Origin of the sequence: Vibrio sp. 1159, from assembly GCF_033340395.1 — a bacterium.
Classification (GTDB): domain Bacteria; phylum Pseudomonadota; class Gammaproteobacteria; order Enterobacterales; family Vibrionaceae; genus Vibrio; species Vibrio alginolyticus.
In genome coordinates this window covers 1-57671 of record NZ_JAWOWL010000029.1, presented here as the reverse complement: position 1 = coordinate 57671, position 57671 = coordinate 1, and the positions used below count along the sequence as shown (strand labels likewise).

The window sequence follows — 57671 nt, the reverse complement described above, 5'->3', positions numbered from 1 at the left end:
ATGGTGGTGCGGCAGTGATGTTGATGCGAGAAGGTAAAGCGAAAGAGCTCGGAATGGAGATTCTTGGTTACATCCGAGGTTATGCATTCTCTGCTATCGGCGTGGAAAAGGACATGCTGATGGGGCCGACTTATGCCACAGCGAAAGTGCTTGAAAATACAGGCTTGGAACTGTCAGACCTGACGTTGATCGACATGCACGAGGCCTTTGCTGCTCAAGCATTGGCGAATGTGAAGATGTTTGCTTCCGATAAGTTTGCTCAAGAAAACCTTGGTCGCTCAAAAGCGATTGGTGAAATTGATATGGATAAGTTCAACGTGCTTGGCGGATCAATTGCTTATGGTCACCCATTTGCTGCGACTGGTGCGCGTATGATGACGCAAACCCTACGAGAGCTAAAACGCCGTGGCGGTGGTATTGCATTGAATACCGCATGTGCTGCTGGTGGTCTTGGTGCGGCAATGATTCTGGAGGTTGAGTAATGAGCGAGCAAAAAGCATTTAGTCTAAAGGTTGATGAGCAAAATATTGCTTGGTTAGCCATCGATGTTCCTAATGAAAAAATGAATACGCTGCAGGCGGCTTTTGCTGACGAAATGAAAGAAATTTTTGCTCAGCTAAAAGACTCCAGTGGTATTAAAGGGATGATCATCCACTCCCTAAAACCGGACAATTTTGTTGCGGGCGCAGATGTTAGAATGCTAGAAGCATGCACCACAGCAAGTGAAGCGGAAGCCTTAGCAAGGCAGGGTCAGGAGTTGTTCCAGCAGCTATCGGACTTACCGTATCCTGTCGTTGCGGCCATTCATGGCCCATGTTTGGGCGGTGGTTTAGAACTGGCTCTTGCATGTGATTATCGTGTTTGTACGGATTCTGACAAAACGCGTTTAGGTCTGCCAGAAGTACAACTTGGTTTATTGCCAGGTTCTGGTGGTACTCAGCGTCTGCCACGTTTGATTGGCCTGTTATCATCGTTGGACTTGATCCTGACGGGCAAACAACTTCGTGCGAAGAAAGCTAAAAAACTGGGCGTTGTGGACGCCTGTGTGCCTGACACCATTTTGCTCGACGTAGCAAAACAGTTTATCGACAAAGGTAAAAACAAGGGCACGAAAAAGCTATCGACGAAAGAAAAGGTGATGTCTGGTAGCGGGCTAGGGCGCAAGTTTGTATTTGAGCAAGCTGCGAAGAAAACGAATCAAAAAACTCGCGGTAACTATCCAGCAACGGTTGCAATTCTAGAAGTTATTCAACATGGCTTAGAGAAAGGCTTCGCTAAAGGTCAAGAACTTGAAGCGAAGCGCTTCGGTGAGCTTGTGATGAGCTCAGAGTCAAAAGCGCTCCGTTCGATCTTCTTTGCCACAACAGAAATGAAGAAAGAAAATGGCACGGATGCGAAACCAGCACCAGTTCATAAAGTTGGTGTGCTTGGTGGTGGTCTGATGGGCGCCGGAATCAGCCATGTGTCTGTTGCAAAAGCAAAAGTACCTGTTCGCATCAAAGACGTTAGCAACGATGGCGTTTTAAATGCGCTCAACTACAACTACAAGTTGTTTGAGAAACAGCGCAAACGTCGCATTCTATCCAAGGCCGATCTGCAAGCGAAAATGCTGCAACTGTCTGGTGGTGTCGATTTTACCAGTTTTAATCATATTGATGTCGTAATTGAAGCCGTTTTTGAAGACTTAGATCTTAAGCAAAAAATGGTGGCGGACATTGAAGCAAACGCTAAGACAGAAACTATCTTTGCGACCAATACTTCTTCGTTGCCTATCCACAAAATTGCAGAAAAAGCAGAGCGTCCAGAAAACGTAGTTGGTTTGCATTACTTCAGCCCAGTAGAAAAAATGCCTTTGGTGGAAGTGATTCCGCATGAAACGACGTCAGATGAAACCGTTTCAACAGTTGTTGCACTTGCTAAGAAGCAAGGTAAAACCCCGATCGTAGTGAAAGACAAAGCGGGCTTTTACGTGAACCGCATTCTTGCGCCATACATGAACGAAGCGGCGCATATTTTGTTGGCTAACGAACCGATCGAAAAGATTGATACGGCGTTGCTTGACTTTGGTTTCCCTGTCGGCCCGATTACCTTACTGGATGAAGTCGGTGTCGACATTGGCGCGAAAATTATGCCGATTCTGGTTAATGAGTTAGGTGACCGATTCAAAGGCCCGGATGTGTTTGATATCTTGTTAAATGATGGACGTAAAGGACGCAAGAGTGGTAAGGGCTTTTACACTTACAAGGGCAAGAAGAAAGATGTCGACAAATCGATTTACAAACTGCTTAAGCTCGACCCTGAATCTAAGCTAAGCGATAACGATATTGCGTTGCGCTGTGTGCTGCCAATGCTGAATGAAGCGGTACGTTGTTTGGATGATGGCATCATTCGCTCGCCACGTGACGGTGATATTGGCGCGATATTTGGTATTGGTTTCCCACCGTTCTTGGGTGGTCCGTTCCGTTACATGGACCAATTTGGCATTAAAGAGCTCGTAGAGAAAATGAATGAGTTTGCATCGAAGTATGGCGATCGTTACGCGCCATGTGATGGTTTGCTTACTCGAGCTGGTGAAGGGACAACGTTCTATTAAACGTTGCTTCGGTAGAGAAAAAGGCTTGCCAGTGGCAAGCCTTTTTCATAAAGAAGAAATGGTTACTTCTTCTTGTCTTTCTTATCTTTATTGTGGCCTTTACCTGGGTTGTCGTCCCCGTGAACGCTGCTGTTACCTTTTTTGTCTTTATCATTCCACTGCTTTGAAGAGCAATCATCTGATTTGATGGATACATTGTCTCCGCTAAGGCGCACACAGTCGTCACTTAATTCGAAGCCATCGCCTTTGACTGAGATTTCAGCGTGAGCAGATGCCAATGGCAGTATAAGAGCCACTAGTAAAAGTGCTTTTTTCATGATTACCTCATTAAGTTATTTTTAGTGCGGTAATTAGAGATAAGCCGCAATGGCGTAATTTCAATTTTCTGCCAATTATGGTGCCGATTCAATCTATGAGACCGACAACCTCATGGGTTTGTAGGTACATTCTAGTAATCGACAATTTTATTTCTGCGCAACTAGATCACCCCAAGCCGCAATCTTTTGGCCGAAGTTGGAACTCTTCAATCGATCCTATTTCTTGTCCTAGATGGATGCGCGGAGCCTCCGAATGCGCTTGACCTTGAGAGTGCATGATCAAACGATTTGCAGTACGAGGTTTCAATTCGTTCACAACGAAGCGAATCATGTCTGCGCGCGTCAGCTTCTTCAACTCCGCCAGTACCTTGTCACGTTGGTTAAACTCAGTGTCCTTATTTCCTATCGCAACCCAAAGACGTTGAGCCCGTCCTCGAAGTGTGGTGTCCGGCGTTGCTATTTGGTTCCACAAGCCGCGCTTACTGCTGTGCCATTGGTAATCGTTTAACTCTAACAGCACCATATAAAAGGCATTTAAAAACTCATCGATTGAGGTAACCAGCTCGGCCGGTGCTGCATTAGGTGACTGCACATACAGTACAATACCAGGGTGACGATTTAGCGGCATATTGCCAGTGCCTACCATGTAACCTAATTGCTGCTTGGTACGGATTTCATGGAAAAACGTTGCCGACATAAGGTGATTGGCCAATGAGTATAGCGCGATACTACGAGGCTCAATATCCTCGCACTGGTGGTAAATAACGACCGCGGAATCTTGCTGGTTACAATGCACCTCACGTTGAAAACTGCCATTTTTACCTAGCATAATGAGCGGACGAAGTGCCTCTTCATAACGTTGCTCGTTAACTCTTAGAGCATCCTTCAAGGTCGTAGCCATGTCATGGGCTTGCTGGCGTTGCCAGTCTCCGTAAACAAACATTTCAACGTGCAGTTCTGCAAGAATGGATTCTACGAATACCGAGAGTTCATCGACTTCGATTTCTTCTAGCGCTTCGACTAAGGTTGCGAAAGGCGGGTTATTGGGTTGAAGTAACCCAGTAAGTGCGTTAAACAGCTGCGAAATAGGGCGATCTTGTGAAGCATTTCTCCAGTTTCGTAACAGTTGTTGTTTGATGGTTTCAAAGCGAGCAGGGCTGAAATCTCGAGAAGCAAAACGGTGCAGAATCATTTCCAGCAACTGAGGCAGCTTTTGACTGAACCCAGAGAGGGTTAAGGTCACGCCACCTTGGTGAGCGTACATGTTGTAACCCATCCCTGCGATTTCTGCTTGATAGGTTTCTTTTGCTAGCGAATCGAGGAACATCTCTACACATAAGCGCGTTTTGACGATGTTCTTTGGTGATGCAACGGCATGAGAGCTGTCGATAGCGACATAAACGACACCTTTAGGCACGCGAAATTCGTCATCTTGCAAATGCCACAGCCGAAACCCTTCGAGATCCTCAATCAACTCTGGCAGCGAGTCACCATTTTCGAGTGGCATGGGGTCGAGGTCGTAGCAAATATAAGGGTTCTTTTTCGGTAAGACGAATTGCCAGCTTGGATCGATTTGTTGATAGAAACGACGTTGGTCTTCACTAAAAGGCGTGACGGAGTAGGGGGTAAAGTACCATTCGGCAGTACGGTTGTATTCCAGGCCTTTAGCAATCAAAGTGACGCGTACATTATCGATGGTTAAGTATCGCAGCAATGAACGCTGTAACTCCTCATCGTAGCCCGCCATTTTGTAGTCACCATAAACCGTGTCTTCCGGTTGATAGTGCTGCATGTTGATCACCAGATGGCTGACGAGATCCATTGGGCGCGATGGCTCTTGGAAGCGAAAAGCCGATTCTAATACCGCTTGTTTTTCGAGATAGCGCCATTCATCTAACCCGTCTTGTTTGATCATCGAGAGGTATTGAAAAACTGCTTGAACGATATCATCAACATGATCTAAGCCGTTTGGCGTCAGGGTGCAGCTTACGGTAAAGTCTCGGTAGTTACTGCCACTCGCGCCGCCGCCCGCTGAGAGAGAAGTAATCCAGCCTTTTTCTTTGAGTTGAAGCATCAAACTGCCTTCTCCTTCATAACCCAACAGGTGAGCAAAGTAGGAGAGTGGCTTCACGCTATAATGCGCATCCATTCCCGGCATGGGGAATATGAGAATCAGTTTACGGAACTCTTTGAGCGGCTCGACTTGAACCAAAATGCCCGTGCTTTCCTCAGTGCCTATCGGTACATCAATCGATTTTCCACGAAGGCGGTGATTTGGGATGTCGGCAAACATGGTTTCTACCCAAGCTTGCTGTTCATCGAGCGACTGTGGCCCAAATAGAGTCAGTGTCATCAAATCGGCGGAATACTGAGAGTGGTGAAACTCTACAATTTCGTCGCGGATGGATTTACCATCTCGGTCGCCAAGAGTATCTAAGTTTCCGACAGAGAATTTTGAAAACGGGTGCTCTGGATTGATGACTTCTTTGTTAACTTGATACAGGCGACGAGAATCATCATTAAGTTTGAGCTTGTATTCGGAGTCGACAGCCTGTCGCTCTTTGTCTAATGCTTCTTCGTTAAACAAAGGTGCGGTAAAGAATTGGCTAAATCGATCTAAGGTACTTTCAAAGGCATTTGGAGCAATATTGAAAAAGAAACAAGTGTGCTCTGTACCAGTCCAAGCGTTGTTTGTTCCACCGTGTTGGCTAATATAGCTTTGAAACTCGCCCACTTTAGGGTATTTTTCCGTACCCAAAAAAAGCATGTGTTCTAAATAGTGTGCCAGACCTTGGCGATCGTTTGGGTCGTCGAAGTGTCCAACGTTCACTGCCAGAGCAGCTGCCGACTGTTGAGCTGTATCGGAATGAATCAGCAGTACACGCAGTTCATTGCTCAAGGTAATGTAGCGGTATTGATTTGAATCGTTAGGACTTAGATGCACGATGCGTCTCCAGATTTCGCATTACAGTAATTTAGGCTCCCCTCGCGGGGGGCGCAAAGTTTGCGTTTCGACAAATACTGCTTGCCGTATTTTTGTTATTCGTAGACTTCTGCACAGGCCCATCGCGTTTGCGTATGGGTAAGAACTGTTTGAGTGAATGCTCTGAACTCATTGCACAGTTAAATAGTGTGATGAACTGAGTACATTCTTTTAATAGATTGTTAAGAAAGTCGCTATCTTTAACAAGCGAATTGGTATAATGAACAGATAATTATATCAGTATTTTTGTTTCGTCATTGTTAAAGTTAGCCCCGTCTATCTAATAAAGATAGCAGTCAACCTTTTGGTAGCGTTAGCTATCCCTAGGAAATAACATGAAAATATTCATCATGCGTCACGGTGAAGCCGAGCATTTTGCAGATTCAGACGCAGCACGACAATTGACCCCAAGAGGCAGAGTCGAATCAGAAGCGGTTGCGAGAGCCTGTAAAGAACAGGGTTTTGCGCAATTCGATAAAGTGTTGGTGAGTCCGTACATTAGAGCTCAACAAACTTGGCAAGAGATCAGTGCGTATTTCTCTGCAAAAAGCATTGAAACTTGTGAAGATATTACACCTTATGGCCAGTCCGAGCATGTCTTCGATTTCGCAAGTGCATTAATCGAAGTCGAACAATTGGACTCGCTTTTGTTCGTATCGCATTTGCCTTTGGTCGGTTATCTGACTTCAGAGTTTGTAAAAGACATGACACCACCGATGTTTCCTACATCAGGGCTAGTGTGCATTGAATATGATTTACAAACACAAAATGGTGAAGTGCTTTGGCATATTACGCCATAAGTGTCTAAACCAAAATAAGCGTTTGCAAATTAGAGACAGAATAAGAAAGGCAGGAGATCCCTGCCTTTTCGTTTCGTCGTGTCTACAGCAAGCCTGTTACTTTTCAGGAATAGAAAGCAACACTAACAACGCACCATCACCACCAAATTCTAGTGGCGCTTGGTGAAAAGCCATAACGTCAGGATGCTGTGCTAACCAAAGTGGGGCTTTCTGTTTCAGGATGTGTTTCCCAATACCATGTTGCACACACGCACAATGAATCTCGTTTTTGATGCAATAGGCTATCATCGCACCAAGCTCGCGTTTTGCTTCTTGCTGTGTCATGCCGTGCATATCGAGGAACACGTCCGGTACATACACGCCACGACGTAGACGTTTGACTTCATAAGTGGAGACGTCGTCACGTGCATAACGAGTTGGACCTTCATCGTTTAATAGAGGGACAAACTCGTCTGAAAAGTAAAATTCAGAGTCACTCGCTTCACGGTTGGAGCGCTTGATTTCTTTTTGCTTAGTATTTTTTTTTGGTTGCTGGATTATGGTATCCTGTCGCAACTTTTTTACGCCCTGTACTGCTTCCTGAAACAAGGCGAAATCGTCATCGTTCTCGGTGTCTTTTTTGCTCATTAGGTAAACAATTTCATTAATAAACTTTATTGGCAGTATTGTAGCGCTTTTCGGAGGCAATTTTGGATAAGATTTTTGTAGAAGAAGCGGTATCGGAACTGCATACCCTTCAAGATATGATTCGTTGGACGGTAAGCCGCTTTAATGCAGCGAACCTGTTTTACGGTCATGGTACTGATAATGCGTGGGATGAAGCTGTTCAGCTTATCCTGCCAACCTTATACTTGCCGATTGATGTGCCTCCGCACGTATTGAACTCTCGCCTAACGACAAGCGAGCGTCTGCGTATTGTTGAGCGCGTAGTAAAACGCATCAACGAGCGTACGCCAACAGCATACCTAACAAACAAAGCATGGTTCTGCGGTCTTGAGTTCTTCGTCGATGAGCGTGTACTTGTGCCACGTTCTCCTATCGGCGAATTGATTCAAGCGGAATTCCAACCTTGGTTGGTGGAAGAACCTACGCGCATCATGGACCTATGTACGGGTTCTGGTTGTATCGCGATTGCTTGTGCGCACGCTTTCCCTGAAGCAGAAGTGGATGCGATCGACATCTCTACAGATGCTCTACAAGTGGCTGAGCAAAACGTACAAGATCACGGCATGGAGCAGCAAGTGTTCCCAATTCGCTCTGATTTGTTCCGTGATCTTCCAAAAGAGAAATACAATCTAATCGTGTCTAACCCACCATATGTGGATGAAGAAGACATGAACAGCCTGCCAGATGAGTTCACGCATGAGCCTGAGCTTGGTTTAGCTGCGGGTACGGATGGTCTAAAACTAGTGCGTCGTATTCTTGCTAACGCGCCAGATTATCTAACAGATAACGGCATTCTTATTTGTGAAGTTGGCAACTCAATGATTCATATGATGGAACAGTACCCAGAGATTCCATTTACTTGGATTGAGTTCGAGAACGGCGGTCATGGCGTATTTATGCTAACGCGTGACCAGCTGGTTGAGTGTGCAGAAGAGTTTAAACTGTACAAAGACTAATAGAGTCTTGCACTAAACATCAAAACACCGAGCTTTATGCTCGGTGTTTTTTTTATGCATACCTCGCCTATATTAACTCTTTACATCAAAACGTAATAAAGCCACTATGAATCCACGAAGAATTGGAAAGCAGCTATGCTCTGTTTTGAGAGAGCGTGGCGATAAAAAACTTGAGGAAGTAATGGCAGGAAACAGTATCGGACAACATTTCCGAGTGACGACATTCGGGGAAAGTCACGGTATCGCACTGGGATGTATCGTAGACGGATGTCCTCCGGGGTTGGAAATTACAGAAGCAGATCTACAAATCGATCTCGACCGCCGTCGTCCAGGCACATCACGTTACACCACACAACGTCGTGAACCGGATGAAGTTAAAATTCTTTCTGGCGTTTTTGAAGGCAAAACCACGGGCACATCGATCGGTTTGCTAATTGAAAACACCGATCAGCGCTCAAAAGACTACTCTGACATCAAAGATAAGTTCAGACCGGGTCATGCTGATTACACTTACCACCAAAAATACGGCATCCGCGACTATCGCGGTGGCGGCCGTTCTTCAGCTCGTGAAACCGCAATGCGTGTGGCGGCTGGTGCAATCGCGAAGAAATACTTAAAAGATGAGTTTGGTGTTGAGATTCGTGCTTACTTGTCACAAATGGGTGATGTATCTATCGACAAGGTAGATTGGAGCGAAATCGAGAACAATGCATTCTTCTGCCCTGATGCTGACAAAGTAGAAGCATTTGACCAACTTATCCGTGACCTGAAAAAAGAAGGCGACTCTATTGGCGCAAAAATCCAGGTTGTGGCAACTAACGTGCCTGTTGGTCTCGGGGAACCCGTATTTGACCGTCTGGATGCAGACATCGCGCACGCACTAATGAGCATCAACGCGGTGAAAGGCGTAGAAATCGGAGACGGTTTCGAGGTGGTAAACCAAAAAGGCAGTCAGCACCGTGATACGCTTGCTCCTGAAGGTTTTGGTAGTAATCATGCGGGTGGCATTCTTGGTGGTATCTCGACTGGTCAAGACATTGTCGCTAACATTGCGCTTAAGCCAACATCAAGTATCACTGTGCCGGGTGAGACCATCACAAAAGAAGGTGAACCAACTCAGTTGATCACCAAAGGTCGTCATGACCCATGTGTGGGTATTCGTGCTGTGCCTATCGCAGAAGCGATGCTGGCAATTGTGGTGATGGATCATTTACTACGCCACCGTGGTCAAAACCATGGCGTACAAACCGAGACTCCAAAGATTTAAGAGCTTTGTGTCATTCCAGCGAGCTATAGCGAGACTAGGAATCTAATTTCAGCACGATGAAAAGAGAAAGAAACATCTCTGACAACAGAGTGCTCGGATAATAGATCCTGAATCATGCTCCTTCGTCGCTGTTCAGGATGACTGAATATAAAATTATGCCACTCACTGAATCGCGGGTGGCACAATTTTATCAGGCAAACTTTTTTGTTTAAGTAGTTTTTGCTTAATGGAGTGAGCCTTCGGTTTCCAAATGGAAAGAAGGCAGACGCCACTTAAAGCGCACTGCAGCCATACGCAGCATGTAACCAGTAACCAGTGTAATGATCGTGGCAGTGACATCGGGAACATTGAATTCTAATAGCGCTAAGTACATTCCTGATGCGATAAGAGCGACAGAAGCGTAAAGCTCTTCATGCAGTACCAATGGTGTTTGGCGACAGATTAAGTCACGAAGTAGCCCACCGAATACACCCGTTACTAACGCTGAAACCATACAAATACCAGGGTGCAAGCCCATGCCCATCGCAATTTTTGTTCCGATGATACTAAACACGATTAAACCTAATGCATCGAGGCGAATGAACAGACCTTTCAGCTTAATCACCCATTTCGCTAAACCTGTTGTTAGCACACCTGCAACACACGTAATTGCAAGGAACTCTGGGTTTTTTACCCAACCAAGAGGGTAGTGGCCTAATAGAATGTCACGTACGGTGCCACCACCAATGGCCGTTGCGCTGGCCACCAACATAACACCAAACCAGTCCATCTTTCTTCTACCAGCACTTAACGCACCTGTCATGGCTTCAGCCGTGATACCAATGATATACAACACACTTAGCAACATAGGGAAACACTCAACGTAAAAAGTCACTACGTTCTACGAGAATCAGCGTAGGCGAAGTAACAACACTTACAAACGGTTCTATCTCTCTTAAAAAGTGATTAAAACCAGCAACATGCTTGTAATCAAACGGCTTAAAAATAGCGGTTTGAACGGCATCAAAATAAGGCGAGAGTGTAGTGGTAAATAAGTACGCTGACGAATGAGAAATTGTATGGAGAAAGCGACCTTCAGATAAATTCAACTAATAACCAAAAATGTGGGGTTGCCTTTACCTCATAGCTAAAAACAGCGACAATATGCAGCGCATGTCAAACTGAAGTACAAACTCGACGATGACCCACGAATACCAAGACTTAATCACCATTTTTAATGACACCTTTTTAGAACAATTTAATACGAAATTAGAGTTAGGTGGTGATGAGCCTATTTATCTTCCTGCTGATGATGAACACCCTCATCATCGGATTATTTTTGCTCGGGGTTTTTACGCCTCTGCTTTACACGAGATTTCGCATTGGTGTGTGGCTGGTCCAGAGCGTCGTTTGCTGGAAGATTTTGGCTATTGGTATGAACCCGATGGGCGAACAGCAGAAGTTCAAGCGGAGTTTGAGAAAGTTGAAGTGCGACCTCAAGCTTATGAATGGATTCTGGCACAAAGCGCTGGCTTCCCTTTTACGGTGAGTTGTGACAATCTACACGGCGATTTTGAACCAGATAGGCTCGGCTTTATGAAAAAAGTGCATAAAGAAGTGCTAGGTATTTTGGACGTTGGCTTGCCTTTGCGAGTGAAAATGCTTTCTGATGCCCTGCGCGCATTTTATCAAACTAAGCCACTGGAAGCGTCGGACTTTTGCGTTAAATAACCACTAATAACCTCAGAGATACACCATGATTATTGAATTTGAAGAAAAACTACTGGAACTGATTGATGCTCGAATTGAAACAGCATCTGACGATGAATTGTTTGCTGGTGGTTATTTACGTGGTCACATCTCTTTATCCGCGGCGTCTTGTGAAGAAGAAGGGATTAGCGATATTACTGAGCTGAAGTCACGCATTGAGAGCAGCTTAGAAGATGCGCGTACCGAGTTAAGCCCGGCCGATCGCGTGATTGTCAGTGATTTGTGGCAAGAGCTCCAGGCTCAGGCTTAATCCCCAAGCAGCGTTTTCCCTTTATTTAATCCTAGTCATTTACTACTTCGAAAAATTCGAACCTCTCCATAAAATTTTTGTGGTTGTAGCGAAACAGTTCAACTTTTATTCTGATCAGCATAAAACGTGAACAAAGGATTACAACCATGAAAATTGTCGCATTTGGTGCATCTACCAGCTCTACCTCAATCAACAAACTACTTGCTACATACGCAGCAAACCAAGTCGAAGGCGCTCAAGTGAATGTTCTAGACTTAAACGATTATCAAGCGCCAATGTTTAGCGAGGACAAAGAGAAAGAAATAGGTCAAGCTGAAGGGGCTGTCGCGTTTTTACGTGACTTGGCGGAGGCTGACGCTCTCGTTGTTTCCTTCGCAGAGCACAACGGTTCGTACCCAGCGGCCTATAAAAACTTGTTCGATTGGGCGACGCGCATTGAGCGTAATGTATTTCAAAACAAACCTGTCGTTTATTTAGCAACTTCCCCAGGTCCCGGTGGTGCACAAAGTGTTCTTGCGGCGGCGACAGGTTCTGCACAATTTTTTGGCGCGGATGTAAAGGCATCGTTATCTGTGCCGAGCTTCTACGAAAATTTTGACGTGGAATCGGGTAAGGTTGTAAACCCAGAAGTGGCAGAGCAAGTGAAACAGGCAGTTGCACTGCTGAAGTAATCTCAGTACGAGCGACTTAATGAGTTAGCGATTCCCGACATGTATCTGTGTCGGGAATTAAAACGAGAGAATACTCTTACAGCTCGGTAATGGCTTTGCCTTTTCTTAGTTTACGAACCCACATTCGACTTGGGTGAAGTTCGGTCAATACATCAACCGGTAATGGCAGCGGGTCCCCACAGATCTGGGAGGCCAACACTTCAGCTAATAATGGTGCAGAGCTCAGTCCACGAGATCCTAAACCTAAGAAGCAGAATAAGTTAGGGTACTGATGAATGGTTTCTACCTCTTCTGCTTTTTGATTTTGTAAGTTGGCGTATTGCGTTTTGATCGTCTCAAAGTCACCCACATTCCCGACAAATGGTAAATGATCCCGGCTAACACAACGAATACCTTGGCGAGATTGATTACCAGTGATATCTACCTCTTTTGCCCATGTTTGATTCGGTACACATTTCACTAGCTTTTCCGCATTATCTTTTTGGGCGTTTTCATCAAATTCGTAGTCAAGGTGACTGCGGTCGTAGCTTGCACCGATACACAAGTGTTGATTACTTGGGTTAACAGGTGTCATGTAACCGTCGTAACACAACACCGTTTTCAGCTGACTCAGCGTTTCGGTTGCTGGCGCATGACTGACTTGTCCTTTCACCTGCCCCATTGGGAGGGAAGCGGTTTGACTCAATGCCTGAAACTCATGGCCGTTCGCAATCACAACCGTTGAGTGCTCAAATGTTTGACCACTCGCCGTTAGTAGCCAGAGCTGACGTTTTTCATCCCAATCTAATGCCTCAATATGGTGTTCAAACTTCGTTGAGAGTAACGACGTCTGCTCCAATTGTTTGATTAACCCACGAGTTAACTCGGCAGGGCACAGCCACCCTCCCATTGGGTAGTGCACAGACGCCATATCAATAGGTAACCCGATAGTGTTCGCAGTTTCCTCGGCGGACAGCTTTTGAATGAGCTCTGGAGTGAAGTTACCCGCAAGCATTTTCTCCAGTTTGTCTGTGGATTTGTCATCCCACATCAACTGAGTTACGCCACACCAGTCATGATCAAAATCGATCTCTTGTGCTGCTTGTTCAACAAACTGACGTGCGAACAAAAATGCAGGAGCAAACACTCGTGAAACGCCAGTATGGGGACCGTTCAACAATGGATACACGGCCCCTTGACGATTACCCGACGCTCCTTTGGCTGGTTGTTTGTCTTTACAGTAAAGGGTGACGTTTTGGCCACGACGAACTAACGTTTTCGCTAACGCCACGCTGGCTATACCACCACCAATGATGGCAATCGAATCAAGATTGCTAGATGCTGTGCGATTGAACCAAGGGAGATGGTTCGACTGCTTTTCACGTTGCTCCATAGAGCCGGCGATCATTTCTCGTTTAGTGCCGAAACCTTTCACCTTTTTCATTGTAAAGCCAGCTTCGTTCAAACCACGACGTACAAAGCCTGCTGCGGTAAACGTGGCAACTGTACAATCTTGCTTGGCTAGCTTTGCCATGTTGTTGAACAGGCCTTGGTTCCACATCTCTGGGTTTTTGCTTGGCGCGAATCCATCTAAGAACCAAGCATCAATCAAACCTTGTTCGTTGTATGGGACTTGCGGCATGCAGTCTTTAATGTCACCAAACCAAAGGTCGAGTGTGATTGCACCGTCTTCTAAAACAATGCGATGACACTCCGGCACAGCGGCAGGATAGTGCTTTTGTAACTTTTCCGCGTACTCAGCTAGCTCAGGCCAAGCTTCATGCGCCTTCTTTAAATCGGCTTTGCTTAATGGGTATTTTTCAAAGCTAATAAAATGCAGCTCTTTCAATGTTGCGTCCGGATGCTGACGACGAAACTCACTAAACCACTGGCATACTGCTAAGAAGTTTAATCCCGTGCCAAATCCTGTTTCACCAATGACAAAACGTCTTTGGTCAAATTCCTGCCATCTTTCTGGGAGATGATTTTGTTTTAAGAAAACGTAGCGTGTCTCTTCAAGACCGTTTACGTTAGAGAAGTAAACATCATCAAATTGGTCTGAAACCGGAGTACCAGCTTCGTTCCAACCAAGTTCTGCGTTTTTTATTGAAGTCATAATGGTGCAAATTTGTGATTTGGCGCGGTAAGAATGGGGCGATTGTACGAATTTATGGGAAAGCTGACCACTTTTGTTGACTATCTTAGTTATCATCTAGCGGATTTTTGAATTATAGGAATGTCATAATGAAACGAGTCGTAATCACCGGTATGGGTATTGTTTCAAGTATCGGTAACAACGTCGAAGAAGTTCTAGCGTCTCTTAAAGCGGGCAAATCTGGCATCACTGCATCTGAGCAGTTCAAAGAACACGGTCTTCGTTCGCAAGTATGGGGTGATCTAAAAATCAACCCGGCGGAACACATCGACCGTAAGCAGATGCGCTTTATGGGTGATGCGGCTGCTTATGCATACCTATCAATGGAGCAGGCAATCGCAGACGCTGGTCTTACAGAAGAGCAGGTTTCAAACGATCGTACCGGTATCGTTGCAGGTTCTGGCGGTGCTTCTGCATACAATCAAACGGTAGCGACAGACACGATGCGCGCCAAAGGCGTAAAGCGAGTTGGTCCTTACATGGTTCCTCGTACTATGTCTTCTACTGTTTCTGCTTGTCTTGCTACGCCATTTAAGATTCGTGGCGTGAACTACTCAATGAGCTCTGCATGTGCAACATCTGCACACTGTATCGGCCATGCTATGGAGCTTATTCAACTAGGCAAACAAGATATTGTTTTTGCTGGTGGCGGCGAAGAGCTAGATTGGTCTCAAACTATGATGTTTGATGCGATGGGCGCACTGTCAACCAAATACAATGACACGCCAGACAAAGCATCTCGTACATACGATGCAGACCGTGACGGTTTTGTTATCTCGGGCGGCGGCGGCATGCTGGTTATTGAAGAACTAGAGCACGCACTGGCACGTGGTGCGAAAATCTACGGTGAAATCGTAGGTTACGGTGCGACATCAGATGGCTACGACATGGTAGCGCCATCAGGTGAAGGCGCAATTCGTTGTATGAAGATGGCGATGCAAGACGTTGATGGTGTGGATTACATCAACACGCACGGCACATCGACACCAGTTGGTGACGTGAAAGAGCTTGGTGCTATCCAACAATTGTTTGGTGAGAACAGCCCTGCAATCTCTGCAACAAAAGCAATGACTGGCCACGCACTCGGCGCAGCGGGCGTGCACGAAGCGATTTACTCAACACTTATGCTAGACAAAAACTTCATTGCTCCAAGCATCAATATTTCAAACTTGGACGAAGCAGCACAAGGTCTGGACATCGTGACAGAAGCACGTGATGCAGAGCTAACGACCGTAATGTCAAACAGCTTTGGCTTTGGCGGCACAAACGCAACTTTGGTTATTAAAAAGTACCAAGGTTAACTGAATTTGTTGGCGCCTTGCGAGAGTACTGTAAACGCCAACAATCCAGTTTCCAGAGCTTGATCAGTCACACTGATCGAACAGACGCAGACTCTATCCCATGGAGAGCGGGATAGGATCCTTTTGTTCTGGAACTTTGCCCGGCTATTTAGCCGGGCTTTTTCTTTTCTCTGTTTCTGCTTTTCTCTAGGCTTCCCGTCAATCGATTCTATAGGAGTTACCTCCTTGAGGTTTATTGGTGTTATATCTTGAGATTTTTCGGGAAAAGGGCACAATCGCTTTAGTTTCGCATCTTGCGAATAAACGAACTCTTACAAATGGATGTTAGAACGCTGGCGCTATGAAAATTATTGTTGATGAAAATATGCCGTATGCTGAAGAGCTATTCAGCCAACTCGGTAACGTAATTCTAAAACCAGGTCGTACACTGACCGCCGATGATTTAGTGGATGTTGATGCCCTAATGATTCGCTCAGTCACCAAAGTTAATGCTGACCTGATCAGCAAAGCAAACAAGCTGAAGTTTGTTGGTACGGCCACGGCAGGCATGGATCATGTTGACCAAGCACTCTTAAAAGAGAAAGGCATTTTCTTCACTGCGGCGCCAGGGTGTAACAAAGTGGGTGTGGCGGAATACGCGTTCAGCGTGATGATGGTGCTCGCTCAGCAACAAGGTTTCTCGGTATTTGACAAGACGGTAGGTATTATTGGTGCAGGCCAAGTAGGTAGCTACCTAGAGAAATGTTTGAAAGGCATGGGTATGAAAGTTCTCATCAATGACCCATTCAAACAAGAGTCTGGTGATCCTCGTAGCTTTACTCCGTTGACAGAACTGATTGAAAGCTCAGACATCATTACACTACATACGCCAATCACCAAAGATGGCCCATACCCAACGCATCATTTGATTGATGAGAAGGTATTAAATGGTCTCCGCAGCGATCAAATTTTGATTAACGCGGCTCGAGGTCCCATCGTTGACAACGCTGCTTTGAAGCAACGTCTTTTGAAAAATGATGGCTTTACAGCGGCACTCGACGTATTTGAATTTGAACCAGAGGTTGATATGGAGCTTCTGCCTCTGCTAGCATTCGCAACCCCTCACGTTGCAGGCTACGGCTTGGAAGGGAAAGCTCGCGGTACAACGATGATTTTCAACAGCTACTGTGAGTTCTTAAATAACGAATTACGTGCGCATGCCAGCGATTTACTGCCAACCGCGCCTGTTCCTACTATGGTATTGGACAGAGCTTGGGACGAAGCAACACTGCATAACATCACGCAGTTAATCTATGATGTGCGTAGAGATGACGCTCTTTTCCGCCGTGAAATCAGTAAGCCAGGCGCTTTTGACCTGATGCGTAAAAACTACTGGGATCGCCGTGAATACAGCGCTGTCACGCTAGTGGGTAACAAAACATGTAACCTTGCTCCATTAGCAGAACTAGGTTTTCAGATTGAGGTAAGTCAATGAGCCAGCAATATAATGTTGCCATTTTAGGTGCGACCGGTGCGGTCGGTGAAACAATTTTGGATGTGCTTCAAGAGCGCAAATTCCCAGTAGGCGAAATCTTCCTACTCGCGAGTGAGCGCAGCGAAGGCAAGACTTACCGCTTCAATGGTAAAACGGTACGCGTTCAAAACGTAGAAGAGTTCGATTGGTCTCAAGCGCATATCGCACTGTTTTCTGCTGGTGGTGAGCTATCAGCCAAGTGGGCTCCAATTGCCGCTGATGAAGGCGTGATTGTTATCGACAATACATCACACTTCCGTTACGAGTACGACATTCCTCTTGTTGTGCCAGAAGTAAACCCAGAAGCGATTGCAGAGTTTCGTAACCGTAACATCATCGCGAACCCGAACTGTTCAACCATCCAAATGCTGGTGGCACTAAAACCAATTCACGATGCGGTGGGCATTGAGCGTATTAACGTATCAACTTACCAATCGGTGTCTGGTGCAGGCAAAGCGGGTATCGATGAGCTAGCAGGTCAAACGGCGAAGCTGCTAAACGGTCTGCCTGCAGACAAGAAGCAATTCTCTCAACAGATCGCGTTTAACTGTATTCCACAAATCGATCAAATGATGGAAAACGGCTACACCAAAGAAGAAATGAAAATGGTGTGGGAAACACAGAAGATCTTTAACGATCCATCAATCACAGTCAATCCAACGTGTGTACGTGTTCCTGTATTCTACGGTCACGCAGAAGCACTTCACATTGAGACTCGTTCACCTATCGATGCACAAGAAGTCGTTAACTTGCTTGAGCAAACTGACGGTATCGAAGTGTTCCACGGTGAAGACTTCCCTACACAAGTTCGCGATGCGGGCGGTAAAGACCATGTAATGGTTGGCCGTATCCGTAACGATATCAGCCATCATAGCGGCGTAAACCTGTGGGTTGTTGCTGATAACGTGCGTAAAGGCGCGGCAACTAACGCGGTGCAAATCGCAGAAGTTCTGATCCGCGATTACTACTAAGTCGCTTACAGTTCATTTCAAAGCCTCGCACAGTGCGAGGCTTTTTTGTACGAACGAAACAAAATAGTGTGAGATTAGTACGAATATGGCGAGAGCCACACATTTTTTATTCTCAACGCTATAGTTTTGCATGCGATATCCGATATATTTAACCGATCACCATTTCAAATTGTATTTAGCACAAAACTGAGCCTTCTATGCGTCAAAATTATAAGCGTTTGTTAGCAGCCCTTGTGTTGATGAGCGCGACTCAGACATCATCAGTGGTTCAAGCCGAAGGAATTCGTCTTGTTGGACCGTCTGGTGAAGTGCAATCATCTCCGAGCTATGCTGAAGATATTGAGCGAGCATTACCTGCTCCTCCTGCGAATACTCAACCGTCACGTTTCTTTGGTCCGACTGGTGAAAATCAAACACTATGGTCGATCGCTTCAGAATTACGACCTTCACGCGGTGTTACCGTTCAACAAACGCTTCTTGCCATTTACCGAATTAACCCTCAAGCGTTTGAGAACCAAAACATTCATGAATTGATCCCAGGGAGTCGGCTACGAGTACCTTCTCTAGAGCAAGTGCAAAGCGCGACCACAGCGCAAGCTGTTGCGATTATGAAGGCGCATGAAGCTAAGTTAAAACAGCCGAAGCCGACAAATAGAGCGACGCCAGCACAACGAGTCACCGAGCAACCAAAGCCACAAATTAAAGTAGAACCCAAGCCTGCGACTAAGCCAGAGACAGTGGCAGCAAAGGAGCCAAAACCAACTCCGAAAACAATACCCGTCATCCCTGCGCCACCAGTAACCACCTCTCCGCAGGGTGAAAAGCAGGTCAGTGCGCTGAAGGACAAACTTCAAGGCTCACAAAGTGAATTAGAGTCATTAGAAGAGAAGAACCATCGTCTTCGATTGATGCTGTCAGAAGTGCAAAGCGAAGTCGAAACTTTGAAAAGCGAGTTGAATGACGAAGAACGCATTCGCTCAGAAGTCGAGAAGCTGCTTGCTGAAGAGCGCCAACGCCTTGCTGAACAACAGCGCATGCAACCAAGCACCATGGACAAAATTTTGTCTAATGGTTGGCTCGTTGGTCTTGCGGCATTAATTCCTGGTGCTTTGATTGCGTTGCTAGTTGTTATGCTTCTTGGCCGACGCTCTAAAGCGAAAGAGGAAGAAGCGGCTGCGCAGGAACAGCAAAACGTTGATCCTCTTGCGGCGCCAATCGGTTTAGCGGCGGCGGATGAGCTGGATGAAGAGCTCACGCTTGATGATGAATTGTTTGCAGATGAAGATATCAACGCACAGTCTTTACAAGAAGAGAAGTCAGATTTAGAAGAAGACGTCTTTGCTAACCTCGACGATGAAGAACTTGATTTCAATCTGGAAGGGGACGATGACCCATTTGCAGATATTGGCGATGAGGGTGACCTAGATGTTGGTCTGGATGAGTTTGAGTCATCGAACAATGGTATCCAAGTCAACGGCGAAGAAAAGGCGCTTGGTTTAGAAGAAATGGAGCGAGCCTTAGATGAGGTTGCTCCAGAACTAGAAGTGCTCGATGACGATGAGTCTGGCTTCGATCTTTCGGATGATGCGAATGAGAAATCAGACTCGCTTTCAGACGACGCATTTGCCGAGTTACTTGCAGCCGATGAGCCGTCAGAAGAGTTACCAAGTGACACTGTCGACCAGGATATGCTTGATGACTTGTTTGCTGAACTTGGCAACGATGACTTCGATTTAGATACTGATGAGCCTGAGTTAAAACAGCCCGTTTCGGATGATGACTTTAGTGTAGGAGAGGCATCTGACGACGATATCGATAAGCTATTGGCCCAGTATGAACAACCGGCTAGTGAATCGGAAGTTCGAGAAGCTGACGCCAATGAAGGTCCTGTTCTAGATGAAAACAGTACAGAGCTACTCGATGAACTCATTGATTTTGATGAAGATGACACAGACGAGTTTGATCCACTAAACGAGCTAGAAGCAATCTCTGGTTTTGAAGGTGATGACTCGATCGAAGAGTTAGACGCAGATAGCACAGACTTACTGGACGAACTCATTGATGATGTTACCTCTGAACTTGATGAAGAGACTGAAGCTGATTTAGATCCGTTTGATGATCTGATTCGAGAGGACGAGAGCCCAGAGCAGAATAAATCGGAAGAGGAAGAGTTACTGAAATCACTTGGTTTTGGTGAGCCAGACGCCGACGAAAAGCCATCTCCCGTAGTTGGGTCAGAACAAACTCATGAAGATCAGGACATTGAGTCTGGGTTGGACATCGACGCTTTATTAAGTGAAAGCCAGCCAGACACGCAACAAGCTGTAGAAGATCAACCATTAACCGAGCCAGAGGCTGCCTCAGAGCCATTTAGCAGCGATGAATTTCTTGGTGATTTAGAGGACCTCTCACCAGAGAATGATCCTTTAATGAGCGAGCTAGACGACCTATTTGAGTCAGACAGTGAAGAACTTCTGCCAACAGAACAAGAAAAAGCGGATTTTTCTGCTGAACTTGACGCTCTATTTGATAGTGAAGACGATTTACCGCAGCAAGTTGAAAAAACACAAACGGAGATAGAGGAAGCTTCATCACTACAACAAGAGGCTACCGATACTGATTCAACACAAGAACCATCCGTGGAGTCCGATGCTGAGGTACAGCCTCACGTTGAGCAAGAGGAAGACATTCCAGCCTTCACGCCGACACCAAATACAATAGAAAATGAATTCGGTGTTCCACAAGAAGAAGATTGGCTACTGGATGAGCCTGAATTGGAGCCGGAAACTGAGTCGACCAACGATTCAGAAGAAGAATTCAATTTTGATGAGCTAGATCTTCCAGAATTCAGCGAAGAAGATGCTCTAGCATCTATGGCTGGCGAACCTGCGTTAGAAACGTCCGAGTCCGTTGAACCAGAACAAATTGAAGCCGACTTGCCAGCTGAGTCCGAAGAAGAGTTCAATTTTGACGAGCTGGATCTTCCTGAGTTTAGTGAAGAAGACGCATTGGCGTCCATGGCTGGCGAACCTGCGTTAGAAACGCCCGAGTCCGTTGAGCCAGAACAGGTTGAAACAGACTTGCCAGCTGAATCAGAAGATGAATTCAATTTTGATGAGCTCGATTTGCCAGAGTTCAGTGAAGAAGATGCACTGGCGTCTATGGCTGGCGAACCTACGTTAGAAACGTCCGAGTCCGTTGAGCCAGAACAAGTTGAAGCCGACTTGCCAACTGAGTCCGAAGAAGAGTTCAATTTTGATGAGCTCGATTTGCCAGAGTTCAGTGAAGAAGATGCACTGGCGTCTATGGCTGGCGAACCTGCGTTAGAAACGTCCGAGTCCGTTGAACCAGAACAAGTTGAAGCCGACTTGCCAACTGAATCAGAAGATGAATTCAATTTTGATGAGCTAGATCTTCCTGAGTTTAGTGAAGAAGACGCATTGGCGTCTATGGCGGATGAGCCGGAGTTAGAAACGTCCGAGTCCGTTGAGCCAGAACAGGTTGAAGCAGACTTACCAGCTGAATCAGAAGATGAATTCAATTTTGATGAGCTGGATCTTCCTGAGTTTAGTGAAGAAGACGCATTGGCGTCTATGGTGGATGAGCCGGAGTTAGAAACGTCCGAGTCCATTGAACTAGAACAAGTTGAAGCCGACTTGCCAACTGAGTCCGAAGAAGAGTTCAATTTTGATGAGCTCGATTTGCCAGAGTTCAGCGAAGAAGATGCCTTGGCGTCGATGGAAGAAGAGCCAGAATTACCGAGCTCTGAGACTGCAGATATAGAACCAATCTCCGGTGAGGATGAAGAGTTAAGTTTTGACGACCAAGATCTTCCAGAGTTCAATGAGGAAGATGTTCTCGCGTCAATGAACGAGGGTGCTTCAGGGAGCCCTAAGGTTGAAGCAGAGACATCGAGACCAGCTATTCAAGCCGATAACGATCATGATGCTTTGTTTGAAGTATTTGCGCAGCAAAACGGCTTTGATACTGACCCAGAAGTGCAGCCAACAGCGACAGAGGGTGAGCCGCTCAGTAATTTGGATGATGAATCATCAATGGCTAACCTTCTTGCGGAAGACGCAAACTCAGAAGTATTTGAAGGTAAACTAGACAGTGACACCATCGCAAGTGCAGGTATGGATTTTGAAACCATGCTTGATGTTGGAGATGATTGGGATGGCTTTAAACCCGCTGCTGATAACGTAAGTTCTACTGAAGAAGTGCCTGAGGACCAGCGTGATGTTTGGAATTCGAGTGATGCACTAAGTCAGCCAGAGATCGCGCAAGAAAACTGGGCAGAGCAAAGCGACTTGGATGACTTCGACCCGAAGAAAAATCAATTTATGACGATTGATGAATTGATGGCTCAGGTCGACAGAGAAGGTGGTGAGTTCGAAGAAGAAGACCTTAAGCTCGATGTCGGATTGAACGAGTTTCCAGATGTTATCGGTGAGATCGGCGATATTGACGTAGATAGCAATGCTGAAGCGGCTGGGAAACTGGATTTGGCTAAAATCTATCTCGAGATGAACGATTCTCAAGGGGCGATTAAACTACTAGAAGAGGCGATTGTTTACGGTGAGGATGATATTCGCCGCGAAGCAAAAAGCCTGATTGACGCCATTAATGGCCGATAAACCGAAACAAAAGGGTAGCGTTTGCTACCCTTTTTGTGTCCCGTTAGTAGGATGCTACCTTTATGTCACCCTTGGTGAAACTGGCAACTTGAGGTGACTTGAGTATATACTTCCCGCCCCATTTTAGAGTTCGAAGGTTAAGATGAGAATCGCATTAGGTATCGAGTACAACGGTACAAACTACTTTGGTTGGCAGCGCCAAAGAGAAGTGAAAAGTGTCCAAGAAGAGCTAGAGAAAGCATTGTCCGTCGTCGCTAATCACCCAGTTGAAGTTCAGTGTGCTGGTCGGACAGACGCAGGCGTGCATGGCACGGGACAAGTTGTGCACTTTGATACCAACGTTACTCGAAAAATGGTAGCTTGGACCATGGGCGCAAACGCGAACATGCCGAGCGATATAGCGGTTCGTTGGGCTCAAGAAGTTTCAGATGATTTCCATGCAAGATTCTCAGCGACAGCGCGCCGTTATCGTTACATTATTTTCAATCATGCTTTACGTCCAGGCATCTTAAACTCGGGGGTTAGTCACTATCATGGTGAGCTCGACGAGAAAAAAATGCATGAAGCAGGGCAGTTCCTACTCGGCGAAAATGATTTTACGTCGTTTCGCGCGGCGCATTGTCAGTCTCGCAGTCCATTTCGAAACTTGATGCATCTGAACGTTACGCGCCATGGAAACTATGTGGTTATTGATATTAAAGCCAATGCGTTCGTGCATCATATGGTTCGTAATATCACGGGTAGCTTGATAAAAGTTGGACGTGGCGAAGAGAGTCCTGAATGGATCAAGTGGTTATTAGACGCCAAAGATCGCAAAGTAGCGGGTGCGACAGCGAAAGCGGAAGGTCTGTACCTGGTAGATGTAGACTACCCAGAAGAGTTTGGGTTACCTGAAGTGCCGATCGGTCCACTGTTTTTACCAGATAATTTGAACTAATTTTACAAACTTATTTCAAAATATCGGTAGTGTTTATATTGAATGTGAACGGAAAACATACGCTATTTACGATATCAAAAATAGGTACAACCAGTTTTTTATCTACAGTAGCTGCAAGATATGGTTTAATCCGTCGGTATTATGTCGAATTTATATCTTTCGCAATGAAGCGGAAGAGTTGAGAGAAAAGGTCTTCCATGAGTTGGCTTGAAAAGATTTTAGAGAAAAGCAATCTAGTAAGTTCACGCAAAGCTTCTATCCCAGAAGGTGTGTGGACTAAATGTACCTCTTGTGAACAGGTTTTATACCATGCTGAACTAGAGCGTAACTTAGAAGTTTGTCCAAAGTGTAACCATCACATGCGTATGAAAGCGCGTCGTCGTTTGGAAACATTTTTAGATGAAGGTAATCGAGTTGAATTAGGTTCCGAACTTGAGCCACAGGATAAACTGAAATTTAAAGATTCTAAGCGATACAAAGAGCGTATCTCTGCTGCACAAAAAAATAGCGGTGAGAAAGATGCGCTAGTTGTGATGCAGGGTGAATTGCTTGGTCTGCCGCTTGTGGCGTGTGCGTTTGAATTCTCCTTTATGGGTGGTTCAATGGGTTCAGTCGTTGGTGCTCGCTTTGTGAAAGCAGTGGATGCAGCCATTGAAAATAACTGTGCGCTTGTTTGTTTCTCAGCAAGTGGTGGTGCTCGTATGCAAGAGGCTTTAATGTCTCTTATGCAAATGGCAAAAACCAGTGCTGCGCTTGAGCGTTTATCAGAAAAAGGTCTGCCGTTTATTTCTGTTCTAACTGACCCTACAATGGGTGGTGTATCAGCAAGTTTGGCTATGTTAGGTGATATCAACATCGGTGAACCTAAGGCCCTCATTGGCTTTGCTGGTCGTCGTGTAATCGAGCAAACTGTACGTGAAGATCTTCCTGAAGGTTTCCAGCGTAGTGAGTTCCTACTTGATCACGGTGCTATTGATATGATCGTTGACCGTCGTGAAATGCGTCAGCGTGTGGGTGGTCTTATCGCTAAGATGACTAACCACAAGTCTCCTTTGGTGGTTTCGGTTAACGAATCTCCAAATGAAGAGCCATATTCTGTACCAGAAGCGGACGAAAAAGGGTAAAGTATCAACTAACATAAAAACCAAAGAATTTAATGGTTAAAGTTAGATGACCCAAAACCCAATTCCTCAAGCCACATCTTCATTAGAGATGTGGCTTGATTATTTAGCAAATATTCATTCCTCAGCAATTGATCTAGGCTTAGACCGTGTCCAAGCGGTAGCAAACAAAGCCAATCTTACCAAACCAGCTCCAACCGTAATCACCGTTGCCGGAACCAATGGCAAAGGCTCAACGTGTGCGTTAATGGAAGCCATTTTACTTGATGCTGGCTATTCAGTCGGTGTTTATAGTTCTCCGCACCTGATTCGTTACAACGAGCGTGTACGCATTAATGGCGTTGACGTTGTAGATGCCAAGCACTGTGAAGCATTCGATTATGTAGAAAAGCAGCGTGGTGATGTTAGCCTTAGCCTCTTTGAATTCGGTACGCTTGCTGCGCTACGTATTTTCCAAGTAGAGAAAGTTGACGTTGTCTTACTTGAAGTAGGACTTGGCGGCCGTCTAGACGCCACTAACGTTGTTGACCATGATGTTTCTGTTATTACGAGCTTAGCGATCGATCATGTGGATTGGCTTGGTGATGACATCAATGTTATTGGTTTTGAAAAAGCGGGCATTTACCGTTCAGGGAAGCCAGCAATTTGTGGTCAACCGACGCCACCAGCGACCGTGGCGGCTCATGCTGACGATATTGGTTCTGAGTTCTTCCAAGTAGGTATTCAGTACGATTACCAACTAACTGATAATGGTTGGAAATGGAGCAGTGGGGCATTTGAGTTAGAGGATTTACCAATCCCATCGCTACCATTACAAAATGCAGCCACTGCACTGATGGCACTAGGGGCTTCGGAATTGCAAATCACTGACATAAATATTGTCAATGGCTTGAATAATGCTCGTTTGGCGGGGCGTATGCAGGTACTGCATCACGAACCTGAAATAGTCCTTGATGTCGCTCATAACCCGCACTCTGCTGAGTATTTGGTAGAGAGAGTGAAGCAACAATATCTGGGTAAGAATATCCATATTGTGGTTGCAATGCTGCATGACAAGGACATTAAAGCAACCATTGAAGCTCTAACTCCAGTTGCAACACAATGGTATCCAGCGTCGCTTACTGGACCGAGAGCGGCGACCGCTGATGAATTGTGCCAATACTTACCTGATGGGCAAGTTCATTTTGAAAACCCTGTTGACGCCTTCGAGAGTGCGAGAAGCCACGCAAAGACAGGAGACGTTATTCTGGTGGTTGGCTCATTCCATACCGTCGGAGAGGTATTGGAACATTGGCAATCAAATAATAAATAAGTAAAGGTATTTTGATGGCAAGTAAATTCCAAAGTCGTTTAGTCGGCACCATCATTCTAGTCGCAGTCGGAGTCATTGTTCTTCCCGATGTGCTAGATGGTAAGAAACTGCACTACAAAGAAGAATTTGCCAGTATTCCTATCAAACCAGAACTTGATAGTGATGTGGAAAACTTCGAAATACTAGAGCCAGTGGAAGACGACATTACGTTACCGGATTCTCCGGTTGAAGCTGTAGTGCAAGAACGTGAGGATGCTCAAGTAGCCGTTTCTGAGCCCGAGCCAGTGCCAACATCTAAACCTGAGGTCATCAAACAACCAGAGCAAGTTGAGGTCGTCACTCGTCCTGTTCAAGAGAAAAATCAATATGAAGATTCAGCTTGGATCATTCAGTTGATGGCACTTAAGAATCACGAAAATGCTGTCGCGCTTGTCGCGGATTTGCAAAAGCGTGGTTATCAAGCTCACACAAAGAAAGAAAACGAGTTTACGAGAGTGATTGTTGGCCCTGATGTGTCAAAAAGTAAACTTGAACGACAAGTTCAAGAATTACAAAAAATTACAGGTTCAAAAGGTCAATTGCTTAAATTTAAGCCATTAAATCCATAAGAAAACGTTTGCGTCAGCATTTTTTCTGTTAAAATGCGCGCCAACTTAAGATGAAGAAAAGATGAATTGGATAGATTTTATCATTTTAGGTGTGATCGGATTTTCAGCTCTGATCAGTTTAGTTCGCGGTTTTGCTAAAGAAGCTTTGTCTTTGGTGATTTGGTTCGGAGCGTTTTTTATCTCCAGTAATTACTATGCCAAATTGGCGGTGTACTTCACCAACATCGAAGATGATATGTTTCGTAACGGAGCGGCGATCGCGGCGTTATTTGTCGCAACCTTGGTAGTTGGTGCAGTGGTGAATTACGTCATTGGTCAACTGGTACAAAAAACAGGGCTATCAGGTACGGACCGAATTCTCGGGATTGTATTTGGTGGTCTACGCGGAGTCTTAATTGTTTCTGCGGTGCTGTTTTTTATGGATGCGTTTACTGCATTCCCAAGCTCGGATTGGTGGAAAGATTCACAGTTGATCCCTGAGTTCAGCCGTATCATCGCCCCATTCTTCGAGCATTTACAAGCAACATCAAGTTTTCTGTCTGGCACTATCTAGTAGTGCCAGCTACTGTCGCAAATCGAGGATTAGGACATGTGTGGTATTGTTGGAATCGTGGGCACAACGCCTGTAAACCAGTCTATTTATGACGCGTTAACGGTGTTACAGCATCGTGGCCAAGATGCCGCTGGTATTTGTACCATAGAAAGCAATCGTTTTCGTCTGCGTAAGGCGAACGGTTTAGTCAAGGATGTATTTGAAGCAAGACACATGCAACGCCTGCAAGGCGAGGTCGGAATTGGTCATGTTCGTTACCCTACAGCAGGCAGTTCAAGCGCTTCAGAAGCTCAACCTTTCTACGTAAACTCTCCTTTCGGTATTACACTTGCCCACAACGGTAACTTGACTAACGCTAACGAAGTTCGTCAGAAGCTGTTTGAAAAAGATCGCCGTCATATCAATACCACTTCAGACTCTGAAGTATTACTAAATGTACTGGCGCACGAAATTGACTCAGTAAAAGGAAATGTCACGACCGAAGACGTATTCCGCGCAGTTACCAATGTTCATCGCACAATTCGCGGTGCTTATGCTGTGACCGCCATGATCATTGGTCATGGTATGATTGCATTTCGTGACCCACACGGTATTCGCCCGCTCTGTTTAGGTAAGCGTGAAGTTAACGGCAGAGCAGAGTACATGGTTGCGTCTGAATCGGTGGCATTGGATGCGGTCGGTTTTGATTTCGTCCGTGATGTTGCACCTGGTGAAGCGATTTACGCAACGTTTGACGGTGAGCTTTACACGAAGCAGTGTGCAGATAATCCTAAGCTGAACCCTTGTATTTTCGAGTTCGTGTACTTTGCTCGTCCAGATTCGTTCATCGATAAAATTTCGGTATACAGTGCTCGCGTTGAAATGGGTAAAAAGCTGGGCGAACGTATTCGTGAAGATTACGCAAACCTTGATATCGATGTTGTCATTCCTATCCCTGAAACGTCTTGCGACATTGCACTGCAAATCGCTCAAGCGATCGATATCCCTTATCGCCAGGGTTTCGTGAAAAACCGTTATGTTGGACGTACGTTTATCATGCCTGGCCAGCAACAACGTAAGAAATCAGTACGTCGCAAGTTGAATGCTATTCGTTCGGAATTCAAAGGTAAGAATGTGTTGCTGGTGGATGACTCTATTGTTCGAGGTACAACGTCAGAGCAGATTATTGAGATGGCTCGTGATTCTGGTGCCAAGAAAGTGTACATGGTCTCAGCGGCTCCTGAAGTTCGTTTCCCGAACGTATACGGCATTGATATGCCAAGTGCTACAGAGCTTATTGCCCATGGCCGTGACAACGATACAATTTGTAAGCAGATTGGTGCCGATGCGCTTATTTATCAACGTCTAGAAGATTTGGTAGAGGCGGTCGGTCTTGGAAACCAAGATATTACTCAGTTCGATACATCCGTGTTTAACGGCGAATACGTAACGGGTGATATTGACCAACAATACCTAGACTTTTTGGATGGTCTTCGTAATGATGATGCGAAAACACAACTTGAAATCCAACAGGATTTAGCAAACCTAGAGCTTCATAACGAAGGCGCATAGGGTGCGTTTTCTTAAGTCGTAAAAAAACCAGAGCTTCGGCTCTGGTTTTTTGTTTTCGCTACTTAATTAGTGAATGTTATAAGCGATCACAAAGTCAATAAAGAGGCGAACTTTCTCTGGCAGGTGGTCTTTGTGGTTGTAAAGCATATAAATGTCGCGCGGGTTTGCACTCCAATCTGGCAGTACGCGTACCAAATCGCCGCTCTCGATGTACTCTTTGATCATGACATCTGGCATTAGTGTGATGCCTAAACCTTCGGAACAAGCGCTGCGCACCACATTGAGCGCGTTTGCTTGAAAACGACCACGATCAACATTCACCACAGACTCGCCTTTGCTATTAATCAAGGTCCACTTAATAAGTGGGTACCCTTTTAGCAATGAATGGTTAGAGAGCTCTTCTGCATGATGTGGCGCAGGATTCGAGGTTAGATAGTCAGGGCTTGCAACGAGAATATCCTTCACTTCGCCAATCTTACGCGCGATGAGGCTAGAGTCGCGTTGCGGTCCCACTCGAAAAATTACATCCCATTCAGTAGGGTCAAGCTTGTCCGCATTATTCTCTGTCGTTAGCTCAATGTTGATGTCCGGGTACTGCTTCATAAAGCTGTTGAACATCGGCATCATCATTCGTTTAGTTAAGTTATAAGGCGCGGATATCTTAATCTTGCCGGATGCTCCTCGGCAGTCGTCAGTGATTTCCTCTGCTGCGGTTGTTAGCCTTTGTAGTAAAGGAGAGCACTCATGGTAAAAACGTTCCCCTGCTTCAGTGAGCGAGAGTTTGCGAGCATGACGGTTCAATAGTCGAAGATTGACAGAGTCTTCTAGCGCTTGAATGCGTCGGGTGATGGTCGCAACCGGGATCATGGTTTTTCGCGAAGTTGCGGTGTAGCTCCCATTTTCGACAACCAGTCGAAACAGGTTTAAGTCATCTAATTTCATATTTCCAGACACATTAAATTACCGATTACGGTTAATTTATAATTAACTTTGTGATCAAAGCTTGCTTTAAGTCAACATGTTGCATCATTTGAACACAGCAACCCTGTTTGAGTAAATACTGTTATACGCCGTAATATTTGTATTAATGCAGTTTCCGAGCTAAGTTTTATAACAAGGCAAAGCGGCCTCAGGTCTTGCTGTGACACGTTTTGCTGGAAGTAAACACAACAAAAATAATGACTTAATAATAAATCTGTTTTTTTGACTGAGCTTTGTGAGGGATAAAGGTATGTTTAAGACTCACAGTCAAACGGCAATGGTCTCGGCACAGGAAGTGATTAATCAAAAACTAATAATGTTGGTGGACGATGATCCAATATTTCGTAAAGTAACCAATGCCTATTTAGAAAGTCAGGGTTTTAAAGTAGTAGAAGCAGAAAACGGCCTAGAAGCGCTTCAACAACTCAGGGAATGCCAACCCGATCTTATCTTATGTGATTTATCGATGCCGGTCTTAGATGGTATCGAGTTCGTCGAAGAAGTTAGTCTCGAATACCCATATATGCCGCTTATCGTGGTATCAGGCACGGATGAAATGTCCGATGTCGCGAAAGCGTTGCGATTTGGTATTAAAGATTTTCTTCCTAAACCGATAGGTAATTATGAGCACCTATCTCAGGCGATAGAGAATACGCTAGAAGATACCGATAGCCACTTCTCAGAACAACGTGACTTTTCAAGTCAGTGGTTCAGGGTTGATGATGGTGGTGAAATCCCAGATGAACAAGAGCTATATTGGCATCTGGAATATTTACAACAGAATCCGAGTGCGGCAAGAGATTTACTGCAAGCGCTATTGCCAGAGAAGGATGCTGCTCAGGGAGATTGGCGCTGCTCGTACCGTTTATTGCAATCAACGGATGTGATGCCCTTGGTTTTCGATTATCGTTGGTTAATGAATGGTCAATTTGCGTTTTATCTCGTTGATTCTGCTTCTCAAGCTAATGATGGAGTTGCGACGACATTGCTCGTTAGGGCATTGTTTGACGACTATCTCCGTAACTTGAAAAGTTTCAGTGCTGATCTCAAGGACATGGTAGGGATCATTGAAAAAGGAATTGAGTGTTCGGAGTGTGCGGGTGCAGTCAATGCTGTGTTTGGTGTCGCCGACCTCGCTTCATCCTCGGTCTCTATATTGCCTGCGGGTTTAGATAGCCATTGGTCTGACGGAAATACGAATCAACACATCGCAGCAGGTAACCGTTTAGGGGGAGGAAGTATGAAAAACTTCATCACCCGCGATTTACCGCTTAGTGTTGCAGGACAGTTATCTATCGGGTGTTTAGGTTCTTCAAGTTTTAGTTTAAGTATTACCCGGAAATCCCGACTAGTATAATTATGACTTGCAAACCAATAAGCAGCGTCCTTACGCTGCTTATTATCTTTTTAGAACCACCAACACAACATACGTTTAGTTTAATAACCTTACTTTTTACTGGTGTTTAGATTTGGCTGTTTAATGTATAGTCAGCGCTTAAAACAATAATGACCCATTTGTGCAACGATAATTTAACGCTGTGCCTTGGGAGAAGCAAAGTCAACTAGTGAGAAGACACATCATGGCAGACAAAGATTTTAAAGAGCCTTATAATATTTTTTACTTTTTAGGTTTTATTGCAGTTCTTTTGATCCCAACACTTCCTGCAACGCTAACCTGGCTTCGTGTAATGAATGGTTACGCAGGCTTTTAATCTAGCTATTTTGTACCGGAGTTCACCATTCGTATTAAGCGTTACTTTTTCAATACTGTTGGTGGACTCTGTATTGTGCTCGGCATAGCCGGCATAGCCCTTCCACTGTTACCCACCACACCTTTTATTTTGCTTGCTAGCGCATGTTTTATGCGTGGTAGCCCCGCATTTCATCAATGGTTACATAACCACAAAACGTTTGGACCCATTCTCGACAATTGGCATAAGCATCGGGCTGTTACTTCAAAAGTAAAAAAGCGTGGTGCGATTTTTATTGCGCTTAGTTTCATGGTTTCAATCGTTGTTGTCCCCCTCGTTTGGGTAAAAATTGGTCTTTTAGTGATGCTAATCGTTTTACTCAGCTGGTTTATGCGTCTGCCTGTGATTGAGTTGGTTGCTGACCGAGAAGAAAATCACTAAGATTGTAGAGAATAGTGTGCCCGCTCTTCGAGTGGGCGTTTGTATTTTCAGCGCCTGTGACTTTTACGAAAATAAGCACATAGTGGTGAAAACCTATTGTTCGTTGCCCTCGTGATACTGCGATTAGAGAGGGCGATGAGCCAATCTAAGTAAATCGGTATTATGACTACAGAAACAATTTCACTGATCAAATCTAGCATCAAAAGCATCCAAGACTACCCAAAGCCAGGCATTCTATTTCGTGATGTGACGAGCCTTCTTGAAGACGCAAAAGCATACCAAGCGACGATCAACTTACTTGTTGAACGTTACAAAGATATGGGCTTTACCAAGGTTGTGGGTACGGAAGCTCGTGGCTTTCTATTTGGCGCGCCTTTAGCGCTTGAGCTAGGTGTTGGTTTTGTACCAGTGCGTAAACCAGGCAAGCTACCACGCCCTACTGTTGCTCAATCTTATGAGCTTGAATACGGCGTTGATACACTAGAAATCCATACAGATGCCATCGTTGAAGGCGACAAAGTACTGGTTGTCGACGATTTATTGGCAACGGGCGGTACTATTGAAGCGACGACTAAGCTGATTCGCCAACTGGGTGGTGAAGTTGAGCACGCTGCGTTCGTTATCAACCTACCAGAAATCGGTGGCGATAAACGTTTAGAAGCACTAGGTCTAAACGTGTACAGCATCTGCGATTTTGAAGGACATTAATACATTCAATGAGTTATTTAGCTTTAGCGCGAAAATGGCGTCCTAATCAGTTTGACCAAGTTGTCGGACAAAAACATGTCCTGACGGCGTTGGAAAACGCACTGGCGCAAAACCGTTTACACCATGCTTATCTGTTCAGCGGGACTCGTGGTGTGGGTAAAACGAGTATCGGTAGGCTGTTTGCCAAAGGCTTGAACTGCGAAACCGGCATTACCGCGACACCTTGTGGTAAGTGTGATACTTGTCGTGAAATTGATGAAGGTCGCTTTGTCGATCTTCTTGAAATCGACGCAGCATCACGTACTAAAGTTGAAGACACTCGTGAACTGTTAGACAACGTTCAATACAAACCTGCTCGTGGACGTTTTAAAGTGTACCTCATCGATGAGGTGCACATGCTATCGCGTCACTCTTTCAACGCGTTGTTGAAAACCCTGGAAGAGCCGCCAGAGTATGTGAAGTTCTTACTCGCAACAACTGATCCACAAAAGCTGCCTGTCACTATATTGTCGCGTTGTCTTCAGTTTCATCTGAAACCAATCAGCGTTGATGAGATTCACCAGCAACTTGATTACATCCTAGGTCAAGAGCAAGTTTCAGCAGAGCCAAAAGCGTTGGGTATGATCTCACATGCTGCAGATGGCAGTATGCGTGATGCTCTCAGCTTGACTGATCAAGCAATTGCATTAGGTAACGGTGCGGTGCAAACCGATATTGTCAGCCACATGTTGGGGACGATTGATACCGACCAAGCGATTCACTTACTAGAGTCAATCAGCAGCAAGCAACCTCAACAAGCCATGGATAAAATCCAGCAATTAGCAGCAAATGGTGTTGAGTGGGATGGTTTGTTGCAGCAAGTCGCAACACAGCTTCATCGAATTGCGATGTATCAAGCGCTGCCAGCGTCGCTAGACCGAGCGCAGCCAGATGCAGAAAAAATCGAGTTGTTGAGTAAAGCACTAAGTCCGCAAGACGTTCAGCTTTACTACCAAATTGCATTGAAAGGTCGTGAAGATTTGACTCTCTCGCCAAATGGGCGAGTCGGTCTGGAAATGATTGTGCTGCGTATGATGGCGTTCCGCCCATCAAGTAACAGTGGGGCAAATGTTGTTTCCAGTAACTGCGAATCAGCTTCAGCCCCAGTTCAAAGTGCCAGTCAATCAAAGGCTGCGCCAGCTCAGACCGCAGCTGCCCCTCGAGCTCAACAGCCGAGTCCAGCACAAAGCACACCACAAGTGGCGCCTCAACCTTCATCCAGTTCGCAACCTGAGTATCAAGCGAGTGGATATGAGACGGTTCCACCACAGTATGATATGGCGCCGCCGATGAGTGAAAACCCAGCGCCGCAGCATGAAACGCCACCTCAACAAATGCAAGAGAGCGTTTCAACACCAGCGCGCGGTGGTCTAAGCGGTTTACGTCACCAATTACGTTCTCAGCGTCAAGGCCTACAACAGAATACTCCTCAAAATGGTGGCTCAAAAAAGCCTAAAGCGGCATCTGCACAACCAGAATCGGTTATCGACCGAGTAGCGCAATTGCATGGCAATTCCGCGCAGGTGTCGCCAAACTTAGCTCCGAAGTCGACGGAGCCACAAGTTGAGGAAGCGTATCGCTGGCGTCCAAGCAAGCCTGTTGAGACAAAAGTAAATACAAAACTGACACCTACGCAGCTCAAGCAGGCACTTGAGCATGAGAAAACGCCTGAAATGGCACAAAAGCTCATCGATGAGTCATTAGAACATAATGAATGGGCGAAGCTAATCAGCTTAATGGAGATCCCTAAGCTGGTAGAGCAACTTGCGCTAAACTCTCATTATAGTAAGGAAGGAACAACCGTTTCGTTACTATTGAGAAGCAGCCAAGCTCATTTGAATACTGATAGAGCTCAAGCCGAATTGCTTAAAGCACTTAATACCGTGTTGGGTGAAGAGTGCCACATGAGCATCGAAATAGGGGAGAGTGGAGAAACACCACTTGAACTGAGAGATAGGCTCTACCAAGAGAAATTACAGCAAGCGCTGAACAGTTTAGAAAACGATCCAAATGTTCAATTTATTGAACGTCGTTTTGCTGCAGAGCTTGATAAAGATAGTGTGCGCCCTATCTAATAATCGAATGGAATGGGGTTGAAAACCCAAAGGTATAACCCCATTAATTGATGCAACACCTCATTAAACCAGAGAGATAAACATGTTTGGTAAAGGCGGTATGGGCAACCTAATGAAGCAAGCCCAGCAAATGCAAGATCGCATGCAAAAGCTTCAAGAAGAAATCGCGAATATGGAAGTAACTGGCGAGTCTGGTGCTGGCCTAGTTAAAGTTACTATCACTGGTAGTCACAGCGTACGTCGTGTTGACATCGATGAAAGTTTGATGGAAGACGACAAAGAAATGCTTGAAGATCTTATCGCTGCGGCGTTCAACGATGCAGCCCGTCGTGTTGAAGAAACTCAAAAAGAGAAAATGGCTTCTGTAACTGGCGGTATGCAACTACCACCAGGCATGAAAATGCCATTCTAATCTGCTGATATTTAATTAAGCGGACTTTTAATGCGTACCAGTCATATGCTGGAACAATTGATGGAGGCCTTACGTTGTCTACCTGGGGTTGGCCCCAAGTCAGCGCAGCGTATGGCCTTTCATTTGTTACAGCGCGATAGAAAAGGCGGTTTGCAGCTTGCAGATGCGCTTAGTCAGGCAATGACAGAAATAGGTCATTGTACTGAGTGTCGAACCTTCACCGAAGAAGAAGTCTGTCACATTTGTACCAACCCAAAACGCCAAGAAAATGGTCAAATTTGTGTGGTAGAAAGCCCGGCAGACATCGCAGCCGTTGAAGCAACAGGCCAATATTCTGGTCGGTATTTTGTTCTTATGGGGCATTTGTCGCCATTAGATGGTATTGGTCCAAGTGATATTGGGTTGGATGTCCTTGATTACCGCTTACGTCGCGGTGATGTTACCGAAGTGATTTTGGCGACAAACCCAACAGTTGAAGGTGAAGCCACTGCCCACTACATCGCAGAGCTATGTAAAGAGCACCAAGTTGATGCCAGCCGCATCGCGCATGGTGTGCCTGTCGGTGGGGAGCTAGAGCTTGTTGATGGCACGACGTTGTCACATTCGCTATTAGGTCGACACAGAATTTAATAAAAAGCCGCTGAATTCAGCGGCTTTTTTGATTTTGGGAGTTAGGAACGATTAATCGTTCGATTCTTTACCAAGAAGATTTTTGTAGATAACTGCACCAAGCACGCCACCCACAATAGGAGCAATCCAGAACAGCCATAGCTGAGAAACCGCCCAGTCACCCACATATACTGCGACTGCCGTGCTACGAGCAGGGTTTACTGACGTATTGGTGACAGGAATGCTGATCAGGTGAATGAGAGTCAAACACAGGCCAATTGCGATAGGTGCAAAGCCTTGTGGCGCACGTTTGTCTGTTGCACCCATAATGACAATCAGGAACATCATCGTCATGACAACTTCAGTCACAAGTGCAGCGATCATCGAGTATTGGCCTGGAGAGTGTTCACCATAACCATTGGCGGCAAAGCGAGAACCCACAACATCGAATCCTGCTTGTCCAGATGCAATAACGTAAAGCACGCCACCTGCGATAAGCCCGCCGATCACCTGTGAGATGATGTAGGGAGCAACGTCTTTTGTCTCAAAACGACCGCCAGCCCAAAGGCCAACTGTCACTGCAGGGTTCAAGTGACAACCTGAAATATGACCGATAGCAAATGCCATCGTCAGAACGGTTAAACCGAATGCCAAAGAAACGCCCAACAGACCAATACCCACTTCAGGGAAAACCGCAGCCAACACCGCGCTACCACAGCCGCCTAACACTAGCCAGAACGTGCCAAAAGCCTCAGCCAAATACTTATTCATGTTCTTTCCTGATCTTTAATTAAATGACCCGCTGAACATAGTCGAGAATTGTCAATAAATTGTGAGGGAGATCGCGCGAAAACCGCAAATGGGACGCTATGTGGCAAGAGTTCTCAAGGGTGAGATAAAAGGCTGAGGGGGGAGTGCTAAATCTTGAGTTGGCTTTGATTACTGCCTCGGAGAGAAACAACCGAGGTACTAACTTTAAACGTGTGGTCTAGAGTCGCATTACGTCAATTGTTCTAATTCAGTGATGTTGTCGAGTGCTTCTTGATTGGTGTTGCCGCATACAATCGGACACGGTTTAAAATCGTGACAGACTTTAGGGCGTTCAGGCTTACCAAATAGCTTGCACAAATTGTCGTCGTTGAGTTGCACACAACGAACACCTGCAGGTTTGCCCTTGGGCATTCCAGGTATTGGTGAAGAGATACTTGGCGCAATACAGCACGCTCCACATCCTAATCGACAATCCATAATGTAAACCTCTTAAAAATTAAGGGGGCAATTATGGTCATTTTGACGTGGATTGGAAGAGTGAAGAAAGAAAAAAATAAAAGGGCGCGCTTAACATTACGCTCCCTTTTTGGTTTTTTGCTTTTAAATCATCGTGATTATTTTAAGAAACGGTTATAAACAAACAACAGAATAAATGCGCCTAGTGTTGCGGTAATGATACTACCAATGTTGACGCCAGTTGCTCCGCCGAAACCGAGAATGCCGCCAAGGAAGCCACCTACAAATGCCCCTGCAATACCAAGTAACATTGTTGCAATCCAACCGCCCCCATCTTTTCCTGGCATGAGCCATTTAGCAAGTGCGCCGGCGATTAAGCCCAAAATAATCCAAGAAATAATACCCATGAAAACTCCTTAATGCCTTCTTGATCAATTGAGTAATGGAAACTTGTTTAAGGATAGAACAGTAAAACGAAAGTAGTTGAATATCTCCACCGTTATGTGGGAAGGATGCAAGATCTTCTCAAAACTTGAACTTTTGCGTTGAGAAGAGTATAAATCGCCCCCTAAATTCCCTTGGTGAGACCTGAAGTATGAGCACTCCATTTTGGCAAAGTAAATCGTTAGAGCAGATGACAGAAGAGGAATGGGAATCTCTCTGTGATGGTTGTGGCAAATGTTGTTTGCATAAGCTGATGGATGAAGATACCGATGAAATCTACTATACCAATGTGGCTTGTAGCTGGCTGAACAGTAAAACGTGTTCATGTAAGGATTACCCAAACCGTTTCACTTCGGGTGAAGAGTGCACCAAGCTGACCCGAGAAGACATCGACGATTTTACTTGGCTGCCACACACGTGCGCTTACCGTCTGTTGGCTGAAAAGCAGCCTTTACCAGAATGGCATCCGTTGATTACAGGCTCTAAGTCCGCAATGCATGCGGCAGGGGAAAGTGTCCGTAACAAAGTCGTTTACGAGATTGATGTGGTGGATTGGGAAGACCATATTTTAAATCATCCCAACCGTCCTTAGTCGAATAAAAACAAGCCTTTCATTGATTAAATGAAAGGCTTGTTTGCTATTGGGGCTCCCAACTTTGACGTCTCGCTAACGAAATGCTGCTCAGTTTATTATTTAGTGTTGTAAACTTAGGAGTATGATTTCAACGCTTTACACTTCTATTTCTGATTGTTTTGATCAGGATTGTTCCCTATGAGGTAAACATGACGTTTCATTTCCCCCAGAAACTGCGCCTGACATCTTGGGTGACATTATTCGCACTTGCCGTCATTATGTTCTCCCCAATGGCTGTTCATGCGACTGCTACTGACGACATCCAAGAGCCTTCTGCTGCCGAAATCTCGATTGACAACTTGAACCGAGAGATTGTGGATTTATCCCAAAGCCTCTCGCAAGCGAGTGGCGACGAGCGTGATGCCCTTCAACTGCAACTATTCCAAAAGAATGAAGAATTAAGAAGCCAGTTAGCGTCAGCGATTGAACGTGAAACTATCTCTCGCGACAAGCTGATCTTGCTAGTTAAAAAACAAGAACAATACTCTGAGGACGCGACGAACTATCTATCGGAAAAAATAAAGAAAGTCGTCGAGGATTTAAATAAGGCTAAGGATGAAGAGAAGCTTGCTCTTGTTAATGATTATCGAGAGCTACAGCGTTATCTTGATGTTAGCTTCGATTCGAGCTGGCAAAATCTCGCTTGGTTGAAGGAGCTAGGGGCCCAAAACGAGCGCGCAGAAGCGGAATTAAAAGATAAAATTGATAAACGTATGCGCTTACTGTCTGCTTCAATTGAGTACTTGAGTCAGCAAAGTGAGATCATTGGCTCCCAACTTTCGTCTAGCCCAGAGTCGGAAAAAGCGTCGTTGCAACTTAGTCAGCTCATTACTAAACAAAGGCTAAATATTGCGACAGAAAGCTTACGCAACCTGATTTCAATTGGTGATAAAGTCGGTTTAGAAACGTCTGAATACAAGCGCCAAATTTTTGAAGTGACGGGTAATATCACCCATGATTTACTGAATACCAAAGTTGTGTGGTCAATACTGAGTCACTGGTCCAACTCGGCACTGGATTGGTTTGCCGAGAATGCACCGCAGCATATCTTCCAGTTGTTTGTTTTTGCGCTGATTTTATTGATCGCTCGCGGACTGGCTAAGTTAACTCGCAAAGTCGTCCGTAAAGCAGTTGCATCGAAAAACTTAAAACTTTCCCACTTGATGCAGGACTTCTTTATCTCGATGTCCGGCAAATTCGTGTGGGTGATCGGTATCATGGTGGGCTTATCTCAGCTTGGTTTGAACCTAGCGCCAATCCTAACCGGTTTCGGTATTGCTGGTGTGATTATTGGTTTCGCGTTGCAAGACACGTTATCCAACTTCGCGGCGGGTATGATGCTGCTTATTTATCGCCCATTTGATGTTGGTGATTTTGTGTATGCTGGCGGTGTGGATGGCAAGGTAAGCCATATGAGTTTGGTGAACACCACAATCCGTACGTTTGATAACCAAATTATTATTGTTCCTAACAGCAAAATCTGGGGAGATGTTATTAAGAACGTCACGCATGAACGCATTCGCCGCGTGGATATGGTGTTTGGCATTGGCTATGCGGATGACCTCTTAAAAGCGGAGTCAGTATTGTCTGATATCATTACCTCTCACCCGTCGGTACTTCGCACTCCAGAGCCAATGATCAAAGTTCATACATTAAATACGTCTTCTGTAGATTTTATTGTGCGCCCTTGGGTAAAAACGGATGATTACTGGGATGTATATTGGGATGTGACTAAAGAAGTGAAACTACGCTTCGACCGAGAAGGTATTTCGATTCCTTTCCCACAACAAGATGTGCATTTGCATATGGTGGAGAAGCAAGACGCTTAATCACAGATCCCAACTAGTGAAAGGCACTCTAGATAGAGTGCCTTTTTTGATCTTCGGTTAGCGCTATAGTTACAGTTCGTCGAAGAACACCAGTTTCGGCTCGCATTCTAACAAGTTGTCGATCTGGCTAATCAAAAGAGCAAAGTGTTCTGTTTTACCATGAAGCTCAAATGCTTGTTGGTCTTTAAATTGCTCCTGAAAAACGAAGTGGCATGCATTGTCTTTATCTTGGAACAATTGATAACGAACACAACCTTCTTCATTGCGAGTAGGTTCAAGCGCTCGGGTAAGTACCTCTTTCAACTCTTGTTCTTTTCCCGGTTGTGCATGAAAGGTAGCCGTCAAGTGAATCATAATGTTTACTCTTTTTGTTATAGGTAACGCCCTTGGCGTTGCAGGAACTCAATTTTGTAACCATCAGGGTCGGTTACAAAAAAGAACGTTGCTAAATGCTTTTGTTGATGGTCAAAGGCTTTGATGTCACCAGTTTCAATGCCGAGAGATTTAATGCGTTTGTGGGCTTGTTCAATGTCCTCCACGCTGACGGCAAGGTGGCCGTAACCTGAGCCGTGAGTGTAGGGCTCACTTTGGTCGTGATTGTGCGTCAGTTCCAATTCAAAGCCAGTTTCTTGGTTGGCTAGATAGGTTAGAGAAAAGCCATCAAAGATGTATTGATCAGCGACTTCTAGTTCAAGTATGTCACAGTAAAATTGTAGAGAGCGGTCCAGATCACTTACTCGGATCATGGTGTGAATCATTTTTGTCATAGGTACTCCTTGATAGTCCGCACAGGTTAGCGATTTCAAAAGGAGTCTGGGTAGTACTCTAGTACGACAAATTAGAAGATGCTCAAGGGTTTATAATACGGATGCATAGCCTAGGATGGTTATTGGTCGGTTGGTTGCTATTAACTGTTAAGTTGCGCAAGTGCTTGACGAGTGGTCTCTTGAGGTTGGCGGGCGTAAGTGAGGCAAGCGCATCGAAGTAAGGAGGCAAAGTTGTTCACTTCACCATTGTATTCGAGTGCTTCTTGATAAACAGTGCTTATGAATTTAGGAACCGTCATGTTTTGAGCACTAGCGATTTCCTCAAGAATTGTCCAAAAGCTCGCTTCAAGTTTTACACTGGTCGCGTGACCATCAATACGGATAGAGCGGGTGATGAACTGATAGTTGTCTTGGGGTTGCTTAGCAAAGATTTCGCACATTTTCTTTATTCATATAATTAAAGACCCATAATTATTGTGGTGTACGATTTAAAACGTCAACTGTTTTCATGCATAAAAAAACGCTCCCTTGCGAGAGCGTTGAAACATCACGAGTTGTGAAGTAAGTGCAAGTTGATTATTTAATTTGTTGCTTCAAGTACTCGCCTAGTTGCGAGTGGTGCATGATTTTTGATACTGGAAGGATAGTTTCTGCAGGTCCCCAAGCAAATACGTTGACAGGAGTATGCGTATGAGTACCCGTCCCCCATACTGTGTTTTGCTTTGTTGCATGCTCACGCGCTAGCAAGTTGCTACGGTCGTTGTAAGGAAAGAAAGCATCAAAGTCATTGATTGTCGGTACGTTCTCTTCGCTTAAGTATTTGTGTCCAGCGAGTCGGTATGGATTTGGTTTACTTGCTAATACGCGTTCTGCTTGCTCAGGCGTAATCGAAAAATCGCTATTTGCGTTCACGACTTCCGCAAACTTCTCTGGAGTTTGCTCTTTCTTATCAAGCGCTTGGAATTCACTGATCATGCCGTAGTAACTTTTCTTTTGGTTGTATAAACCATCGAGGATCTCGAACTGACCAAAGTTGAAGTTTGGCGCGTAATCCTGATTTTTGAATGCTTCGCCGTCGCGTTTTTGTGGTTTAGGCAAGTTTGCTGATGAGTAGCTAAAGCCAAAAGAGCCGGTTTCGTGGTCAGCAGTAACAATGATCAGGGTGTCATCACGGCCTTTTGCCCACTCATAAACTGAGTTTACCGCTTCATCGAATTTAAGCATTTCATGCAGCATCGTACCTGCATCGTTACTGTGGCCAGCCCAGTCAATTTGGCCGCCTTCAACCATCAAGAAAAAACCGTCTTTGTCTTTTGAAAGAATGTCGATTGCTTTGGTGGTCATTTCTTTCAGCGATGGCTGCGTGCGTTTTGGATCGTTTTTGCTTTGACTGTAGGCAATACCATCGTTCATGCCCGAGTAAGCAAAAAGTCCAAGTAATTTGTCACCTTTAGCTTGTGTGAGCATATCGCGGCTGAAAGCCAGGTTGTAACCTTGGTCTTGCGCCTCAGTAAGCAAGTTGCGTTCGTCTTTGCGTTTCGATTTTAGGTAGACATTTCCTTCAGTGAGCTTTTCAAGCTGCTCGTATGTCTCTCCCTTGTCGTTTGTCGACTTTGGAATCCAATGACGAAGTCCACCAGACATCATCACGTCTACGCCTGTTTCGAGCATATCCGCCGCAATACTGTTTTCTAGGGAGCGATGTGGTTGATGAGCGGCAAATGCTGCTGGCGTTGCGTGGGTCATACGCGTATCAGAGACGAGCCCAGTTGCTTTACCTTTACTTTTGGCTTTTTCTAAAATAGTTTCGACATGGTTGCCTTGGCTATCAATGCCAATGACTTCAGAAGCGGTAGGGATTCCTGTCGCTAGCATCGTAGCTGAGCACGCAGAGTCGACGACAATTGCGTCTTCTGGATTGGTCAGTGATGATCCAATCACACCTTCTTGAGCGAGTTTGTATAACGCTGTGCTTTCGCCTTTGTAAACCGAGTTAGGTGCGTGTTTTGCGTAGGTCTCGAGTAAACCAACTTGTTGAGGACCCATGCCGTCGCCGATCATCAAAATGACGTTTTTGATTTCAGCTGAGAGTGCATTGAAAGAGAGGGTAGATGCAGCCACTGCCGTAACGATTGGAGATACTAAGCGCTTCATTATATTTTCCTTGTTTATTGAAAGCGCAGGCATTAAAGCAATGATTTATGAAGGTTTTGTGTCGGTAATAAAAGTTTAACCAAATTGTCGTTTTTGTTTGGTTTTGCAGAAAAAATGAGTCGCTCTCTAACGTTCGTTAGTTTGGAAAGAAGAAAGCCCACAAACGTGGGCTTGGATTACGCTTAGGAGTTGAAAGCATGGACTAAAGTTATCCATTCAGTGCCTTCACAAGAAACCTAGTTTAGGGAGCAATAAACGAGCATGTATTATCGGGCCACAAGAGCGGTCGAATTCACTTACGTTTGCATCATATCGTTCTTTGGCTTATTAAATTATGGGCTGCAGTAAGTGTTTGGTTCAAATAGGATTTGTTGTCGTGACGATTATCAGACTGGTTATCAGACTAATGCCAATATGATGCCACCAACGGTAAGTGCCGCAGACAGGTATTGACCCGCAGAATATGAGCCATCCTCTTCTTTCTCGATTTTATCAGGGTGATCCATGCCAAGCGCACCATGCGTGAAAGATTCGACCTTTTCACCAACAGATTTATCTTCTGCTTCTATTTTCTTGCTGTCGTGCTCGATTTGTTGCAGAGCGGCAAGTAGCGCTTTGCCCTCGGTCGAAAGCGTCACCTTATTGTGTTCGACTTTCAGAGGCGAAGCACTAGTTTCTTCTTGTGCAATACTTGCTTGTTTAGAGGCGACAGATTGTTTGGCATAGCTATTAACAGAAGTGCTTCCTACTGGATTCATCGAATACTCCTTGGAACATCGACACTCGGTCACTGAGTGCAGGCAAAAAGCAGTTATATTTTTATCGGCGGCAAAGTTTATTTCTGAAGCTATTTGGATAAAAACAGGTCTGCTTTTGCCGCTTCTAGTTTCTATTGGTGATCATTAGCAAAAAATAGACCAGCAGGAAGCAGACCGTTGTCACCCTATGAATTCGGAGCGGTGTGATGATGCAACGCAACGCAAGGTAGTAACTTAAATTGAAGACCAGCTACTTACATTGAAGATCGTTATTGCGTTTAGTTAGATGTTGATATGCCGCCATGCGGTGAGCATCTTGTACATACCGTACTGGTGGTGCGAGGACCTCTAACTGATAGTCAGTATTATCGGAAAGCACGTTATCTGTTGGGCTAATTACAACCACTTTTAAGCTCGAGTTGCGGCTTAAGATTGATGCTGCCGTACCCAACCCTTGCTCGGTGTGAAACTTGCCTGCAACATGGACAACCTGAGCGCCTGGGTTGTCGTCTAGGTAGCTAACGATAGATTCCGCCATAGTTTCATCCCAAGTAACTTGAGCTGCAAACTGTTTTTCCGTCTGCTCTGGCTTACCGTGATGCATGGATGCCATGAACTTTTCTTTGTACGGACTACTACCAGTGTTGATGGCTTGTGCAATGAACATCCGCTGATCATCATCGAGCTTGTTAATGTAATCTAGCCCTTGTCGACCAATGCATCGGACAATGCTCTTTGGTGCATTTGCTGCAATGACCGGGAGATTTTTCTGCTTAGCAAACTCCACGAGAGGGCGATAGTCGCTTTCATAATTGGGCCAAGCGTTGGCTTGTTTCATTAAGTACTGTTCGCCGATCTCCCCACGTAGGTAAGCGTCAACAACAGGTTGTTTGTCGCGGGTAAATTGTTCCATAGATAACGCGAGTGAGCGGTCGTAGGACGTAAGTTGTTTGAGCATATCGGTTTGAAAGCGATGAACGCCGGCGTGTGTGTGCCATTCACCAATAAGAATGACATCTGCTTGTTGCAGCTCAATTGGCAGTTTGCTTAGAGCGATGTGCTCGCCAGAAGGGGTGTATAGTTGGTAGTCGTAAAAACTAGTGACTTCCGCTGAGGTTGCGTGAGAGTTGGTGTGCGTATATGAAGAGCAACCAGTAAGTAAGCCTGCAAAGAGCAAGCTCAAAGTAGAAAAGCGCATTGAAAAGCCTCCAAAAATGTCCGGATGATATTAATGGAGGCTGAGCAACGAATCAATATAAATGATAACTATTTGCGTTTGTTGTTTTTTTGACTTATTAATTGAGTGTTTTTTTGCGATATACACGCAACATAAAATCAGCCTCACATTGGAAAAGTGTAGCGGATTTCAACTCTTCACGAAGAGCATCGGTTGCTTTCCATGCGAATGGCGTCATTTGCAATAAATCGATTGCGGCTCCGTTTTTCAAGTCCATAACATAGTTAAGATGCTGCTGGTGCTCTAATTCAAACCCTTCAATATGTTCTGGTTCTTCATTGTGAAGACGAACTTCTTGATAAATGCGCTCACGCAGTTGGTATAAGTGGCGGCTAGCAGGAGTAACCGTGACAACAACGCCGTCGTTTTTTACAACGCGCTGCAGCTCCTCAGCTTTACACGGGGCATAAATGCGCAAAATGGCATCTAAGGATTCATTTGCGAAGGGAAGTCGGTGACTAGAAGCCACACTAAAGTTGCAGTGCGTGTAACGCTTCGCCGCGTAACGAATGGCAACTTTGGAAATGTCTAAGCCATAAATCGTGGCATGGTTCGCTTGTGTTTCTATCGTCTTTTGTACTTGATCTGTGTAGTAACCTTCACCACAACCAATATCTAATAATTGATGGGTGCTCCCCTCAGTGTATGTTGCACACAGCTGCGCCACTTCTTGGCGCATTGGGTTGTAGTAATCTCCTTCGAGGAATCGACGACGAGCTTGCATCATCTCTTTGTTGTCACCAGGATCTTTAGAACGTTTGTGGTGCGCTGGCATCAAGTTAACGTAGCCTTCTTTTGCTAAGTCAAACTGATGATTGTTTTCGCACTTAAACGTTTTTTCATTTAACGCTAGAGCTTGGTGGCATAGAGGGCATTGATAGTTCATGACGATCTCGAACAGAAAGTAGGGCGGCAAATTCTATCAAAAAGCGTGGTATCAAGTGAAACAAAAAGAGCCGACTGGGTCGGCTCTTATTAAGTATTAGTGGAAGAAGTCGACTTGCTCTTTCAAGTTTCGTGCTTGTTGTTGAAGTTCAATGGCACTTTGCGAGGTTTTTGCGCTCGTGTTGCGGCTTTCTCGGTTAAGTTCACTGATAGAATGGGCATTTGCTGCAATTTCTTGTGAAACTTGAGCTTGTTCTTCTGAAGTCGCTGCAATGGCGTCGGCTTGAGAGGCTATCGACTGCACTTGTACTGCGATGGCTTCTAATGCTGTGCCCGCGTCTTGTGCTTTGTCCAAGACCTGGTTTGCACTGCGTTGGCTGTCTGTCATCATATTAACTGCATTATGAGTCGACCCTTTTAGTTTCTCGATAATTTCCACGACATCCTGAACTGAGCTTTGGGTTCGGTGCGCAAGTGTGCGCACTTCATCTGCTACAACTGCGAAGCCACGACCTTGTTCACCTGCTCGTGCTGCTTCAATGGCGGCATTCAAGGCAAGTAAATTGGTTTGCTCAGCAATTTCATCAATCATTTTAGTGACGGTTTGAATACTCTCGCTATCGCGATTTACTTGCTCGATAGCCGTTGCTGATTGATCCAATTGATCGTTAAGTTGAGCAACGTCGATACATACGCCTTCAACAATCGCGAGACCAGACTGGCTATCGGTATTTGCTGAGCGTACGTTTTCCGCAATGCTTTCGACTTGTTGTGCGACAGATTGAGCGGAAGAGGCCATTTCTTCAATCGCTGTCACAACTTGCTCGACTTCTTGTTGTTGTCGGTCGGCTTGGGTCAAATTGCTATGTGCATCGTTGGCAACGCTGGTGGAGTTGCTCTCCACTAAGTCGCTTGTTGAACGGATCTTACCGACAAGTTCATTGAGCTGACTTGCCATACTGGCGACACCCGAGCTCAGGTTCGTAATTTCATTCTTTGATGCTTTACGAGACGCTGGGATGTTCAAGCTGACTTCGCCGCCGGCTAAGCGAGTCATGTATGAGTTTAGAGTCGTGAGAGGTTGTAAGCTGTGATTCAAGAAAAGTGTCAGTACAACAAAAGTAATGATTGCCGCTACCGAAGAAATGATGGCAATGAGTGTGAGAAGCGTGTCGCTACCTTTTGTAACTTCTTTGATAAACGTACCGCCTAGCAGTTTCCAGTTCCAACCTGGAACCTCTGTGTAGACAAGATACTTTTCGCCTACGTTACCTTGGTACTCGAAAGGGTAGCGAATTAATCCACTAGATTGTTCGAAAATCTGACCAAAAGGCTTGTGACCATTGTAGTCGGCGACTTCTAGTATTGACGAATCTGAGCCGCTTTTTGCTGGATGAAGTAGGTATTTACCAAGATTGTTTTCGTCGTTATCAACGATAATGGTGTAACCAGTGTCGCCCCATTTTATCTCTTCGAGTGCATCGAATAAGGTTTGTGTCGCTTGGTCTACTGGTAAGCCAATAAACGATAGGCCTACTACCTTTCCTGTCGCATCTTTGATTGGGGCATAGTAGGTAATGTAGCGCTCGCCATACAATTTAATTTGAGCGTAATACGGTTGTCCTGCTTTAAGCTGCTGATAACCAGGATGGTTGATGCCTAGCGTGGTTCCGACCGCTCGCTGACCTTGTGGATCTTTTAGGGAGGTGGACACCCGAATAAAGTCGTCACCCAATGGTGCGAATAGCGTTGCTATAGCGCCGGTATCACGTGTGAAACTGTCGACCAACTTGGTGTCATTAATTAAGCTTTCACTGTATTGAGTGATGTTTGGTACTTCATGTCCCATGAAGTCAACCGTGTAATTTTCGACATAGACACCGGCAAGGTAGCCATTGCGAAAAGTAGATTCGAGGACTTTAGCGGTGTGCAGGTAAGCATCGAATTGGCCAGCAATGGTTTTTGCCATTGATTCTACTTTAGATTGGTGTTCTTTCAGTGTGCTTTCCAATAGAACATCGGAAGCGTTGCGGTAAACAAGCGCTGCAATACTGCTGAAAGCAATGAATAGACACAAAGTGATCACCAGTTTCAACTGGAATCCGACACTTTGATTTCGGTATCTCTCTAACATAGACTAATTCCTGATATTTTTATTATTTATGAGTTTTGTATCGGTATGCTATCGGTTTATATGATCAATTTTTTTGATATTTATTAATGAAACCGTCAAAAGTGACCAGTAACCAATAAGTTAGTAAAGATAGGACCATCTAAGCAGAGCTTTTATTACAAAAAAAGCCGGGTATCCCGGCCTTTATATGGTGATTCTTACTGCGCTGAAATGACAGTGACAAGTTCATGTGTCTCACCTGGTTGGAGGGTTTGACCTTGCTCAATACTTGGTGCATGAACAGTAGACTCCACACACAACATGGTTTGATAACCATCGTCAGCCATGTCACCCATGCTTTGCGCACCTTCTGCCCAAGGGTTCCATAATACTGCTGAGTTGTGGCCTTGGTTGTGTACGCTTAGCGTACGATCCAATACCGGGTCTTTTACCAAAATTTTCGCTTCTGGTTGCGTGTAAACGCGGTCAATGGTGTCAGTTAGTTGTAGAACATTACCACCTTGGCATACCGCATCAGCTTTCAAGCTATCAATGTACTCGGCACCCATGCCTGTCGTTTGTGCTTGCTTAATGTCTCCAACGTTTAGGTAAGTATGTAATGCGCCAGAGAAGGTCCAAGCCTCGTCATCAATGTTCATGACTTTGAGCGTCACTTTTAGCTCATCGCCCACTTCAATCACCAAACGAGCGTCAAACATATGGGGCCAAATATCGTGGATTTCTTCTGTCGGGAACAGAGCAAGTTCAACAATCACACCGTTATGGTTCTCACGATGTTCAACCAACTCCCATTCTGCGGTGCGGGCAAAGCCGTGAGCTGGAGCAGCAATACGCCCAAACCAAGGCCAACAAACCGGAATACCACCGCGAAGAGCAGCTTTACCATCGAAGACAGCTTTTTCGCTCATCCAGATCAGATCTTCTTGACCTTTAGGCGTGAACGACACGACATGACCACCGTGTAGCGAGATGCCTGCCGTTGCTTTGTCATGAATCACGCGGACGATTTTTATCTGATCAACTTCAACGATAGTGACGTTATCAGATAGCACCGTTAGGGCTGGGAGAGTTTTTAAATCCATGTGTAGTTTCCTATCGCTGGGGGAGAGCTTTTAGACGCGCTTCGCACATTAAATGCAACATCGAGCCTGCATTCTCTCAAATTCCAGATACAAAAAAGGCGACTCTAGAGCCGCCTTTTCTTTAACGAAGTTATTCGCTAATTGCTAACTTTCTAATTACTTAGAGATGTGAGCGATTAGGTCTAGAACTTTGTTTGAGTAACCGATTTCGTTGTCGTACCAAGATACAACCTTAACGAATTTGTCAGTTAGCGCGATACCAGCTTTAGCATCGAATACTGAAGTGCAAACTTCGCCGATGAAGTCTTGAGATACAACTGCATCTTCAGTGTAGCCTAGAACGCCTTTTAGTTCGCCTTCAGAAGCTTCTTTCATCGCTTTACAGATGTCTTCGTAAGAAGCACCGTTAACTAGGTTAACAGTTAGGTCAACTACAGAAACGTTAGCAGTTGGTACGCGGAAAGCCATACCAGTTAGTTTGCCGTTTACTTCTGGAAGTACAACGCCTACAGCTTTAGCAGCACCAGTTGAAGATGGGATGATGTTTTGAGAAGCACCACGACCACCGCGCCAGTCTTTAGCAGAAGGACCATCTACAGTTTTTTGAGTTGCTGTAGTTGCGTGAACTGTAGTCATAAGACCAGATTCGATACCGAACTTGTCGTTAAGAACTTTAGCGATAGGCGCTAGACAGTTAGTAGTACAAGAAGCGTTAGAAACGATGTCTTGACCAGCGTAAGTGTCGAAGTTTACGCCGTTAACGAACATTGGAGTAGCGTCTTTAGAAGGACCAGTTAGTACAACTTTTTTCGCGCCAGCAGTGATGTGCTTACGTGCAGTCTCGTCAGTTAGGAAAAGACCAGTTGCTTCAGCTACAACGTCAACACCGATTTCGTCCCATTTTAGGTCTTCAGGGTTGCGCTCTGCAGTAACACGTACAGTTTTACCGTTAACGATTAGGTTACCGCCTTCAACTTCAACAGTACCGTTGAAACGGCCGTGAGTTGAGTCATACTTAAGCATGTATGCCATGTAATCTACATCGATAAGGTCGTTAATACCTACTACTTCGATGTCGTTGCGCTCTTGCGCTGCACGGAATACGAAACGACCGATACGGCCAAAACCGTTAATACCTACTTTGATAGTCATTATAGTTGCTCCACAACTTAATTTCTGATTAAAGATAACTGGTAGTAAAATTACAGAATCCAGTAAACATCTGCAAGTGATAATCGGACTTAACTTGTTTAAAGTCAAAAAAAAGCGACGCTTTTTTTAACAATTCTTTGCAAATGTACGTTTTTTAAACTTTTAACTGATTCTTCTGTAGCCCAGTTGGCGTAATATAACTGGTGAGATAAGTGCTCTTATCAAATTAATTACGCATGGTGTCCTGGTGAGAAAGTATGTGCTACAACTGTTAAGAGAAGCAAGTTTTTTGCTAAAAAAGTCAATACCAAGAACAGTAAATAAGGAGCCGAAAGTCGTGGAACAAAGCGGGAAAAAAGTGACGAAGTCAGATGAACAGTGGCGTGAGCAACTGTCTGATGAAGAGTTCCGTGTTTGCCGAGAGCAAGGTACAGAGCCTCCTTTCAGCGGTAAGCTACTGCATAATAAGGAAACTGGTGTTTATGCTTGTACTTGTTGTAATGCCCCTCTCTTTGTCTCTGATAACAAGTATGACTCTGGCTGCGGATGGCCAAGTTTTGATGCGCCTATCAACGATCAAGCGGTGCGTTATTTAGAAGATCTAAGTCACGGAATGGTACGTACAGAGATTCGTTGTGCAACGTGTGATAGCCATCTAGGGCACGTTTTTGAAGATGGCCCACAGACCACAGGAGAGCGTTTTTGTGTTAATTCTGTGTCGTTAATTTTCAACAAATCAGAATAATAACGACAAAATTGTGCTCGAGATTGTTTTATCCTTTCAGGATGATTCATGCTCAACAGTGATCTGAGTGTCGCTCGACTTAAATAAAAACTCCCGCTCATTGCGGGAGTTTTTCGTTTATATCTCACTGGGTATCATTGCTGGGGAATAGATACCTTTCTCTATGGCTTTCGCCACCGATTCGGCTAATTCATCCAACTGCTTATATCGCTCTGGATGACTGAAATTGAACATACGTTGGAGCTGCTTTTCATCAGCAAGCGGTACGTCGAATCTCTTCGCGACCATTGCCCATAGATACGCTTGCTCTTTGTCTCCAAGCCCCTGATGAATACTTGCCATTGACTTGAGAATGACCGGATTGATGTTGTCTTCATCAGATAAAGACAACGCGTTATTAAGAAGCTCCAGGGTTTTCTTGGTATCTCGGTTGGTATAAAAAGTGGCTAATGCATATTGCATCTCAGCATTATTTAATTGGGGAGACCCTTCCATTTGTAAAAATGCGCGCCGAGCTTGAGTATCTCCCGTTTGAGACCATAAGAAATACAAAGTAGCCGGGTCTTCTGAGCCTTTTAACTCGTTTACGATGCGCTCTAGCTCATCAATACTGTGTACCAATGCATTAAAGCGTTGTCTTTTGAGAGCACTTTGATCAATAGGGGTGATCTGGGAGGCGAGTTCTAAGCATTTCCTATATTCAGCGACCAGACCGTATTCGATGATTTGGTTGGCCTCTGATGGGTTTTTCAATTGCTCAAACCGATGCCAAACCAAATTTGTTCTTGGAATTCGACATTGGCCGTCATCCATATTGAGCTGCTCGCAACGCAGCTCTGGTGTTTTTTGGCACAACTCTTCGGTTGTCACGTTACCTTCAAAACAGCCCGATAGCGCAAAACATGCGAGGCTGAGAAGTAACCAGTTTGTTCTTTTCATGGCTTTGCTTGTGATCCGTTACACCAATTCATTTTCGTATTCTTGACTCAGTTTCTTAACCCGTTATGTTCTGTAAATAGAATGTAATAAGAAGGTACACTATGGACGCAGAACAACTATTACAAGCGATGACTCCAGAAGTTTATGATCGCTTAGTCTATGCAGTAGAAACGGGAAGATGGCCTGAGGGTACAACACTTTCTAAAGAGCAGCGAGATTCGTGTATGCAAGCTGTGATGTTGTATCAATCAAAACATAATACTGATGCGCAGCATATGACGGTTGCAGCCGGTGGTGAAATCAGTTTTAAATCAAAACAAGAGCTTAAAAAACAATTCAGCGGAGAAGAGAGCGATATTGTTCGTGTCAATCCGAACATTGATTAATCCTTACGCCTTATTTCTCAAAATTTTATTATTTTGATTTTGAAAGAAAAAAGCCCAAATTGTATTGGGCTTTTTAGATCGTAGAAAGCTTGAACTTACAGGCTCATTTCACCACGCAGTACTTGTTGCATTCTCTCTTTTACTTCTTCGTAAGAAAGGTTTTGGCTTAGAAGGTAGTGTAGTTTTGCCAGCGCCGCTTCGGGCGTCATGTCAAAGCCACTGATAACACCAGAGTCTGCGAGAGCACAACCTGTGGCATATCCGCCCATATTCACTTTACCTGCCAAACACTGAGTTAGGTTTACGACAATAACGCCGCGCTCAGAGGCTTCTTTCAGGTGACCAAGCAGCTCAGGGTTCTGAGGAGCATTACCGACACCAAAAGTCAGAAGAATCATCGCATTCACGGGCTGACGAAGCGTGTTGCGGATAACTTCGTGTGAAATACCAGGGTACATGGTGATCACACCGATTGGTTGTGGCGTGATGTTGTGAACCTTAAACTCACCTTCTGGTTGTGCACCAACGGTTACGCTGTTGCTAACTTGAATATTGATCCCAGCTTCCAATAGTGGAGGAAGGTTTGGTGAAGTAAAGGCATTAAAACCGTCTGCATGAGATTTTGTACTGCGGTTACCACGCATCAATTGATTATTGAAGAACAAAGTTACTTCGTTGATCGGGTAGTTTGCCGCAATATGTAGCGCGTTTAATAGGTTTGCTTGGCCGTCAGAACGCAGCTCTGCGAGAGGGATTTGTGAACCCGTTACAATCACTGGCTTACCAAGGTTTTCAAGCATGAAAGACAATGCGGACGCTGTGTACGCCATGGTGTCAGTACCATGTAGGATAACGAAACCATCGTATTTGTCATAGTTGTCACGAATATCATTCGCAATCTGCTGCCAGTCAGCAGGTGTCATATCTGATGAGTCAATCAGAGGGTCGTATTCGTGGATGGTGTAATCCGGCATTTCAGGACGATGGAATTCGGGCATGCTTGCTAATTGCTTTTCCATAAAGCCAGCAACAGGCACATAGCCGTGGTCGGATTTTTGCATTCCGATGGTACCACCGGTGTAAGCGATGTAGATGTGTTTTCTAGTCATCGTTTTTTCTTTCGTGTAGGGGAACAGAGGCGGGGATTATATACCTAAATAACCTTGAGATGCGAGGCTATACGCACAGCATCAGAAAGTCATCTGAGGAGATGCAAAGCCTAATAAAAAGGGCACTTCAAGTAGAAGTGCCCTTTGTAATATTGATGGAAAAACTACTGCACTTGGCAGTTCAAACAAAATGCGTATTGACCTTTAGGATCGTTGAAGCTTTGGAGCAAGCTTGCGTCTTGTTCGAATTGTTGAGCTACGGGTTGAAGACTTTTTGGTAGCAAGCTTGTTGCATCAATACCTAGAGAGACTTTCACCTGTTTCATAAACTCTTGTAGAAATAGTTCAGTAGGTGAAAGAGGCTCTTCTACCCAGTAAATGCCATAATCGGTCACGTTCGCTAGTTTCGCCGCTAGCTCTACAGCATCATCAAAGTCACCCATTTGATCGACAAGACCAAAGGATAGTGCATCTTGGCCAGTCCAAACTCGACCTTGAGCAACTTTGTCAACTTCCTCTAGAGACATATCGCGATTCTCGCCAACTAGAGAAATAAAGCGCTTGTAACCGTGTTCGATACCTAATTGGAACACTTGAGACGCGCCCTCAGAAAGGCCAGTGGTAATACCGTCACCTGAGAACGGCGATGTGCCAACGCCATCAGTGTTAATACCTAACTTGCTAAAGCCTTTTTCAAACGTGGTGATGACACTAAATATACCAATGGAGCCCGTCAGGGTTGTTGGCTGAGCAACGATTTTGTCTGCGCTCATTGAAATCCAATAACCACCAGAAGCAGCCAAACTCGACATGGATACAACAACCGGCTTACCTGCTTGCTTCAGAGCTTCTACTTCGTTACGAATCACTTCAGAAGCAAAGGCACTGCCTCCTGGACTATCTACTCGTAATACGACCGCTTTCACTTTTTCATCATTGCGTGCTTGACGCAGCAAGCTTGCGACTGTGTCACCACCAACAGTTCCGCGAGGTTGTTGACCGTCCATAATCGCGCCACTTGCTAGAACAACGGCGATGTCGTGCTGAGGTAGTGTGTAATCGGGACGAATCGTTGCAAGGTAGTCGTAGTAACCAATCGCGTTGTAGCTGTCTTTGCCGTCACTGCCAAACTGTTTTGCAAATAGAGTGCGAATGTCTTGGCGTGTAGCAAGTTCATCCACTAGCCCCAATTTGACTGCGAGCTGAGCAATATCGCCATTTACAGACTTCATCTCGTTAATCAGCTCATCCATGGTTGGATTAAGCACTTTCGCATCAATGTTTCGGTTTGTTGTTACGTCATCAACAAAAGCACTCCACAATTGAGTAACCCAGCGTGTTGCTGACTCTTTCGCCGCATCGGACATGTCATCACGAATAAACGGTTCGATAGCGGATTTATAAGTACCTACGCGAAAAACATGAGTGGAAACGTCAAGCTTTTCAAGTAACGTTTTGTAGTACATTGAGTAAGCGCTGTAACCTTTAATCAATACACCACCATCAGGTGCCAGATAAACTTTGTCAGCGTAACTTGCCAAGTAATATTGGCTTTGGTTGTAGAAATCACCTACGGCGTAAACGGGTTTGCCTGACGCTTTAAATTCGTTCAACGCTTTCGCGATGTAACGTAGTTTCGTGAGATTTGTTTCTGGCATGTCTCGCAGTGCTAGCACTAATCCAGATACTTTAGGATCGTCTTTCGCGTAGCGAATAGTATCAACGATATCGAAAAGGACGTTTTCTTTCGGTAGCTCATTACCCAAAAGGGAACCAGCAAAAGAGTCCATTGGGTTTACATAACGTCTTTGTTCGACAATTGGGCCTGAAAGGTTCATCACCAATGCCGATTCTTTTTCGACGACAGGTTGACCGTCTCCGGTATAAGTAAAGGCAAAGTAGAAAACGGCAATCATCAGCAAGAAAATTAGGTTTGCCAGTGCGAGTCTGATGAAAGTGATACTTTTCCATATCCCTTTAAATATCAAACCAATAAATTTGAAGAGTTTTTTCATCTTGTCTCCATAACGAGATAGTTACGCCGAGTCTAACAAAGTATGGGTTCTTATCTCTAAGATCTCAAAAGATAACATTTTTTTAGCTTATCACGACCACTCAACAATTGGCATATTTTCACACGAGATTGATCGGTGTTACAAAAATGTAAACGCTTGTTTGATTTTTTGGTTGAGCAGGCTTAATCTGGTCAGACCATGATAATAACAATGGATGTTAAGTGATGTCTGCCATGTACCCAAACCTATTAAAGCCACTGGACCTCGGTTTCACACAATTACGAAACCGAGTTCTGATGGGATCAATGCACACGGGCTTAGAAGAGCACAAAGAAGGATTACAGAAGCTCGCGGCTTTTTATGAAGAACGCGCGAAAGGCGGTGTCGGACTGATTGTAACCGGAGGTTTTTCTCCTAACTTACGCGGTCGTTTACACCCGTTGAGTGCTGAATTCAGCAAGCCAAAACATGCTAAAGCCCATAAAGTTGTGACAGAAGCGGTGCACAAGCACGGTGGTAAAATTGCGTTGCAAATTCTCCATGCTGGGCGTTATGCAATGCATCCATTCTCGCAAAGTGCATCTGGCATTAAAGCGCCAATTGCAAAGTTTGCTCCGAGTGAAATGAGCGACCGCCAGATAAAGAAAACCATCGACGCGTTTGCTAATAGTGCGGAGTTAGCACAGCTTGCTGGTTATGATGGCGTCGAGTTAATGGGCTCGGAAGGTTACTTGATAAACCAATTCTTATGTAAACGTACTAATATGCGTTACGACGAATGGGGTGGCAGCTATAAAAAACGTATGCGTTTTCCGCTAGAAATTGTTAAAGCGGTACGCAAGGCGGTAGGTGACAAGTTCATCATCATCTTCCGTCTTTCTATGCTGGATCTTGTCGAGCAGGGCAGCACTTTTGAAGACGTTATCGAATTGGCGAAAGCACTTGAAGAGGCTGGCGTCACGATTATTAATACGGGTATCGGTTGGCATGAGGCTCGAATTCCGACAATTGCGACTCAAGTACCACGCGGTGCGTTTACATGGGTTACGGAAAAAGTTAAACCTCACGTTTCGGTTCCTATTATCACTTGCAACCGTATAAATACGCCAGATGAAGCAGAACGTATTTTATCTTCAGGTCATGCCGACATGGTTTCGATGGCGCGCCCATTCTTGGCCGATCCTTACTTTGTTGCTAAAGCCGAACAGGAAAAAGCGCAGCTTATTAATACGTGTATTGGTTGTAATCAGGCGTGTCTAGATAACGTGTTTAAAGGTAAGCGCGCCAGTTGCTTAGTGAACCCTCTAGCGTGCTATGAAACCGAAATTGTTGTTGAACCAGCCTTTAAAAAGAAAAACATTGCAGTTGTTGGTGCTGGACCTGCGGGCTTGGCTTGTGCGACCACACTGGCTGAACGTGGCCATAAGGTTGATTTGTTCGAAAAGAACGACCGCATCGGTGGTCAGTTCCGTCTTGCGATGCAGATCCCTGGTAAGGAAGAGTTTCGAGAGACGATACGATATTTCGCTAACCGTATTGATGAAACAGGCGTGAATCTGCACTTATCGACGGAAGCGAACTATGACTTACTCACAGAATACGATGAGATAGTGATGGCATCGGGTGTTGAGCCACGTAAAGTCAATATTGATGGAATTGATAACCCAGAGAAAGTCGTCGACTATCAAACTCTCATTCGAGACAAAACGCCAGTCGGTGAGAAAGTGGCTATCGTTGGTGCTGGTGGCATTGGCGTAGATGTCGCGACCATGCTCACTGAGCCAGTTGGACAAACGTTGGATGACTGGTTGCATGAATGGGGAATCGACAAGGAGATGTCTCAGCCGGGTGGTTTATACCCTTACCCTGATGCGGTCAGCGATAAAGAAGTCTGGGTACTTCAGCGTCGTAAAGGTCGTGTAGGTAAAGGCCCGGGTAAAACGACAGGTTGGATCCATAAACGTACCCTTGAAAAACGGGGCGTACATTTAGTCGGCGGCGTGTCTTACGATAAAATTGATGATCAAGGTTTGCACATTCATGTAGACGGAAGCGCGCAGGTACTTAATGCAGACAAAGTTATCATTTGTGCTGGGCAAGAGTCTGTACGTCCGTTTGAAGATAAATGGTCTGAACTTGGAGAGAAGATTCATATCATTGGCGGAGCTGACCATGCGGGTGAACTTGATGCTGTGCGTGCGATTCGTCAAGGTGTTAAATTGGCGGTAAAACTCTAGCCTTTTAATGTGTGTGACCCGTCCTGATATGGGTTGACACTTTTTAACTAAAACGCTCGATGTACTTCATCGGGCGTTTTGTATTTTAAAG

At 45.1% G+C, this 57671-nt stretch carries 52 protein-coding genes (1 of these 52 running past the window's edge); 30 read left to right on the top strand and 22 right to left on the bottom strand.

The genetic code is table 11. The annotated features are described in order from the left end of the window. Both fadI and fadJ read left to right on the top strand, forming a co-directional pair. Positions 1–482, top strand: the 3' end of a protein-coding gene (fadI, locus tag R7127_RS19540; protein ID WP_005384447.1) for an acetyl-CoA C-acyltransferase FadI. Its footprint begins 826 nt before the window's first position; only the last 482 of its 1308 coding nucleotides appear in the window; its start codon lies off the left edge, out of view; the stop codon is at positions 480–482. Then, a complete protein-coding gene (gene fadJ, locus R7127_RS19535) occupies positions 482–2593 on the top strand; it encodes a fatty acid oxidation complex subunit alpha FadJ (RefSeq protein ID WP_172563529.1) in 2112 nt (703 codons plus the stop codon). Before fadI ends, fadJ begins: the two co-directional genes overlap by 1 nt. A 62-nt stretch (positions 2594–2655) precedes the next feature. Here fadJ and R7127_RS19530 read toward each other — a convergent pair whose 3' ends face one another. Together R7127_RS19530 and R7127_RS19525 are read right to left on the bottom strand one after the other, a co-directional pair. Next, on the bottom strand, positions 2656–2910 hold the full coding sequence (locus tag R7127_RS19530; protein ID WP_005384444.1) for a hypothetical protein: 255 nt from the start codon (positions 2908–2910) through the stop codon (positions 2656–2658). A gap of 166 nt (positions 2911–3076) precedes the next feature. Then, positions 3077–5854 (bottom strand): insulinase family protein, encoded by a 2778-nt coding sequence (locus R7127_RS19525; protein ID WP_318142065.1) that lies wholly within the window; start codon positions 5852–5854, stop codon positions 3077–3079. A 374-nt stretch (positions 5855–6228) separates the two neighbouring features. Here R7127_RS19525 and sixA point away from each other — a divergent pair, with 374 nt between their 5' ends. Next, positions 6229–6693 (top strand): phosphohistidine phosphatase SixA, encoded by a 465-nt coding sequence (gene sixA / locus R7127_RS19520; protein WP_005380537.1) that lies wholly within the window; start codon positions 6229–6231, stop codon positions 6691–6693. 96 nt (positions 6694–6789) lie between these two features. Here sixA and smrB read toward each other — a convergent pair whose 3' ends face one another. Next, the gene (gene smrB / locus R7127_RS19515) at positions 6790–7320 is read right to left on the bottom strand and encodes an endonuclease SmrB (RefSeq protein WP_005380539.1); all 531 of its coding nucleotides are present in this window, start codon (positions 7318–7320) and stop codon (positions 6790–6792) included. A 62-nt stretch (positions 7321–7382) separates the two neighbouring features. Here smrB and prmB point away from each other — a divergent pair, with 62 nt between their 5' ends. Further along, on the top strand, positions 7383–8315 hold the full coding sequence (gene prmB / locus R7127_RS19510) for a 50S ribosomal protein L3 N(5)-glutamine methyltransferase (RefSeq protein ID WP_005380541.1): 933 nt from the start codon (positions 7383–7385) through the stop codon (positions 8313–8315). Between the two features lie 181 nt (positions 8316–8496). Next, positions 8497–9582, top strand: coding sequence for a chorismate synthase (gene aroC / locus R7127_RS19505; RefSeq protein WP_054575363.1), 1086 nt, complete (start codon positions 8497–8499; stop codon positions 9580–9582). 223 nt (positions 9583–9805) lie between these two features. Here aroC and R7127_RS19500 read toward each other — a convergent pair whose 3' ends face one another. Continuing rightward, positions 9806–10429, bottom strand: a complete 624-nt coding sequence (locus R7127_RS19500; RefSeq protein ID WP_054575362.1) for a trimeric intracellular cation channel family protein — start codon at positions 10427–10429, stop codon at positions 9806–9808. Positions 10430–10761: 332 nt separating this feature from the next. Here R7127_RS19500 and R7127_RS19495 point away from each other — a divergent pair, with 332 nt between their 5' ends. From R7127_RS19495 to R7127_RS19485, 3 genes are all read left to right on the top strand, one after another. After that, entirely contained in the window at positions 10762–11292 is a 531-nt protein-coding gene (locus R7127_RS19495; RefSeq protein WP_005380546.1) for an elongation factor P hydroxylase, read from the top strand. A 25-nt stretch (positions 11293–11317) separates the two neighbouring features. Next, a complete protein-coding gene (locus R7127_RS19490) occupies positions 11318–11581 on the top strand; it encodes a YfcL family protein (protein WP_005380548.1) in 264 nt (87 codons plus the stop codon). A gap of 146 nt (positions 11582–11727) precedes the next feature. Further along, positions 11728–12252: an NADPH-dependent FMN reductase gene (locus tag R7127_RS19485; protein WP_005380552.1), complete on the top strand. Its 525-nt coding sequence runs from the start codon at positions 11728–11730 to the stop codon at positions 12250–12252. A 76-nt stretch (positions 12253–12328) separates the two neighbouring features. Here the strand turns inward: R7127_RS19485 and mnmC are convergent, their stop codons facing one another. After that, positions 12329–14347, bottom strand: coding sequence for a bifunctional tRNA (5-methylaminomethyl-2-thiouridine)(34)-methyltransferase MnmD/FAD-dependent 5-carboxymethylaminomethyl-2-thiouridine(34) oxidoreductase MnmC (mnmC, locus tag R7127_RS19480; protein ID WP_172563530.1), 2019 nt, complete (start codon positions 14345–14347; stop codon positions 12329–12331). A 128-nt stretch (positions 14348–14475) separates the two neighbouring features. On the opposite strand from mnmC, the gene fabB reads away from it, so the two are divergent. From fabB to purF, 10 genes are all read left to right on the top strand, one after another. Then, positions 14476–15687, top strand: a complete 1212-nt coding sequence (fabB, locus tag R7127_RS19475; protein ID WP_005380557.1) for a beta-ketoacyl-ACP synthase I — start codon at positions 14476–14478, stop codon at positions 15685–15687. Between the two features lie 340 nt (positions 15688–16027). Further along, the gene (locus R7127_RS19470; protein ID WP_017820801.1) at positions 16028–17161 is read left to right on the top strand and encodes a 4-phosphoerythronate dehydrogenase; all 1134 of its coding nucleotides are present in this window, start codon (positions 16028–16030) and stop codon (positions 17159–17161) included. Next, positions 17158–18171, top strand: a complete 1014-nt coding sequence (locus tag R7127_RS19465) for an aspartate-semialdehyde dehydrogenase (protein ID WP_005380562.1) — start codon at positions 17158–17160, stop codon at positions 18169–18171. Before R7127_RS19470 ends, R7127_RS19465 begins: the two co-directional genes overlap by 4 nt. Before the next feature lie 197 nt (positions 18172–18368). Continuing rightward, the gene (locus R7127_RS19460) at positions 18369–22808 is read left to right on the top strand and encodes a FimV/HubP family polar landmark protein (protein WP_213895657.1); all 4440 of its coding nucleotides are present in this window, start codon (positions 18369–18371) and stop codon (positions 22806–22808) included. Between the two features lie 142 nt (positions 22809–22950). Next, on the top strand, positions 22951–23745 hold the full coding sequence (truA, locus tag R7127_RS19455) for a tRNA pseudouridine(38-40) synthase TruA (protein WP_017820799.1): 795 nt from the start codon (positions 22951–22953) through the stop codon (positions 23743–23745). 197 nt (positions 23746–23942) lie between these two features. Further along, a complete protein-coding gene (gene accD, locus R7127_RS19450; protein ID WP_005380583.1) occupies positions 23943–24869 on the top strand; it encodes an acetyl-CoA carboxylase, carboxyltransferase subunit beta in 927 nt (308 codons plus the stop codon). Positions 24870–24915: 46 nt separating this feature from the next. Next, entirely contained in the window at positions 24916–26178 is a 1263-nt protein-coding gene (gene folC, locus R7127_RS19445; protein ID WP_017820798.1) for a bifunctional tetrahydrofolate synthase/dihydrofolate synthase, read from the top strand. A 14-nt stretch (positions 26179–26192) separates the two neighbouring features. Further along, positions 26193–26786: an SPOR domain-containing protein gene (locus R7127_RS19440; RefSeq protein WP_005380588.1), complete on the top strand. Its 594-nt coding sequence runs from the start codon at positions 26193–26195 to the stop codon at positions 26784–26786. A 61-nt stretch (positions 26787–26847) separates the two neighbouring features. Next, complete coding sequence (locus tag R7127_RS19435) at positions 26848–27339, top strand: CvpA family protein (RefSeq protein ID WP_005380590.1); 492 nt, start codon at positions 26848–26850, stop codon at positions 27337–27339. A gap of 36 nt (positions 27340–27375) precedes the next feature. Continuing rightward, a complete protein-coding gene (gene purF, locus R7127_RS19430; protein WP_005380592.1) occupies positions 27376–28890 on the top strand; it encodes an amidophosphoribosyltransferase in 1515 nt (504 codons plus the stop codon). A 66-nt stretch (positions 28891–28956) separates the two neighbouring features. Here the strand turns inward: purF and R7127_RS19425 are convergent, their stop codons facing one another. Next, the gene (locus tag R7127_RS19425) at positions 28957–29832 is read right to left on the bottom strand and encodes a LysR family transcriptional regulator (RefSeq protein WP_005384959.1); all 876 of its coding nucleotides are present in this window, start codon (positions 29830–29832) and stop codon (positions 28957–28959) included. Positions 29833–30121: 289 nt separating this feature from the next. Here R7127_RS19425 and R7127_RS19420 point away from each other — a divergent pair, with 289 nt between their 5' ends. The 7 genes from R7127_RS19420 (at position 30122) to recR (ending at position 35867) form a co-directional block, all read left to right on the top strand. Further along, complete coding sequence (locus R7127_RS19420; RefSeq protein ID WP_005380606.1) at positions 30122–31228, top strand: response regulator; 1107 nt, start codon at positions 30122–30124, stop codon at positions 31226–31228. A gap of 223 nt (positions 31229–31451) precedes the next feature. Then, entirely contained in the window at positions 31452–31583 is a 132-nt protein-coding gene (locus R7127_RS19415; RefSeq protein ID WP_005380608.1) for a hypothetical protein, read from the top strand. A gap of 33 nt (positions 31584–31616) precedes the next feature. Beyond that, positions 31617–32003, top strand: a complete 387-nt coding sequence (locus R7127_RS19410; protein WP_080276930.1) for a YbaN family protein — start codon at positions 31617–31619, stop codon at positions 32001–32003. A gap of 162 nt (positions 32004–32165) precedes the next feature. Next, positions 32166–32711, top strand: coding sequence for an adenine phosphoribosyltransferase (gene apt / locus R7127_RS19405; protein WP_005380615.1), 546 nt, complete (start codon positions 32166–32168; stop codon positions 32709–32711). Positions 32712–32719: 8 nt separating this feature from the next. Next, positions 32720–34825 (top strand): DNA polymerase III subunit gamma/tau, encoded by a 2106-nt coding sequence (dnaX, locus tag R7127_RS19400; RefSeq protein WP_064376893.1) that lies wholly within the window; start codon positions 32720–32722, stop codon positions 34823–34825. Positions 34826–34907: 82 nt separating this feature from the next. Further along, the gene (locus R7127_RS19395; protein ID WP_005380618.1) at positions 34908–35237 is read left to right on the top strand and encodes a YbaB/EbfC family nucleoid-associated protein; all 330 of its coding nucleotides are present in this window, start codon (positions 34908–34910) and stop codon (positions 35235–35237) included. A 30-nt stretch (positions 35238–35267) separates the two neighbouring features. Beyond that, complete coding sequence (gene recR, locus R7127_RS19390; protein WP_033907361.1) at positions 35268–35867, top strand: recombination mediator RecR; 600 nt, start codon at positions 35268–35270, stop codon at positions 35865–35867. A 51-nt stretch (positions 35868–35918) separates the two neighbouring features. Here the strand turns inward: recR and aqpZ are convergent, their stop codons facing one another. The 3 genes from aqpZ to R7127_RS19375 all read right to left on the bottom strand — a co-directional run bounded on the left by aqpZ (position 35919) and on the right by R7127_RS19375 (position 37480). Then, on the bottom strand, positions 35919–36617 hold the full coding sequence (aqpZ, locus tag R7127_RS19385; RefSeq protein WP_033907359.1) for an aquaporin Z: 699 nt from the start codon (positions 36615–36617) through the stop codon (positions 35919–35921). A 228-nt stretch (positions 36618–36845) separates the two neighbouring features. Next, on the bottom strand, positions 36846–37094 hold the full coding sequence (locus tag R7127_RS19380) for a YkgJ family cysteine cluster protein (RefSeq protein WP_017820793.1): 249 nt from the start codon (positions 37092–37094) through the stop codon (positions 36846–36848). A 137-nt stretch (positions 37095–37231) separates the two neighbouring features. Continuing rightward, positions 37232–37480: a GlsB/YeaQ/YmgE family stress response membrane protein gene (locus R7127_RS19375; RefSeq protein WP_005380625.1), complete on the bottom strand. Its 249-nt coding sequence runs from the start codon at positions 37478–37480 to the stop codon at positions 37232–37234. A 188-nt stretch (positions 37481–37668) separates the two neighbouring features. On the opposite strand from R7127_RS19375, the gene R7127_RS19370 reads away from it, so the two are divergent. Together R7127_RS19370 and R7127_RS19365 are read left to right on the top strand one after the other, a co-directional pair. Continuing rightward, the gene (locus R7127_RS19370) at positions 37669–38109 is read left to right on the top strand and encodes a YcgN family cysteine cluster protein (RefSeq protein ID WP_005384948.1); all 441 of its coding nucleotides are present in this window, start codon (positions 37669–37671) and stop codon (positions 38107–38109) included. A 191-nt stretch (positions 38110–38300) separates the two neighbouring features. Beyond that, positions 38301–39980: a mechanosensitive ion channel family protein gene (locus tag R7127_RS19365; RefSeq protein ID WP_005380681.1), complete on the top strand. Its 1680-nt coding sequence runs from the start codon at positions 38301–38303 to the stop codon at positions 39978–39980. A 69-nt stretch (positions 39981–40049) separates the two neighbouring features. On the opposite strand, the gene R7127_RS19360 is transcribed toward R7127_RS19365, so the two are convergent. The 10 genes from R7127_RS19360 to gap form a co-directional block, all read right to left on the bottom strand. Continuing rightward, positions 40050–40334 (bottom strand): putative quinol monooxygenase, encoded by a 285-nt coding sequence (locus tag R7127_RS19360; protein ID WP_033907358.1) that lies wholly within the window; start codon positions 40332–40334, stop codon positions 40050–40052. A gap of 17 nt (positions 40335–40351) precedes the next feature. Then, complete coding sequence (locus R7127_RS19355) at positions 40352–40747, bottom strand: VOC family protein (protein ID WP_033907357.1); 396 nt, start codon at positions 40745–40747, stop codon at positions 40352–40354. A 140-nt stretch (positions 40748–40887) separates the two neighbouring features. Beyond that, a complete protein-coding gene (locus R7127_RS19350) occupies positions 40888–41187 on the bottom strand; it encodes a ribbon-helix-helix domain-containing protein (RefSeq protein ID WP_005384938.1) in 300 nt (99 codons plus the stop codon). Between the two features lie 136 nt (positions 41188–41323). Further along, positions 41324–42901, bottom strand: a complete 1578-nt coding sequence (locus R7127_RS19345; RefSeq protein ID WP_033907356.1) for an alkaline phosphatase — start codon at positions 42899–42901, stop codon at positions 41324–41326. A gap of 398 nt (positions 42902–43299) precedes the next feature. After that, complete coding sequence (locus R7127_RS19340) at positions 43300–43659, bottom strand: hypothetical protein (protein WP_005380688.1); 360 nt, start codon at positions 43657–43659, stop codon at positions 43300–43302. A gap of 250 nt (positions 43660–43909) precedes the next feature. Further along, positions 43910–44857: a ChaN family lipoprotein gene (locus R7127_RS19335; RefSeq protein WP_064376892.1), complete on the bottom strand. Its 948-nt coding sequence runs from the start codon at positions 44855–44857 to the stop codon at positions 43910–43912. Between the two features lie 97 nt (positions 44858–44954). Further along, on the bottom strand, positions 44955–45782 hold the full coding sequence (gene rlmA / locus R7127_RS19330) for a 23S rRNA (guanine(745)-N(1))-methyltransferase (protein WP_005380691.1): 828 nt from the start codon (positions 45780–45782) through the stop codon (positions 44955–44957). Positions 45783–45878: 96 nt separating this feature from the next. Then, the gene (locus R7127_RS19325; protein WP_064376891.1) at positions 45879–47915 is read right to left on the bottom strand and encodes a methyl-accepting chemotaxis protein; all 2037 of its coding nucleotides are present in this window, start codon (positions 47913–47915) and stop codon (positions 45879–45881) included. A 197-nt stretch (positions 47916–48112) separates the two neighbouring features. Then, the gene (locus tag R7127_RS19320) at positions 48113–48997 is read right to left on the bottom strand and encodes a D-hexose-6-phosphate mutarotase (RefSeq protein ID WP_005380695.1); all 885 of its coding nucleotides are present in this window, start codon (positions 48995–48997) and stop codon (positions 48113–48115) included. Between the two features lie 156 nt (positions 48998–49153). Continuing rightward, positions 49154–50149, bottom strand: coding sequence for a type I glyceraldehyde-3-phosphate dehydrogenase (gene gap, locus R7127_RS19315; protein ID WP_005380697.1), 996 nt, complete (start codon positions 50147–50149; stop codon positions 49154–49156). A gap of 337 nt (positions 50150–50486) precedes the next feature. Here gap and msrB point away from each other — a divergent pair, with 337 nt between their 5' ends. Beyond that, positions 50487–50894: a peptide-methionine (R)-S-oxide reductase MsrB gene (gene msrB / locus R7127_RS19310; protein ID WP_005380698.1), complete on the top strand. Its 408-nt coding sequence runs from the start codon at positions 50487–50489 to the stop codon at positions 50892–50894. Between the two features lie 117 nt (positions 50895–51011). Here the strand turns inward: msrB and R7127_RS19305 are convergent, their stop codons facing one another. After that, positions 51012–51833 (bottom strand): DUF2989 domain-containing protein, encoded by an 822-nt coding sequence (locus tag R7127_RS19305; protein ID WP_017821139.1) that lies wholly within the window; start codon positions 51831–51833, stop codon positions 51012–51014. Positions 51834–51934: 101 nt separating this feature from the next. On the opposite strand from R7127_RS19305, the gene R7127_RS19300 reads away from it, so the two are divergent. Beyond that, positions 51935–52219: a YeaC family protein gene (locus tag R7127_RS19300; protein WP_005380700.1), complete on the top strand. Its 285-nt coding sequence runs from the start codon at positions 51935–51937 to the stop codon at positions 52217–52219. Between the two features lie 95 nt (positions 52220–52314). Here the strand turns inward: R7127_RS19300 and ansA are convergent, their stop codons facing one another. Together ansA and sppA are read right to left on the bottom strand one after the other, a co-directional pair. Beyond that, positions 52315–53328 carry an asparaginase gene (ansA, locus tag R7127_RS19295; RefSeq protein ID WP_017635822.1) on the bottom strand — a complete coding sequence of 338 codons (1014 nt, stop codon included), beginning with the start codon at positions 53326–53328 and terminating at the stop codon, positions 52315–52317. A 164-nt stretch (positions 53329–53492) separates the two neighbouring features. Continuing rightward, positions 53493–55343: a signal peptide peptidase SppA gene (sppA, locus tag R7127_RS19290; RefSeq protein ID WP_005380705.1), complete on the bottom strand. Its 1851-nt coding sequence runs from the start codon at positions 55341–55343 to the stop codon at positions 53493–53495. 224 nt (positions 55344–55567) lie between these two features. On the opposite strand from sppA, the gene R7127_RS19285 reads away from it, so the two are divergent. After that, positions 55568–57580: an NADPH-dependent 2,4-dienoyl-CoA reductase gene (locus tag R7127_RS19285; protein ID WP_005380708.1), complete on the top strand. Its 2013-nt coding sequence runs from the start codon at positions 55568–55570 to the stop codon at positions 57578–57580. Positions 57581–57671: the final 91 nt, after the last annotated feature.

Coding starts and splice junctions, on each gene's coding strand:
- fadJ (WP_172563529.1), top strand. CDS start 482: ATGAGCGAGCAAAAAGCATTTAGTCTAAAGGTTGATGAGCAAAATATT.
- R7127_RS19530 (WP_005384444.1), bottom strand. CDS start 2,910: ATGAAAAAAGCACTTTTACTAGTGGCTCTTATACTGCCATTGGCATCT.
- sixA (WP_005380537.1), top strand. CDS start 6,229: ATGAAAATATTCATCATGCGTCACGGTGAAGCCGAGCATTTTGCAGAT.
- smrB (WP_005380539.1), bottom strand. CDS start 7,320: ATGAGCAAAAAAGACACCGAGAACGATGACGATTTCGCCTTGTTTCAG.
- aroC (WP_054575363.1), top strand. CDS start 8,497: ATGGCAGGAAACAGTATCGGACAACATTTCCGAGTGACGACATTCGGG.
- R7127_RS19500 (WP_054575362.1), bottom strand. CDS start 10,429: ATGTTGCTAAGTGTGTTGTATATCATTGGTATCACGGCTGAAGCCATG.
- R7127_RS19495 (WP_005380546.1), top strand. CDS start 10,762: ATGACCCACGAATACCAAGACTTAATCACCATTTTTAATGACACCTTT.
- R7127_RS19490 (WP_005380548.1), top strand. CDS start 11,318: ATGATTATTGAATTTGAAGAAAAACTACTGGAACTGATTGATGCTCGA.
- R7127_RS19485 (WP_005380552.1), top strand. CDS start 11,728: ATGAAAATTGTCGCATTTGGTGCATCTACCAGCTCTACCTCAATCAAC.
- mnmC (WP_172563530.1), bottom strand. CDS start 14,347: ATGACTTCAATAAAAAACGCAGAACTTGGTTGGAACGAAGCTGGTACT.
- fabB (WP_005380557.1), top strand. CDS start 14,476: ATGAAACGAGTCGTAATCACCGGTATGGGTATTGTTTCAAGTATCGGT.
- R7127_RS19470 (WP_017820801.1), top strand. CDS start 16,028: ATGAAAATTATTGTTGATGAAAATATGCCGTATGCTGAAGAGCTATTC.
- R7127_RS19465 (WP_005380562.1), top strand. CDS start 17,158: ATGAGCCAGCAATATAATGTTGCCATTTTAGGTGCGACCGGTGCGGTC.
- R7127_RS19460 (WP_213895657.1), top strand. CDS start 18,369: ATGCGTCAAAATTATAAGCGTTTGTTAGCAGCCCTTGTGTTGATGAGC.
- truA (WP_017820799.1), top strand. CDS start 22,951: ATGAGAATCGCATTAGGTATCGAGTACAACGGTACAAACTACTTTGGT.
- accD (WP_005380583.1), top strand. CDS start 23,943: ATGAGTTGGCTTGAAAAGATTTTAGAGAAAAGCAATCTAGTAAGTTCA.
- folC (WP_017820798.1), top strand. CDS start 24,916: ATGACCCAAAACCCAATTCCTCAAGCCACATCTTCATTAGAGATGTGG.
- R7127_RS19440 (WP_005380588.1), top strand. CDS start 26,193: ATGGCAAGTAAATTCCAAAGTCGTTTAGTCGGCACCATCATTCTAGTC.
- R7127_RS19435 (WP_005380590.1), top strand. CDS start 26,848: ATGAATTGGATAGATTTTATCATTTTAGGTGTGATCGGATTTTCAGCT.
- purF (WP_005380592.1), top strand. CDS start 27,376: ATGTGTGGTATTGTTGGAATCGTGGGCACAACGCCTGTAAACCAGTCT.
- R7127_RS19425 (WP_005384959.1), bottom strand. CDS start 29,832: ATGAAATTAGATGACTTAAACCTGTTTCGACTGGTTGTCGAAAATGGG.
- R7127_RS19420 (WP_005380606.1), top strand. CDS start 30,122: ATGTTTAAGACTCACAGTCAAACGGCAATGGTCTCGGCACAGGAAGTG.
- R7127_RS19415 (WP_005380608.1), top strand. CDS start 31,452: ATGGCAGACAAAGATTTTAAAGAGCCTTATAATATTTTTTACTTTTTA.
- apt (WP_005380615.1), top strand. CDS start 32,166: ATGACTACAGAAACAATTTCACTGATCAAATCTAGCATCAAAAGCATC.
- dnaX (WP_064376893.1), top strand. CDS start 32,720: ATGAGTTATTTAGCTTTAGCGCGAAAATGGCGTCCTAATCAGTTTGAC.
- R7127_RS19395 (WP_005380618.1), top strand. CDS start 34,908: ATGTTTGGTAAAGGCGGTATGGGCAACCTAATGAAGCAAGCCCAGCAA.
- recR (WP_033907361.1), top strand. CDS start 35,268: ATGCGTACCAGTCATATGCTGGAACAATTGATGGAGGCCTTACGTTGT.
- aqpZ (WP_033907359.1), bottom strand. CDS start 36,617: ATGAATAAGTATTTGGCTGAGGCTTTTGGCACGTTCTGGCTAGTGTTA.
- R7127_RS19380 (WP_017820793.1), bottom strand. CDS start 37,094: ATGGATTGTCGATTAGGATGTGGAGCGTGCTGTATTGCGCCAAGTATC.
- R7127_RS19375 (WP_005380625.1), bottom strand. CDS start 37,480: ATGGGTATTATTTCTTGGATTATTTTGGGCTTAATCGCCGGCGCACTT.
- R7127_RS19370 (WP_005384948.1), top strand. CDS start 37,669: ATGAGCACTCCATTTTGGCAAAGTAAATCGTTAGAGCAGATGACAGAA.
- R7127_RS19365 (WP_005380681.1), top strand. CDS start 38,301: ATGACGTTTCATTTCCCCCAGAAACTGCGCCTGACATCTTGGGTGACA.
- R7127_RS19360 (WP_033907358.1), bottom strand. CDS start 40,334: ATGATTCACTTGACGGCTACCTTTCATGCACAACCGGGAAAAGAACAA.
- R7127_RS19355 (WP_033907357.1), bottom strand. CDS start 40,747: ATGACAAAAATGATTCACACCATGATCCGAGTAAGTGATCTGGACCGC.
- R7127_RS19350 (WP_005384938.1), bottom strand. CDS start 41,187: ATGTGCGAAATCTTTGCTAAGCAACCCCAAGACAACTATCAGTTCATC.
- R7127_RS19345 (WP_033907356.1), bottom strand. CDS start 42,901: ATGAAGCGCTTAGTATCTCCAATCGTTACGGCAGTGGCTGCATCTACC.
- R7127_RS19340 (WP_005380688.1), bottom strand. CDS start 43,659: ATGAATCCAGTAGGAAGCACTTCTGTTAATAGCTATGCCAAACAATCT.
- R7127_RS19335 (WP_064376892.1), bottom strand. CDS start 44,857: ATGCGCTTTTCTACTTTGAGCTTGCTCTTTGCAGGCTTACTTACTGGT.
- rlmA (WP_005380691.1), bottom strand. CDS start 45,782: ATGAACTATCAATGCCCTCTATGCCACCAAGCTCTAGCGTTAAATGAA.
- R7127_RS19325 (WP_064376891.1), bottom strand. CDS start 47,915: ATGTTAGAGAGATACCGAAATCAAAGTGTCGGATTCCAGTTGAAACTG.
- R7127_RS19320 (WP_005380695.1), bottom strand. CDS start 48,997: ATGGATTTAAAAACTCTCCCAGCCCTAACGGTGCTATCTGATAACGTC.
- gap (WP_005380697.1), bottom strand. CDS start 50,149: ATGACTATCAAAGTAGGTATTAACGGTTTTGGCCGTATCGGTCGTTTC.
- R7127_RS19305 (WP_017821139.1), bottom strand. CDS start 51,833: ATGAAAAGAACAAACTGGTTACTTCTCAGCCTCGCATGTTTTGCGCTA.
- R7127_RS19300 (WP_005380700.1), top strand. CDS start 51,935: ATGGACGCAGAACAACTATTACAAGCGATGACTCCAGAAGTTTATGAT.
- ansA (WP_017635822.1), bottom strand. CDS start 53,328: ATGACTAGAAAACACATCTACATCGCTTACACCGGTGGTACCATCGGA.
- sppA (WP_005380705.1), bottom strand. CDS start 55,343: ATGAAAAAACTCTTCAAATTTATTGGTTTGATATTTAAAGGGATATGG.
- R7127_RS19285 (WP_005380708.1), top strand. CDS start 55,568: ATGTCTGCCATGTACCCAAACCTATTAAAGCCACTGGACCTCGGTTTC.